This is a genomic window from Pauljensenia sp. OF14-1SRA (genome assembly GCF_027694595.1).
GTDB lineage: Bacteria > Actinomycetota > Actinomycetes > Actinomycetales > Actinomycetaceae > Pauljensenia > Pauljensenia turicensis_B.
Map to the genome: position 1 here is coordinate 1 of NZ_JAQEVQ010000015.1, position 45,806 is coordinate 45,806.

The 45,806-nt window shown below is 54.6% G+C and carries 35 protein-coding genes and 2 pseudogenes; 10 read left to right on the forward strand and 27 right to left on the reverse strand.

Annotated elements, in window-relative coordinates; all coding sequences use genetic code 11:
* Positions 1 to 218 precede the first annotated feature (218 nt).
* Together PG731_RS07805 and PG731_RS07810 are read left to right on the forward strand one after the other, a co-directional pair.
* Positions 219 to 1,175 carry a DUF418 domain-containing protein gene (locus PG731_RS07805; RefSeq protein WP_270773193.1) on the forward strand — a complete coding sequence of 319 codons (957 nt, stop codon included), beginning with the start codon at positions 219 to 221 and terminating at the stop codon, positions 1,173 to 1,175.
* Between the two features lie 2 nt (positions 1,176 to 1,177).
* Positions 1,178 to 2,221 (forward strand): trypsin-like serine protease, encoded by a 1,044-nt coding sequence (locus PG731_RS07810; RefSeq protein WP_270773194.1) that lies wholly within the window; start codon positions 1,178 to 1,180, stop codon positions 2,219 to 2,221.
* A 134-nt stretch (positions 2,222 to 2,355) separates the two neighbouring features.
* On the opposite strand, the gene PG731_RS07815 is transcribed toward PG731_RS07810, so the two are convergent.
* Entirely contained in the window at positions 2,356 to 2,646 is a 291-nt protein-coding gene (locus tag PG731_RS07815; RefSeq protein ID WP_270773195.1) for a hypothetical protein, read from the reverse strand.
* 58 nt (positions 2,647 to 2,704) lie between these two features.
* Entirely contained in the window at positions 2,705 to 2,872 is a 168-nt protein-coding gene (locus PG731_RS07820) for a hypothetical protein (RefSeq protein ID WP_270773196.1), read from the reverse strand.
* 155 nt (positions 2,873 to 3,027) lie between these two features.
* On the opposite strand from PG731_RS07820, the gene PG731_RS07825 reads away from it, so the two are divergent.
* A complete protein-coding gene (locus tag PG731_RS07825; RefSeq protein WP_270773197.1) occupies positions 3,028 to 3,609 on the forward strand; it encodes a zinc ribbon domain-containing protein in 582 nt (193 codons plus the stop codon).
* Between the two features lie 663 nt (positions 3,610 to 4,272).
* Here PG731_RS07825 and PG731_RS07830 read toward each other — a convergent pair.
* The 18 genes and pseudogenes from PG731_RS07830 to PG731_RS07910 form a co-directional block, all read right to left on the reverse strand.
* Positions 4,273 to 5,268, reverse strand: coding sequence for an AbiH family protein (locus PG731_RS07830; RefSeq protein WP_270773199.1), 996 nt, complete (start codon positions 5,266 to 5,268; stop codon positions 4,273 to 4,275).
* Between the two features lie 95 nt (positions 5,269 to 5,363).
* Positions 5,364 to 5,540, reverse strand: a complete 177-nt coding sequence (locus tag PG731_RS07835; protein ID WP_270773201.1) for a type IIL restriction-modification enzyme MmeI — start codon at positions 5,538 to 5,540, stop codon at positions 5,364 to 5,366.
* A 26-nt stretch (positions 5,541 to 5,566) separates the two neighbouring features.
* A complete protein-coding gene (locus PG731_RS07840; RefSeq protein ID WP_270773202.1) occupies positions 5,567 to 6,298 on the reverse strand; it encodes a type IIL restriction-modification enzyme MmeI in 732 nt (243 codons plus the stop codon).
* Positions 6,267 to 6,425 (reverse strand): annotated as a pseudogene (locus tag PG731_RS09250) (type IIL restriction-modification enzyme MmeI); the annotation flags it as partial. The pseudogene PG731_RS09250 and the gene PG731_RS07840, both read right to left, overlap by 32 nt.
* A 623-nt stretch (positions 6,426 to 7,048) precedes the next feature.
* Entirely contained in the window at positions 7,049 to 7,354 is a 306-nt protein-coding gene (locus tag PG731_RS07845; protein ID WP_270773203.1) for a type II toxin-antitoxin system YafQ family toxin, read from the reverse strand.
* Entirely contained in the window at positions 7,351 to 7,623 is a 273-nt protein-coding gene (locus PG731_RS07850) for a type II toxin-antitoxin system RelB/DinJ family antitoxin (RefSeq protein ID WP_270773204.1), read from the reverse strand. Before PG731_RS07850 ends, PG731_RS07845 begins: the two co-directional genes overlap by 4 nt.
* 420 nt (positions 7,624 to 8,043) lie before the next feature.
* Entirely contained in the window at positions 8,044 to 9,279 is a 1,236-nt protein-coding gene (locus tag PG731_RS07855; RefSeq protein ID WP_270773205.1) for a DUF6688 domain-containing protein, read from the reverse strand.
* 535 nt (positions 9,280 to 9,814) lie between these two features.
* Entirely contained in the window at positions 9,815 to 13,171 is a 3,357-nt protein-coding gene (gene pulA / locus PG731_RS07860) for a type I pullulanase (protein ID WP_270773206.1), read from the reverse strand.
* Positions 13,172 to 13,571: 400 nt separating this feature from the next.
* Positions 13,572 to 13,817, reverse strand: a complete 246-nt coding sequence (secG, locus tag PG731_RS07865; RefSeq protein ID WP_006681051.1) for a preprotein translocase subunit SecG — start codon at positions 13,815 to 13,817, stop codon at positions 13,572 to 13,574.
* 143 nt (positions 13,818 to 13,960) lie between these two features.
* Positions 13,961 to 14,737 (reverse strand): triose-phosphate isomerase, encoded by a 777-nt coding sequence (gene tpiA, locus PG731_RS07870; protein ID WP_270773208.1) that lies wholly within the window; start codon positions 14,735 to 14,737, stop codon positions 13,961 to 13,963.
* Between the two features lie 3 nt (positions 14,738 to 14,740).
* Positions 14,741 to 15,931, reverse strand: a complete 1,191-nt coding sequence (locus PG731_RS07875) for a phosphoglycerate kinase (RefSeq protein WP_270773209.1) — start codon at positions 15,929 to 15,931, stop codon at positions 14,741 to 14,743.
* A 125-nt stretch (positions 15,932 to 16,056) separates the two neighbouring features.
* Positions 16,057 to 17,064 (reverse strand): type I glyceraldehyde-3-phosphate dehydrogenase, encoded by a 1,008-nt coding sequence (gene gap / locus PG731_RS07880; protein ID WP_101627740.1) that lies wholly within the window; start codon positions 17,062 to 17,064, stop codon positions 16,057 to 16,059.
* Positions 17,065 to 17,262: 198 nt separating this feature from the next.
* Entirely contained in the window at positions 17,263 to 18,246 is a 984-nt protein-coding gene (whiA, locus tag PG731_RS07885; RefSeq protein WP_101627741.1) for a DNA-binding protein WhiA, read from the reverse strand.
* 22 nt (positions 18,247 to 18,268) lie between these two features.
* Entirely contained in the window at positions 18,269 to 19,273 is a 1,005-nt protein-coding gene (locus PG731_RS07890; RefSeq protein WP_270773211.1) for a gluconeogenesis factor YvcK family protein, read from the reverse strand.
* Complete coding sequence (rapZ, locus tag PG731_RS07895) at positions 19,274 to 20,221, reverse strand: RNase adapter RapZ (RefSeq protein ID WP_101627743.1); 948 nt, start codon at positions 20,219 to 20,221, stop codon at positions 19,274 to 19,276.
* Positions 20,222 to 20,240: 19 nt separating this feature from the next.
* Complete coding sequence (purT, locus tag PG731_RS07900; protein WP_270773214.1) at positions 20,241 to 21,467, reverse strand: formate-dependent phosphoribosylglycinamide formyltransferase; 1,227 nt, start codon at positions 21,465 to 21,467, stop codon at positions 20,241 to 20,243.
* Between the two features lie 114 nt (positions 21,468 to 21,581).
* Positions 21,582 to 23,594 (reverse strand): excinuclease ABC subunit UvrC, encoded by a 2,013-nt coding sequence (gene uvrC, locus PG731_RS07905; RefSeq protein WP_270773215.1) that lies wholly within the window; start codon positions 23,592 to 23,594, stop codon positions 21,582 to 21,584.
* A 62-nt stretch (positions 23,595 to 23,656) separates the two neighbouring features.
* Positions 23,657 to 23,836: pseudogene (locus PG731_RS07910) on the reverse strand (hypothetical protein); the annotation flags it as partial.
* 283 nt (positions 23,837 to 24,119) lie between these two features.
* Between PG731_RS07910 and glnA the strand changes: the two are divergent.
* The 4 genes from glnA (at position 24,120) to PG731_RS07930 (ending at position 30,202) form a co-directional block, all read left to right on the forward strand.
* Entirely contained in the window at positions 24,120 to 25,544 is a 1,425-nt protein-coding gene (gene glnA / locus PG731_RS07915) for a type I glutamate--ammonia ligase (protein ID WP_270773236.1), read from the forward strand.
* 193 nt (positions 25,545 to 25,737) lie between these two features.
* Entirely contained in the window at positions 25,738 to 27,555 is a 1,818-nt protein-coding gene (locus PG731_RS07920) for an AMP-dependent synthetase/ligase (protein ID WP_270773217.1), read from the forward strand.
* Positions 27,552 to 29,471, forward strand: a complete 1,920-nt coding sequence (locus PG731_RS07925) for an AMP-dependent synthetase/ligase (RefSeq protein ID WP_270773218.1) — start codon at positions 27,552 to 27,554, stop codon at positions 29,469 to 29,471. The genes PG731_RS07920 and PG731_RS07925 overlap by 4 nt, the downstream gene beginning before the upstream one ends.
* Positions 29,468 to 30,202: an SDR family oxidoreductase gene (locus PG731_RS07930; RefSeq protein ID WP_270773219.1), complete on the forward strand. Its 735-nt coding sequence runs from the start codon at positions 29,468 to 29,470 to the stop codon at positions 30,200 to 30,202. Before PG731_RS07925 ends, PG731_RS07930 begins: the two co-directional genes overlap by 4 nt.
* Before the next feature lie 134 nt (positions 30,203 to 30,336).
* Here PG731_RS07930 and uvrA read toward each other — a convergent pair whose 3' ends face one another.
* Positions 30,337 to 33,222, reverse strand: coding sequence for an excinuclease ABC subunit UvrA (gene uvrA / locus PG731_RS07935; protein WP_270773220.1), 2,886 nt, complete (start codon positions 33,220 to 33,222; stop codon positions 30,337 to 30,339).
* Positions 33,223 to 33,260: 38 nt separating this feature from the next.
* Between uvrA and PG731_RS07940 the strand changes: the two genes are divergently transcribed.
* On the forward strand, positions 33,261 to 33,623 hold the full coding sequence (locus tag PG731_RS07940; protein WP_270773222.1) for a YciI family protein: 363 nt from the start codon (positions 33,261 to 33,263) through the stop codon (positions 33,621 to 33,623).
* Between the two features lie 67 nt (positions 33,624 to 33,690).
* A complete protein-coding gene (locus tag PG731_RS07945) occupies positions 33,691 to 33,972 on the forward strand; it encodes a YciI family protein (RefSeq protein WP_270773223.1) in 282 nt (93 codons plus the stop codon).
* An 85-nt stretch (positions 33,973 to 34,057) separates the two neighbouring features.
* On the opposite strand, the gene PG731_RS07950 is transcribed toward PG731_RS07945, so the two are convergent.
* From PG731_RS07950 to polA, 6 genes are all read right to left on the reverse strand, one after another.
* On the reverse strand, positions 34,058 to 36,463 hold the full coding sequence (locus PG731_RS07950; protein ID WP_270773225.1) for an HAD-IC family P-type ATPase: 2,406 nt from the start codon (positions 36,461 to 36,463) through the stop codon (positions 34,058 to 34,060).
* A gap of 66 nt (positions 36,464 to 36,529) precedes the next feature.
* Positions 36,530 to 37,579 carry a TerC/Alx family metal homeostasis membrane protein gene (locus PG731_RS07955; protein WP_270773227.1) on the reverse strand — a complete coding sequence of 350 codons (1,050 nt, stop codon included), beginning with the start codon at positions 37,577 to 37,579 and terminating at the stop codon, positions 36,530 to 36,532.
* Positions 37,580 to 37,813: 234 nt separating this feature from the next.
* Positions 37,814 to 39,883 (reverse strand): excinuclease ABC subunit UvrB, encoded by a 2,070-nt coding sequence (uvrB, locus tag PG731_RS07960; protein ID WP_270773229.1) that lies wholly within the window; start codon positions 39,881 to 39,883, stop codon positions 37,814 to 37,816.
* Between the two features lie 76 nt (positions 39,884 to 39,959).
* On the reverse strand, positions 39,960 to 40,646 hold the full coding sequence (coaE, locus tag PG731_RS07965; protein ID WP_270773230.1) for a dephospho-CoA kinase: 687 nt from the start codon (positions 40,644 to 40,646) through the stop codon (positions 39,960 to 39,962).
* 286 nt (positions 40,647 to 40,932) lie between these two features.
* A complete protein-coding gene (gene rpsA / locus PG731_RS07970; protein WP_270773231.1) occupies positions 40,933 to 42,378 on the reverse strand; it encodes a 30S ribosomal protein S1 in 1,446 nt (481 codons plus the stop codon).
* A gap of 194 nt (positions 42,379 to 42,572) precedes the next feature.
* Positions 42,573 to 45,281 carry a DNA polymerase I gene (polA, locus tag PG731_RS07975; RefSeq protein WP_270773233.1) on the reverse strand — a complete coding sequence of 903 codons (2,709 nt, stop codon included), beginning with the start codon at positions 45,279 to 45,281 and terminating at the stop codon, positions 42,573 to 42,575.
* An 18-nt stretch (positions 45,282 to 45,299) separates the two neighbouring features.
* On the opposite strand from polA, the gene PG731_RS07980 reads away from it, so the two are divergent.
* Positions 45,300 to 45,758 (forward strand): PaaI family thioesterase, encoded by a 459-nt coding sequence (locus PG731_RS07980; RefSeq protein ID WP_270773234.1) that lies wholly within the window; start codon positions 45,300 to 45,302, stop codon positions 45,756 to 45,758.
* Positions 45,759 to 45,806 lie beyond the last annotated feature (48 nt).

Consider the following 45,806-nt stretch of genomic DNA (forward strand, 5'->3'; position numbering starts at 1 on the left):
GCCCATAAATCGAGAGATTCACACACACATTTTGTCGTTTAACCCTAGCTTTTGCTATCGCAAACTGTCAAAATAAAATCCAGAAGACACTCAGAATTCTCTAAATATTTTGCCAGATTTGGCAGTTACTTATAGATAGTCGTTTTGACACGTCGGTTTTAGAGAGCCTGTTTAGCCAAAGAACAGTTCTCTAAAGTATGAGTAAAGGAGAGAACTGAGTGTCTAAACCTTCACGAATCGTGGGGCTTGATGTAGCGCGCTCACTCGCGATCATCGGAATGATAGTTATCCACATGGCCTCGCTACTTTGGAGTACCAAAGTAATACTCTCTGGCCTACCCGCATCATTATTTGCCGTCATCGCCGGCGCGACGATGATGATTATCGGACGAAACTACACCAGCACCACTTTCTTGCGGCTGATAGCCCGAGGCGCTTTAATCATCCTCATCGGCCTGGCACTACTGCCCGTGGGTGGACAAATTCAAGTGGTTCTCATCGTAATGGGCCTAGTAATGATCCTAGTTTCCTGGATGCCCGCATTGGGAACATGGTGGAGGCTCGGTCTATTTATTGCCGCCACAATCGCCGCAACAATCGTTTACGCCCCCATCGAACTGCCACAGATTTATCCGCTATTGGCATGGATTGCATACTTCATCGGCGGCATGCTTCTTTTCGATGTGTACCTGCGCGGCCGACTACAACGCGATGCTGGATCGAATACCAGCACTAACACTCGACTGAGCTGGATCGTAACCGCTATCAGCGTTGTCATCGCTGGTATCGGCACCTACTTCCGATTTGACCCAAACATTCCCAGCTGGCTCAGCTTTACCGGTCACACCGGCGTCGTAGGCGAAATTATCCTCGCCGTTGCCGTTGCAGCCGTAGTGATTCACCTGTGCCTGATTGTAGGAGACCACTCTCGGATCGTGGCCTATCCTTTCGCGGCCATGGGAACAATGTCGCTCACCATTTACATTCTGCACATTCTTACCGCTTTCTACTGGCAGCAAAACGTCGCGTTGCATTCGACTGTGTCAGCAACCGGTTTCATCGTGTTTTTCCTCGTCGCAGCCAGCCTTTGGAAGAAGTTTGTAGGACAGGGGCCCGCTGAGAAACTCGTTGCCACCACAATCAAGGCCATTGTTCCTTCTAAGAAAGGGAATTAACCGTGAAAAAATCATATTTTTCGGTCGCTGCCATTGTCAGCGCCACCCTGCTCATGACTGCCACCCCGGCTCTCGCACTCGAATATGGCGAGCCGGCGCCAGAAAATGCGGAAAGCAGTTCCGTTGCTGCGCTCAAAATGGGAAAAATTGGCAGCTTTGGTGACTGCACGGGCACACTCGTTGCCGACCAGTGGGTACTCACAGCCCGCCACTGTCTAGAGTCAGTCAACAATGAAGGCACTCAGGCACGCATCGCTGGAAAGGTCTACAATGCTGATTCCTGGGCTCTTTCACCCACATCTGACGCGGGGTTACTTCACCTGACTGAGAAAGTCACTAACGCCACCCCCGCAAAAATCTCCCACGATATTCCAACACCGGGACAGACAGGAACTCTTTACGGTTGGAGTAGCAGCTCGTCAATGGCACGATCTGGACAGCTACCAATGGCCAAAATGGTTGTCAAAGAACTACTAGGTGGTGCACCTTCCGGTTCTAACACGCCGAGTGCTCCCGAAACCCCTTCCGATTCCAAGGCACCTACCGGCGCTGATGCATCTACAGAGACTGTCCCACCACAGGCTCTACAGTCAGAACCTGGAATGTCGCAATCCGGCCAAACCGAGTCTAATCCTGAGGGAATGAAAGAGGCCCCAGCCGACAACTCCATACAGCCTAGGATCGAAACCTCTATCTTGGATGTGCAGTCAGTTTCTAGAGCTGGCATGCAGGGCGGTGACTCTGGTGGCCCGTTCTTTGTCGACGGAAAGCTTGCGGGACTTGCTACCGCCGCTGGAACTGCCAATGGGGACCCGGACCTGCCCTCCCCTAGTGCTGCAATCACCACAGTTGCAGGCACCGCCGAATGGATCGACAACATTATCTCTGGCCACGACACCCAAAGCGTTCTAACTGCAGAAAACACTCCTGCACCGCCGAAGAACATTCAAACCAGCGGCGATAACATTTGGGGCTACCTTGCGATCGCACTCGTAGGCATTGCTGGTGGAGCAATCGGCTCACGTATCCGCAATGCGCGCCAGTAAGGATTCCCACTGGACTGTCTAGCGAATAGCGTTTCGCCCTTTGAAGCCGCCTCCCAGAAAACACTGGGAGGCGGCTTCAAACATTAGCTCTTTTACAGTCATGTGCCCCGTATCTGCCCCTTGCCTACTGAGGTTTACAACCGATCAGCATTTTTGAACCTACCGGGACCGTAGAAAGCCATTTGCCGCTCACCCCACCAAGCGAGGAACTCCTCTGCGGTTTCACCATTGTGCTCGCAGTCGAAAGCACAATCGAATGATGCGATGATTCCCCCACTTGCCTCGGCAAGCGCCGCAGCGGCCAGCCCATAACCTGTCGAAGCCACAGCGGGGTCACCAAAGTTCCTGTATTCAAACCAGTAATGGTCTTGCTCCAGCACCTTTGCAAGCCGATCAGGAGGAAGCAGATCCTCAAATTCTTCCACTATGTCCCACAAGCCAAGATGTTCTGGCTTCGACTCGAATGGGTAAACCAAGTCCTCCTCACACAAACAAACGGACACTCTCTTGCCGGGCAGTATGCCACGAGACTCCCAGTTTGGGTGCGACCGTCTGACACGCGTCTTGAATCGACAACCCCTCGGCAAGGATCCGATCCTCCACCAACCGGACAACCCGGTCCTTCGCTTCCTGATCAAATTTCTTCGGCATAATCCAGATTTTCCCATCCACTTAAACGGAAGAAAACCTGGGGCACTTCACGGCTGTGTGAGAACAGGTACAAGCCGAACTCGCCAGGCGCGCAGGTAAAGGTAAAGCCAACGCGCATCCGTTCGCAGGCAAAATCATTTGCGCTAATTGTGTGTGTGGGGGGGGGGGGAGTTTTCGGCCGTAAAATCTGGCATTCAGCCAGCAAATACCGCCGCTACATCTGGCGGTGTAACAACAAATACAAGCCCGGCTACCACTGCACAACCCCACACGTCACCGAGCAACAAATCAAAGACGCCTTCGTCCAAGCCCTCACCGAACGAGTCAACAGTGACACTGCGCTCGATGATGCGATGCAGATACTCGACGACACCGTCTACAACACGACAGAACTCGAAAAGCGCCAGACTGAGATCGCTACGCGGATGGAAGAAGCCGTAGCATTAATGAACCAACTCATCATCGAAAACGCCAACACCGCGCACGACCCTGACGAATACGATGAACGTTGGCAACAGCTCAAGCAGCGCTACCAACAGCAAGAACAAGAACACCACACGATCAGCGACCAGATAACCGATCTCACCACTCGCCGAGCACAAGCCAAAGCAACCCGCGATTACCTAGCCACCCAACCACCACTCGAATACAGTGACCAAGCGTGGAACACCCTTGTACAGAAAGCGCTTGTAAATAGTGGTTGCGATATAGAGGTATGCCTTAACGGCATGCCCTAATCACCGTCGACAGGCAGTGAGCAGTTCATGCAATGCTCTTTGGCTGTGACGCTTCAGATGCGTTGGGTGAATTAAATAATTAGACTTCGGGGCGTGGATGAACTGATATGGGGGCTTACAGCAGGCCAGTGGAGCGCGATAGCTGCAGTTGGAAGCGTAATCGCAGCTTTGGGATCTTTGCTCACTGCTTTAGTGACTAGGAGTGTTGCGAAGAAAAACTTTCATCTCACTCGAAGAATCCATAGGGAAAGCGGACCTCTCCCAATTCTCACTGTATGGCGTGAACGTAGCACAAAAGATAATTCACACGTATTAATTGCTCGAGTGGAGAATGTGGGAAGAACTGCCTGTGAGGTTTCGCCTCCAGTCATTGATCAGCTTCGTAACGGACGGCCTGTAGTTGTGGATCCCTACGTCAAATTCACCGAGTCGAACAAAAGAGTGAAGATTGCTCCGTCTGAACATATTGACTGGTCGCTTGATGTAGGGCAGCTAACGGATGAGCAACGGCGACGAATCGTGTGGATACATGTAGATACCAGAGCGTCAGGCGGCGGGGCGTTACGAGAGAAAGTCCTTTTAGGTGACTCTCATTGCATAAAAGATAGAATTCGTCTTCTTTTGAGCTAACGCGGCAATCTTTTCGTAGAGTCGACTCGATAATCATTCTGCACTTTGGGAATCCGCTAGTTCCTTAAGAAGTTTAGAATCCTCGAGTGGGATCGTGAATACCGATTGTGGGCAGCAACGTTGTATTGCAGGAGTCGCTTTTGTTAAGGCCGAGTAGTCTTGTCTGTCGCGTTTGATCAAGTACCAAGGAGTTCCAGGAGGGCACCTTCTGCTTAATTTTTCAAGATAGGGCAGATCAACTTTGCCGAAACCGAAACCGTAGAACACCACACCGGAGACATCTCCAAAGTCCAGCGCGTCTAAAGCATTCAGATTTAGCACTTTACGTGAGGCTTCATGAAAGTCGTACACTAGATCGTTTCCAGCTCCATACGCATAATCAGCTTCTTGCCTAGCCGGTTCGCCGTGACCAAATCTAAAGTCAGCAAGATCGCCTTGTTCACATCCGTGAAGATGAACGATCTCGTTACTTGGCACACCGTAAGTCTTCTCTAGCGTGCGCGTGTAGTTGAAGGTGAGGAATTTTCTTGGCATAACCGAAAACAAGCTACTAAACGAGGGGTGCGCTGCTGCAAATTTTGTGGAAAGCTCAGAATTTACCCATTCGTGGAACAGTGGAAAAATCTCCATCAGCGTATGCTTGATCCAGCCAGAATGATCTTCAATTCGAGCTGTGTTTTGCCAGTAGTCGGGATCCCCATCTCGATCAGTCGCGTCAAAGTCATCGAAAATAGTTTCAAATTCTAGGACTCCTAGACTCGTCTCCAGATCGTTCCACCCATCAGCCGTACCGCAAGTAGACATTATTCTGCACAAGAACTTTGTGGCAATCTCTTCCGAATAGTCTTCATCTCCTTTGGGTAAAATTCTCGGGCTTAGTTCGTCCGACCTAATCCAGCAATTAACGTGGTCGTCTGAACAAGGAGGTAGCTCTTGTCTGCTATGAAGCCAATCTCGAAAGTCTTGATAACGCGAAGGAATATGATGTTGAAGATCAAAACCGTTGCCGATTACCCAGAGTAAAGTCACCTAATTCTCCAAAGCCGCGAGCCAGCCCAACAGGTGAAGCAGGCACCCAAGAATCATTCTTGCACCCAAAACCCTGCTTGTATCAAAATGAGCGTCTAAACATCAAAGAAGCTGAGCCCCGCGATTTTTTCGTGGAACTTCTCCAGCCGGTTGTGCCGAGCACGCTCCCCCAACGTCGGATCCGACAAAATCTGTTCCAGCTCCGCCTTCAAATCATTCAGGAACAGCGGCTCAATCACCCGATGAATATTCTCCGGCGACGTGTAGTGCATGCCCCCTTCGCGACGAGTGTCCGGGTTCAAAGTCGACTCGAACACGCCACCAAAAACTGTGGCGAAATCTGCGACCAATCCGTGTTATCCGACACCTCTTCAAGCAAGAAATCTACAATCTCCTGCGTAAGGCCCGGCACCTCCACGTCAGCCTCAAATAAACCGCCATTAACATATGGAAAAGCCTTCAACGACTCCGAAGCATACGGATCACGCTCAGCATCTGGCGTCCTTAAGTAAGCAAATAACTCCTTCAATGCTAGCCGAGCGCGATCTGCAGGCATCGGCTTCAAATACCGATAGAACGAGTCCTTGCGGAACAATCCGGCGTCCTCGGCAAACAATAAAAACACCAGCCGCACACACAAGACGTTCAACGAATGCTGAGACTGCGGCGAATCCGGGTCAATATACTGCTCGCGCACCATGTCATAAAGCTTGCCGATACGGGCACCAGCATCCAGCGAAACCTTCTCTTCACGGCGGCGGCGTTGCATTTGCGGATCAACGAGGAAATCTAAAAGATGAAGCTGTTCAGGCAACTCATCTAGTGTGAACGACACGTATGTTTGCGCCGGATCATCAGTGTCCAGGTCATGAATGCGGAACTCGTTGAAGTCGCAAACAATGATCGTGTCCGGTCGCTCCGAGTTACGCAGCGAATCTGTGTAGCGTTTTGCTTGCTCAAAAGGCGTTACCAGGGTGTTCTGACGCTTCTCGGGCCTATCAAGATCTACGCCATAGAGATTTCTGCTCAATAATGGTCTTCGCATCGCGAATCGTCACGTCAATAAAACCGCGAGCAGTAGTCGAGTTTTCAAAACGGACGTTAGTGGTGACGTCTTCCATTCCAACAACATCGCGAAGTAGCTCAAGCCAAAAGGATGCCGTATCGCCCTTCTCGTAGCCACGCCCCTTCCATCTTCCAGCGAAAGTCTTGGCCCTCGCCTTGCGCTACAACTCCGCTTGTCGGATCACGATCCTCTCCCTCAATCACCACAAGTTTCAATAACCAGCCAACAAAACCGGTTGCCTTCTAAAACTACCGGGTTTTTCTCGTTAAAGGGACTTCCACACGGAACCGGCAACTTAACTAGCAAACACATCATTTGAGGAACTAAAAGCACCAGCCAGTAATACGCGCCTTGTAAACCTAGCCTCGCAATCGCGCCTATTTTCGGCTCACGTCCAAGATAATGGGCACATGAGCAACACGAGCAGACCGCTTCAACCATTCGGTAATTGACCGCATTATCTGATTGCTCTCACGCTCGGCATTACGACATAGACGGTCACAGGCGTTTTTCCTTGTTTTTATGCCACCACTGTTACGTCCGCGCACTTCTTCTACTCCATCGGCGTGACCAGTACAGAAATGGGTGAATACCAACAAGGTTGTCCCGTTTACGATGTTGCGAACTAAGATCAGGAATGCACAATCGCCTGGTCGGATAACATTGTGTAGGAGATTTTAATTGCGGGAACTGTAATCTGCTTGGGATTATCGCTCACCGACGAAACAGCTCGTCATGTGATCCTGTTCGTTGAAAATAGGCAAACCCGCCGTCAGTTTTCCAGATAACTAGCCAGTCGCCCGCATTCGCAACGTGGCACTCATTGCTACCATCCCACTCACCAGAGAGCCTGTGCATCCGGTGCCTGCGTTTTAGGATTTCAATAGATTCCTGCGTATTGTCCAAAACCAGATCAACCACAGATTCCAGTTCTGCAAGGTCCCATTGCCGCTTGATGGCCTTCTTTTTCAGATCTCCACTGAATGCCGAGGTGAACTTCGCCTGTAGGCGCCTGCTCATGCCAAGGCTGCTTCGATAAGGTCGCGGCCAGTCGCATAACTTTCGCTACTGCCCGAGGCAATCATCTCCCGAGTCTCGCGGATAGCTCGGAGACTTTCCTCGTTTGGACGCTTGTAATCGAGAGACAAAGGAATCGAGTTGGTATTTACCATTTCCGTAAAAAACGCCCGCACGACGGAAGACAGGTCAAGCCCGTACGATTCCACAACACTTGCCGCCCCGTCTTTCAACTCACTATCAAGACGGATAGTCAGATTACTTGACGCCATTTTCCCTCCATCCACAGTTTGCACTCACAGCTTACAACGCTTGTTAGTGCAAAAACAACGTGATGTGCGCCCAGCCAACTAGAGGTCTTCAACTAGCACCGAAAGTTGGACTGAGAAATCAATTAGCGACTAGTTCAACCAAAGGCATGAACCCATTGGTTGGATAAACCTCGATAGTGGTTGACATGCCCCATCTCACGGGCCGCAATAACAGTTTCATCACCAAGGAGTCACCAGAGGGCTAGTAATCATACGAATTAAAGATCGGTTCGCAACGCTGAGAACAAGCTCTTTACTTCTTGCCTTTGTCTTGTTTTCCTACGAGCATGAGGCAGACGCGAGCGAGAAAGCCGGTAAGCGAAACGCTAAGTAACCTGGCCTGACGCCCTCCAAACACGGGCGTTAAGTGTACGGCCTCCGTTAGACCGTGTACTGGAGGGCTATGCGATCTTCCGGATGACGATCATTCAGATAGAGGACAGCCAGGAAGAACCACTCCGCTGGTTTCATCAAAAACCACACAGCATCAGCCGCCCACTGCGATCTAATCAGCTTGGCAACCGGGAAGCCATACGTGTCATACAAGCGACGAATAACCCGATGAGTTCTGGGCACACGCTCTTCCAACACCTGCTCAAACGCATTTGCCACAAGCAACTGGCGATTGACAACGACCGGCCGACCATGACGCAAACCCATACGAATCGGCTTTACCACCGCTCGGTGTCCGCCAGTCGCCACGGTGCAAAGGTAGTGCTCGTCAAAATACACGTTTTGCGGGGCAACCTGCTGTGACAGGTTCCAGTCACTGGTCTGCGTAAATGCTTGCACCACTAAGCTTGGCGACTGGCCAAACAAAGCTAGAATCCCGACCACCACCGCAAGTAGCGGGAGCGCCGCTACAAACCCTAGAAGAGGCCAGCGATTCGCATCAGCCACCATTGCATCCAGTTTGCTCAATATCGAGGAGCCTTCGATGCGGCCTCGTCTATCTTCATCAGCTTCGTAGGCTCGAACTTGGATCGCAACTGTTTTCACCACAATCGCAAGCACAGCCAGCAAAGGTAGAATCAGCAGCGCGTCTAAGGGCTTTTCAAAGGTTGTGATCTGGATAGTCCACGTCAGGCCGAACGCGCAACCCAAGTAGAGCCCCGCAATCGCAATCACAACTACGAGGGGCGGCAACTGCTTGGCCTCGTTGAAGCGCAAAATGAGGAACCCGACTACGAACAGTAGCGAGATGAACAGCACGTGTGGCCATGCCCGGGTGTAAATCGGCGCGTGGGTTTGGTAGTTTGCCAGCTGAACGTGCCAGTCAGCAGTCGGCACAACCTCTTTGAAGAACCCCAGGTATCCGAACTCATAAACCGCTATGACGCACAGGGTCCAAACGTCCAGGCCCGCATCGAGAACCGGCAGGTCCTTGCCGCTTGCCGCTTTAACCGCACGGATTATTTGGCTGACAGTCAGCGCTACTGGGTAGCCGGCCACGAGTGCGATGAGGGCTCCTCCAACCAGAATCTGCCCGAAAACCTGGCTCGCGCCTGAAGGAGGTTGAGATGCGAGGCTGGCAATCGCTCCGGCAACTCCGATCAACAGCGCTAAAACGATTCGCGAAAAAGAGGGGTGTTTGCTGGCGTAACGGTACAGCTTCACTTGTCCTCCTCTCCTGCAAAACACGATACACGCGTTCTCTAAACCCTTGAACTAGCGCAGAACTTTTCTGCCATAAAGTGGTTAGTTCCGTTGACGCCACACATGCAACGGGCGCGACTCCAGATAGTTTGAAGTCGCGCCCAGTATATGCGCGTGGTGAGCGAACATTGTCGATTACTACTGTAAGTCGCCCTAGAACGAGTGGAGCCCCGCGGGTTAGCCTTCCAGCCAAGCGATCTACGAGCATACGCATCGCCCGATCCTTAAACTCCTACGAATACCACTTTGGCCATACCCCAATCCTCTCAAAACAGGTAGGAAGAAAACCCAGGACGCTTCACGTCATGCTTCACCCCAATTCCAAAAGGAGAACTAACTTTCTTTACAAACCAGCCTAGCCCGCCCGCGTCCTCCAGGAAAATGTGTTGTTTTCCGGAGGACGACGGGCGATATTTGCCTGCAAATCACGCGAAGCTTTCCCTCTCGACCGCGCACAAGCAGATAGCGAATTCGTAGGGGGGAATACCCGCGCTAGTTATCCACGTTTGTGAGCGCGGAAAGTGACCATAACTCCCGAAGCCCCTAACAGCAGCGAGATGAGTACCATCTCGGGCACGCCAGCTCCCGTCTTCGCCAGCTCCTCTGCACTGCGATTTTGGACAGACTTCTTGCCCTTTTCTGCGGGTTTAGGAGTCGGATTCATCGGGTCAGCAGCAGGCTTTTGTGGATGCGGTTTTACATCCGGATCTGGCTGCGGTTCTGGGTTCGGGTTTGGTTCCGGTTCAGGTTGTGGCTGAGGGTTCGGGTCTCCCCCTGGATCGGGATTCGGATTTGGATTGGGTTCCGGATTTGGTTCTGGCTCCGGTTCTGGCTCGGGCGCCGGGGCCTCCCTCACCAATAAAATGCTTAAAGGAGGTACCGTAACTTTACCGTTTGAAGTGAGCGTTACCGGTTTTTGGTAAACGTCCAATCCTTTAATCATCACCTCGTATTCCCCAGCCGGCAAAGGTGCCTCCCAAGCCTGTTTGTCTGCATTCACGTACGCGAACGCATCGGCACTTTCTTTACCATTCTTAGTTTTCACCGGGAACGCATTTTTTACGGTATACCCCACATGATTAGTAGCAATACTTTCTCCACCGGCAATAATTTCGTGCGTGTACTTCTGGTTTACAGCGTCGTAACTGCCCTGACGCATAAAATCATATTGCTTACGGAACTTGTTTAAATCCCGGAAGAACTTTACTTCCTTTTCGTATTGCTGAGCCCGGTCATAGTTGAAAACGTTGACCGAGTCGGGAGACTTATACGAGTTGTGATCCCCCGCTTTGGTGCGCAAGAATTCCTGCCCGGCGTGGATGAATACTGCGCCATTGGCCAGGTACTGGGTGCCGGTACCGAGGGCATGCCGCTGAGCTACTTCACTATCGGGGGTATCTGCCGGCAAACTTCCTTTCAATTTATCGAACATGGTGTAGTTGTCATGGGCTTCGTTGTAGACCACGGATTGGTCTGGTCCCAGATATTTACGCACATATTGGGCGCCCTTGATATTGTTCAACAAATCCCAAGAGCGTTGTTCTTGGTTGGCGCCACTGATAAAACCGGTGTGGTTCAACTCGAAGTTATCGCCCTTTACGGTGTCGCGATACTGGTCATTGAAGAACGAGATTCCGGGCATCTGTTTCGCGTTTTCCTGGTTAGCCGCTGCTACCCCACTGGGATGGTTACCCATCTTCCAGCCCTCACCCAGAATCACAATCGAGGGATCAATCTTATTTAGCGCTTCCCGTACCGCTTTCATAGTTTCCACGTCATGGATACCCATAAGATCGAAACGGAAACCGTCAATATCGTAGTGCTTTGCCCAATAGGTAACCGAATCAACAATGTATTTACGCATCATCAGTTGTTCAGAAGCGGTTTCATTGCCAACTCCGGTCCCGTCTTGGAACTTACAGTTCGCATCCATCCGGAAATAGTAGTCCGGGACAGTTTGCTGCAACGGAGATGTTTCCGGATTGTAGACATGGTTATAAACCACATCCATAATCACTCGCATATCATTAGCATGCATGGTTTCTACCATTGACTTTAGCTCCAGGATGCGCGAGGTGGGATCCGCCGGATTGGTCGCGTAAGAGCCTTCGGGAACGTTGTAGTTTTGGGGATCATATCCCCAGTTATATTGGGCGTTATAGGAAAGATCGCCCAGCTCATCTACAGACCCGAAATCAAAAATCGGCAATAACTGCACATGGGTGACCCCTAGAGACTTTAGATAATCCAGACCCGAAAGATTCCCTTCCTTGGTTTTAGTACCCGCCTCAGTGAGCCCCAAGAACTTACCCTTATTAGTAATGCCATTATCAGGGCCGATGGTTAAATCGCGTACGTGTGCCTCGTAAATAATCGCGTCCTTCATCGAGGTAAATGCGGGCATCCGTTTGCCATCCCAGTTGCTGGGTACAGTTTTATCGGGGTCAATTACCACGGTACGGGTACCGTTGGCGGTAACCGCCCGGGCATAGGGATCGATAGCTTCGTTAACCTTGTCACCCGCGAAATGGAGACGGTAGCGATACTGCAGTCCCTTTTGGTCACCGTCGAACGTAATCTCCCAGGTTCCCTTTTCCCCTTTGGTCATGGCAGCGACTTTTCCGTTCTCGGAATAGTTAACGAATTCGACTGCTTGGGCAGTGGGCGCCCATACCCTAAAGGTGGTTTTTTCCGGGGAGTAAATAGCCCCTAACTCGCCCTCGTAAAAATATTTGTTATTAAATTCCGCGGTATGTAAATCCGCGCAATTGCTGGTGGATCCGGGTTTGGGAATGTCGGATTCCGAATAGTAAACCTTGGGGTCACCCTGCACAATCCAGATTTCCGCCTTCCCCTGGGGAAACTTGGTAACAAAGAGGTCGTCGGGAGTGTTTTTCTCTGCCCATTCATTTCCGGCTTCCGAACGGCGCACAATCAAACCAACTTTTTCAATCCCATTTGGGTCTGTATGAGTAAGGGTGGCGGTATGGTTTCCATCAAAATCCGCTCGCTTTCCTTCCTTACCCGGAAGCCAAGTCCACACATTCCAGTTGTCATATTTATTGTCGGAACGCAGGTAGTGGACAGTCACCGTGACCTCGGTAGGGAGGGCAGGGGGATTTTCGGCGGGTTTTAGCTGGTAGCTGCCATCGGTTTTTATATCAATCCCGCCCGGAACCGGGATATCCTTCAAATCAGAGGTTTGCCACGCCCAGTCGTTTGTCGCAGTAGAGCGGCGCACAATCAAATTAACTTTTTCATTCGGAGCCGGAACAGTGACTTCGGCGGTCAGATTGCCTGCCTCATCCTTTCCGGTGAAAGCCACGGGGTAACCACCAGAACCCTCGGTCCACACCCACAGGTTATATTCCGATGCGGGCACATTGGGATCGGGGGTAAAACTCACCTTTAGTTTGCCGTCTGCTGCGGGTTCCAGTCCGTCCTGGTTATAACTGAAACTACGAGCATCCCACCTAGTGAAAACCGAGTTCCCCGGTTTCGCGCCAGTAAACACGGTGGATTCCCAAACTCGATTTTCACTCTGTCCTGGCTGTAAGGAAGTGGTGTCCGTGCGGTACACCCGGAAGTTCAAGGGATCGCCTGGCGCCAGAATATTTGTGTTTATATACCCTTCTGGTTGCTGGCCGGAGAACATTTGACTTTGCTTTGCCTGCCCATCAGCCCAGTACTCGACTCGGTAAACAGTTAAAGGGTTTTCAACGGTCGGATCCGGCTTGAAGTTCAGGTACATTACCCCGCTATTGGGTCCCGCGTGAGCTAAGGGAGTGCCTGCTATTACCAGCAGAAAAGCGATAAAAAATCCCAAAAAACTTCTACTAATTCTTGTTTTCACTGGTCCTCCTCGACCAATAGGCGTAGGCGGCAACATCGCCGGAAACGTTCCCGAAACCATGGTATCAGACTTCAAATAAGACATGAAGATTGGGTTAATACCCAAAACAGGTAGGAATAAAACCCAGGACGCTTCAGGTTTTCTCACAAGTCCAACAGTGTCACGAATCCTCCAACGCCTATACAAAGACCTCACCGATTCAAGACCCACACCGACCTGCCTAGCCGAACCTCTATAACCAAACCCCTGCTCAAACAAACCCACCAACACCGCCCACCGCTCATAAGTCAACTGAGAACTCAAATGCATACAAATCCCCCGGAAGAAAACTGAATAAATCAGTCCAACTTCCGGGGGACAGCTCAGTGGTTGGGGCCCAAAATTTCGAAAGACTAACGGGTCAGAAAACCCACTTTTGCATCAGACCGTAGGCAACGATGCACACGACCCACACGATCAAAATGCCGAGGGTGATTCGGTTCAGGTTACGCTCTGCAACACCGGATGAACCGGCGGTAGACGAAATGCCACCACCGAACATATCGGAGATACCGCCACCCTTGCCCTTGTGCATAAGGACCGTGAGGGTCAGCAAAAGGCTGGTCAGCACGATGAGGACGAGCAGGGTAATTTTGAGTGCGGTCACTGTTGAATCCGATTCTTGAGTAGGCGATACACGCGTAAGCGCATCGCTGAAACGTAACTGTCGCTAGTCTAGCGGGTTAAAGCCCGAGGGAGCCAACCGGCAAGCCGGTTGGCTCCCCTTCAGAGTCAATTGTTAAGAATTGCTCAGGCGTAGAAGCGTGCCATCTCGGCGAAGGAATCAGCCTTCAGCGATGCGCCACCGATGAGTGCGCCATCGATGTCGGGTTGAGCCATGAGTTCCTTGATGTTGCCCGGCTTTGCCGAACCACCGTAGAGAACGCGGGTTGCTTCAGCGGTGTCTGCGCCGAAGTCTTCAGTCAGTGCTGCGCGGATTGCACCGCAGACTTCCTGTGCATCTTCGCTGGTCGCGGTTTCGCCAGTGCCGATTGCCCAGATGGGTTCGTAGGCGATGACGATCTTGGCGACGTCTTCAGCGGACCAGCCAGCGAGTGCTGCGCGAATCTGGCCGAGGACGAACTCAACGTGGGTGCCGGCCTTGCGGATTTCAAGGGCTTCACCGCAGCAGAGGATCGGAGTCATGCCTGCGTCGAGAGTCTTACGTGCCTTCGCACCAACGAGTTCATCGGATTCGTTGTGGTACTCACGACGCTCCGAGTGACCCATGACGACGTAGGTGCAGCCGAGCTTATCGAGCATAGCGGTGGAGATTTCACCGGTGTATGCACCGTTGTCGTGGATAGAAACGTCCTGTGCACCGTACTTAATGCCGAGTTCATCGGCGTCAACGATAGTCTGAACGGTACGGATGTCAGTGAACGGAGGAATAACCAGGACCTCACACTTGGAGTAGTCGTGGTTGTGATCCTTCAGTTCCATTGCCAGGCCCTGGACAAGGTGATTGGCCTCGAGGTGATCGAGGTTCATCTTCCAGTTGCCGGCCATCAACGGGGTACGTGCCATTTTTCAGTCCTCCAGAACTGCGATACCCGGCAGGACCTTGCCCTCGAGGAGTTCGAGGGAAGCGCCACCACCGGTGGAAATGTGGGAGAAGGTGGATTCGTCGAAGCCGAGGGTACGAACTGCAGCTGCAGAGTCGCCACCACCGATGACGGAGAACATGTCGCCGTCAGACAGTGCCTGAGCAACTGCCTTGGTGCCTGCTGCAAATGCCGGGAATTCGAAGACGCCCATCGGGCCATTCCATGCGATGGTCTTCGCCGATGCAATTTTTTCGGCGAAGAGCTTCTGCGATTCAACGCCGATATCGAGGCCCATCTGGTCATCCGGAATAGCGTCGACAGCAACGTTGGTTGCCGGTGCGTCAGCTGCGAACTCGGGAGCAACGACGACGTCGACCGGGAGGACCAGTTCAACGCCACGCTCTGCTGCTTCGGCGATGTAGCCCTTCACGGTTTCGATCTGGTCTGCTTCGAGCAGGGACTTGCCGACCGAGTAGCCCTGAGCTGCAAGGAAGGTGAAGACCATGCCGCCACCGATGAAGAGGCGGTCAGCCTTCTTCAGCAAGTTGGCGATAACACCGAGCTTGTCAGAAACCTTGGAACCGCCGAGGACGACGCCGTAGGGGCGCTCCGGGTTCTCAGTTGCTTTGCGCAGGGATTCGATTTCCTTCAGAACCAGCAGGCCGGAAGCGGAAGGAACGAGCTTGGCGATGTCGTAGACGGAAGCCTGCTTGCGGTGCACAACACCGAAGCCATCGGAGACAAATGCATCGCCGAGTTCTGCATATGCTTTGGCCAGTTCTTCGCGTTCTTCGTCAACTTTGGAGGTCTCGCGTGCGTCGAAGCGGACGTTTTCGAGAAGAGCGATTTCGCCTTCACCGAGAGCTGCAACGGTAGCCTTGGCGGATTCGCCAACAACGTCGCCTGCAAGGCTGACGGGGGCGTCGATGAGTTCGCCGAGACGAGCTGCGGCAGGTGCCAGCGAGAATGCCGGATCGACCTTGCCCTTCGGGCGACCGAGGTGAGCCATGATGATAACTTTGGCGCCAGCCTTGGTCAGCAGGTTCAGGGTCGGCAGTGCCGCGCGAATACGACCGTCATCGGTGATGACACCGTCCTTCAACGGAACGTTGAAGTCAGAACGAACCAGAACGCGCTTGCCACGCAGTTCGCCGAGAGTTTCGATGGTCCTCATAGAACCAACCTTTCATTAAAGGGGCGGAGTATCCGCCCGAAAATCGTGAGTACACAAGCGCCCGCACACCTCATAGGGGGTGCGCGGGCGCAAGCGTTTGCTGATCACAGCGTACGAGGTGCGATTCAGGCGAGCTTCGAGCCAACCAGAGCGGTCAGCTGGACGAGGCGGTTGGAGTAGCCCCACTCGTTGTCGTACCAGGACAGGACCTTGACGAGGTCGCCGATGACCTTGGTCTCGGATGCATCGAAGATCGAGGAGTGCGGATCGCCGACGATGTCGGTGGAAACGATCGGATCTTCGGTGTACTCGAGGATGCCCTTGAGTTCGCCTTCAGCAGCAGCCTTGACTGCAGCGTTGAGGGATTCAACGGTGACGGGCTTCTCTGCCTGGAAGGTGAGGTCGGTGAGGGAGCCGGTCGGGGTGGGAACGCGGACTGCGAGGCCGTCGAACTTGCCAGCGAGCTCCGGGAGAACCAGAGCAACAGCCTGTGCTGCGCCGGTCTTGGTCGGGATCATGTTCAGTGCTGCTGCACGTGCACGACGCAGATCCGAGTGCGGTGCGTCAAGGACGCGCTGATCGCCGGTGTAGGAGTGGATGGTGGTCATGATGCCACGAACGATGCCGAACTCCTGGTGGAGAACCTTGGCCAGCGGTGCGAGGCAGTTGGTGGTGCACGAAGCGTTCGAAACGATGTTCATCGTTGCGTTGTCGTAATCTTCGTGGTTCACGCCCATGACGAAGGTGCCGTCAACATTCTTCGCCGGAGCGGAGATAACGACCTTCTTGGCGCCAGCTTCGATGTGAGCTGCAGCCTTGGTGCCATCGGTGAAGAAGCCGGTGGACTCCACAACGACCTCAACGCCGAGCTCGCCCCAGGGGAGGTCGGCCGGGTTGCGCTGTGCGAGGACCTTGATGGCCTTGCCGTTCACGATAATGGAGGATTCGTCGTAGGAAACTTCACCATTGAAACGACCGAGAATCGAGTCGTACTTGAGAAGGTGAGCGAGAGTCTTGGTGTCGGTGAGGTCGTTCACTGCAACGATCTCGATGTCCGCGCCCTGCTCGAGTGCTGCGCGGAAGAAGTTGCGTCCAATACGGCCAAAGCCATTGATGCCAACGCGGGTGGTCACTATTGTCCTCCTGCTCGTGCCCTGCACGGGCACGTTTTCGAATGTGCAACCGGTATCCGCACGGTGCGAATCCGGCCCGCAGTTATCTGCGGTTCTAGCAAGACCTAATTTACACCCCACGGTGGTCTACGGCACCTTCAGTGGACGAACCCCTACGTGGCAATAATAACGTTCGCAGCTTGAGGTGGACTAAAGTCCTCAGTCGTCCTCGAGCATTTCGATCGTGAGTGCCGCTTCCGTATCCGGAATCCCACGATCGTGAGCAACCTTGTCAGCCATGGCCAGCAGGCGACGAATACGACCGGCAACAGCATCTTTCGTCAACGGCGGATCCGTGTGCTTTCCCAGTTCCTCCAAGGACGCCTGCTTGTACTTCAGACGCAGAGTTCCCGCTTCAAGAAGATGAGGCGGAATGTCGTCGCCGAGGATTTCGAAGGCACGTTCTAGTCGGGCTCCCGCGGCTACAGCAGCACGCGCAGAACGACGCAGGTTTGCGTCATCAAAGTTCGCCAGACGATTCGCCGATCCACGGGCTTCGCGCTTCTCTCGACGATCCTGCCACGTCTTCTGAGTAGAGGAGGCCCCCATCTTGCCAATCAGTTGTCCGATGGCCTCTGAATCGCGGACAGAGACGCGGTCCGTGCCTCGTACTTCTTTCGAACGTGCAGCGGCGCCCAACTTTCGCGCACATCCGACCATAGCGAGCGCAACCTCGGGTCCTGGGCATGTCACTTCCAGTGAAGTCGAGCGCCCGGGCTCCATCAGCGACCCACGCGCAAGGAACGCTCCACGCCAGACCGCGGCCGCTTCATCGTTCCCCGACGCCACCAAGGTGGCAGGGAGACCGCGTACTGGCCGGCGAAGAGAATCGACAAGACCGGTCATACGAGCAAGCTCGTCAGCCTTATGCACAACGCGAACAACAAAACGCTTACCGCGACGCAGCGAACCACCTGAAACAACGACAACCGTTGATTCAGCGTTGTAGAGCGTCTGCAAAAACAGGCGAAGACGGAGCGCCGCTGCGGGGGTATCCAGCTCTGCTTCGATCAGAATGTGGCCGGAAACAAGGTGCAGTCCACCAGCAAACCGCAGAATCGCAGCGGTTTCAGCAGCCATCTCAGACTGAGTTTGTGGCGCAACGCGCGCAAGTTCATCTTTTAAGTCAGTAGTTAGTGACACGTTCATTTCCTCAGATGTCGCTTCAGGGCAGCCAAGTCTCAGTTTTGCCGACTTCTCCAAGGAACCCGTCAAACGCATCCCTCAGTGCTGCGGCAAGGCGGAGCGGGTCGTGGTGCGGTTGTCCATCACCGGTACGAACCTGTCGAAGTAGGACGCGAGCGCCCAACCCCTCTGAAGCAACAATAAGGTCGTCGACATCATCGATGGCGGTTGGATCGGCAATAATCACATCCAGTTTGAAATCTGGAGCATAGTCACGGATCACGCGAACATGATCGGCAGTGGTCATACGATCTGTCTCGCCACGCTGGCGCGATAGGTTCAAGATCAACGCACGGTGGGCATCGGTCGTCACAAGTGAACGGTGAACGTCTGGCACCAACAGATGCGGAATCACGGACGTGTACCACGAGCCAGGACCAAGCAAAACCCAATCCGCCTGTTCGATCGCCGTCCCAACTTCTGCTGGAACACGCGGGCTTTTGGGAAGAAGACGAATATGTTCGACAGTTCCTGGAGCAACCGCCACCTTCGACTGTCCCGAAACCGTGTACTTACGTCCGTCATCATCCATGTCCGCTTCGATCTGGAGAGGATCGATGGACATTGGAAGCACACGGCCGCTCGCACCAAGAAGACGCCCAACCCAATCAAGACCCTCAACCGGGTCGTCAAGCAACTGCCACAAGCCGGAGATCAAAAGGTTACCTAAAGCGTGCCCATTCAACGGCCCGGTTGTTTCAAGACGCGTTTGCAGGACATCACGCCACGTCAGACCCCACTCGGTTTCTTCGCAGAGAGAGGCAAGAGCCATGCGAAGATCACCGGGTGGCAGGATCTCCATCTCTTGACGCAGGCGACCTGATGATCCCCCATCATCGGCGACGGTAACTACCGCAGTCAGCGATCGCGTGATGTGGCAAAGAGCGCGCAGAGTGACGGAAAGACCGTGGCCACCACCGAGAGCGACAACGGAAGGACCGGTTTCTCCGCGTAGTGTCCAACCTGCTGCATCGACGTATGACATTTACTCTCTCCCGAGATCACGGTGGTGGACTCGGACAGGATAGCCGTTTTCACGAAGCCTGTTGGCAATCAGTTCCGCACATGCGACCGAGCGGTGCTGACCGCCGGTACATCCAACGGCAATTGTTGCGAATGGTTTGAGCTCACTAATGTAGCCCTGAAGCATGGGGGCAAGCAGGTCCGCATATGACACAACGAACTGTCGAGCTCCGGGCTGATCCAGCACGTAATCCGCAACCGGCTTATCGCGACCGGTCAGATGACGGAGTTCATCCACCCAGTACGGGTTCTTCAAGAAACGCACGTCAAGCACATGATCAGCATCAATCGGGATTCCTCGTTTGAAGCCGAAAGATTCAACTGTGATTTGAAGCGGACGATCACCCTCCCCCGCAACGACATCGCGGATATGACGCGTCAGGTCATGGACGGACATATTCGACGTGTCAATCACTTCATCTGCGATGCGACGAACGGGAGCAAGCATACGTCGTTCGGCTTCAATGCCGTCCAGGATTGTCTTCTGCCCCTGCAACGGGTGCGGGCGACGGTTGGACTCGTAGCGTTTCACCAGAGTGCGTTCGTCTGCCTCGAGGAAGATAACCCGGTAGGCGACACCCATATCTCTCATCTGGTCCAACGTCTTCGTCAGATCGGCAAAGAATGTGCGTGAGCGTACGTCAACGATTGCCGCCAGACGGTGGACGCCTCCGCCTGCCGGTGACATCATGCCGACCAATGCGGGCAACATTGATGGTGGCAGGTTATCGACGACGTACCAGTCGAGGTCTTCAAGCGCTCTGCCTGCCCCGGTACGTCCAGCGCCAGATGCACCTGTGATGATGAGGACCTCGTTCGATGCTATGGGGGCAACGACCGGGCTGTTCACGTCAAGCAACGGGATGCCTGCGGGTACGGTTGGCGGGTTGTTATCGAGTTCGTCAGTCATGGTGTAACTATCGCACTTTTCAATTGTTTTCGCCGGGTAGCAACGTTGCTTCAACAAGCGTGATAGCGTCGGCTCCCCGATTTGCGCGCTCGCGTGCCTGGTCGCTGCTGGCACCGCTTGCCAGAACAACGCCGACTCGACGACCGGCTCGCGTGACGGGCTTGCCGAATATCCTGACCCCATCGGCCTTGGACAAGGCTTCGGCGACGCCTAGGTATTCGGGGTGTTTGAGGGGTTGTGTTGATGTGATGACTGCAGATGCACCCGGTGTGCGTAGCGTCGTATCGATGGGCAGGCCGAGGATTGCGCGGGCGTGAAGCTCGAACTCAGACTGTGCTTGGGACGCCATGGTGGTCATGCCAGTATCGTGCGGGCGTGGGGATAATTCCGAGAACCAGACGTCGTCGCCCTTGATGAAGAACTCGACGCCAAAGAGGCCGAGAGCAGGCGATGCTCCGTTGGATGCCAATGCGTCTGTTACGAGCTTCGCCATGGCCTGGCAGCGTTCAAGCGCCAGTGGCGAGATCGCTGCCGGTTGCCACGATTCAACATAGTCACCATTGACCTGTCGGTGTCCGATGGGACTGCAGTAGGACGTTTCGATTGATTCGCCATTCCACCAGCGGACGGTCAGAAGCGTGATTTCGCAGTCGAACCGTACTTCTTCTTCGACGATGACTTCACCAGTTTGAGAGCGTGCGCCTTCCTGAGCCGCATTCCAGGCCTCATCAACCTGTTCCTCGGAGGTAATACGGGACTGTCCGTGGCCAGACGATGACATTGTTGGTTTGATGAAAGCAGGCAGGCCGGTGTGATTCAGTGCCTCGCGAATATCATCGGCGCTTGAAGCAAAGCGGAACTGAGAAGTGACAACACCGTCGAGGTTCGCAGCAAGGCCACGAATGCGATTGCGATCCATCGTTGCTTGGACGGCAAATGCGTTGGGCACGATACGCGTGTCCTGATGCGTTGCTTCAAACTTTGCCAGTGCGTCAGTGGCGATTGCTTCAACTTCGGGAACAACAAGGTCTGGTTTCACCCGTTCGAGTAACGCGAGAAGCTCGTCGTCATCCGACATATCGAGAACCGCGTACTCGTCGGCGACCTGCATCGCGGGAGCTGCCGGGTAGGCATCTACAGCAATCACGTATACGCCGTAGCGTTTCAGACAGATTGTGACTTCTTTTCCGAGTTCTCCGCTACCCAGCAGCAAAACGCGACACGGAAGATGAAACGCCGGCGTCATAGTGTGCTCCCCGTTGGTGAATTGAGTTTTCTTCAGGTTAGTGGACCAAAGCGCGTGTGTGCGGGTTCGCTCACGTTTGACTTGGGCGACTGAACGAAAGATTCACGAGGCCGATCAGGTTTGTTCGGGCTGTGGATTCAGTGTTTCGAGGATCGATTGAGCAAGCACTGGGCCAATACCGGGCACCGAAGCTACGTCGTCGACGCTTGCTTTGCGCAGTTTTTTCACTGATCCGAATCGCGTGAGTAGCGCTGATTGTCGCGCCGGGCCGACGCCGTCAATGGTGTCAAGGACGGACCTCGTCTGTGCTTTCGTTCGACGCTTACGATGCTTCGTAATTGCGAATCGGTGGGATTCATCGCGCAAGTACTGCAGCAAGTGGAGGGCAGACGAGGCGCGCGGGAAGATCATCGGAAAGTCGTCGCCGGGAATCCAGACTTCTTCGAGACGCTTAGCCAATCCCACAAGAGGAATGTCGACGCCAAGATCATCAAGTGCAGTACGCGCTGCGTTCACCTGAGGCAGACCACCGTCGACGACCACAAGGTCGGGCCGATAAGAAAACCTGCGTGGCTTTCCTGTGAGTGAATCAATCGGACCGGACTCGAAGGCGACGCCCTCATCGTCTTCACCAGCAAGCCCTGCTTCTTCTGCAAGCAGACGGGAGAAACGCCTGCGCAGAACCTCGTCCATCGCGGACGTATCATCGGGGGTGCCGTTGCCATCTGTGCCTCGAATATTGAATGTCCGATAAGCGTCTTTACGCGGAGCACCGTCTTCGAAGACGACCATGGAACCGACCTGGTGGGTACCCATGGTGTGCGAGATGTCGTAGCACTCAATGCGGAGCGGGGCAGCATCCAGTCCGAGGTTTTCAGCCAGTTCTTCAAGTGCTTGAGAACGAACTGTCAGATCGCCTGCTCGTTTGGTCTGATGGAGTTCCAGCGCCTGGCGAGCGTTCTCACGCACCGTTTCCATCAGCTGGGCTTTCGGACCGCGCGAGGGCACGTGAATACGCACGGACGCCCCTCGCACTTCACTCAGCCAGGAAGCAATCGTTTGCTTGTTGTCCGGCTCGATCGAGACAAAAACTTCGTGCGGAATCGCCGACGTTGGAGTGTGTGCGATGTCGTCAACCGACTTCTTTTTGACCTTCTCGCGCCTTGTCGGGGTGCTCGGATCAGAAGGAGGAAGCTGCGAGTAGACCTGCTCAAGCAAACGGGCCATCAAGACCTGTTCATCTGCACCATCGACGCGATCGATCACCCATCCTCGCGTGCCACGAATACGACCACCACGAACGAAGAAAACGTGGACAGCAGCATCGAGTTCATCAGCAACAAGCGCGAAGACATCAGCGTCTGTACCATCATCTAGGACAACAACGTTCTTTTCCAGAACGTTCTCAATCGCTTTCAGGTCATCGCGGGCCTTCGCGGCAGTTTCAAAGTCGAGGTGCGCTGCGGATTCTTTCATCCGTTCTTTCAACTCACGGACAATGGGACCGGTCTTCCCCTCCATGAAATCGCAGTAATTCTGCGCAAGCTGACGATGATCTTCTTCGCTAATCGCACCGATACAGGGAGCGGAACACTTGTCGATATGTGCCAGAAGACAGGCTCGTTTTTGGGCTTTCGCACGCTGAAAAACACCCGGGGTGCACGTACGCACGGGGTAGATACGTGAGAGCAAATCGATCGTTTCACGAATCGCCCACACCTGCGTATACGGGCCGTAGTAACGCGTTCCGGCACGTTTCGCCTGACGCGTGACATGAACGCGGGGGTATCTCTCCCCCATGGTCACAGCCAAGTAAGGATAGGACTTATCGTCCTTAAACATGACGTTGAACTGTGGATCAAACTCTTTGATCCACGTGAATTCAAGCGTCAGGGCTTCAATTTCGCTACGAACAACGGTCCATTGAACGTGCGTCGCCGTAAACACCATTTGGCGCGTACGAGAGTGAAGATTGCCTGGATCCTGGAAATAGTTCGTCAGACGATTGCGAAGGTTCTTTGCTTTACCGACATAGATAACTCGACCGTCTTTATCGGAAAAACGATAGACGCCCGGTGACGAAGGAATATCACCGGTTTTCGGACGGTACGTTGACGGGTCGGCCACCCGAATATTGTACGTACCTGGGTGCGCGTATGCCGACGCAGAAGATGATGATGGACAGCTGCAGTAGCCAGAAGTGACGGGATTGGCGCCATTTCAGCGTTTGTTTCACGGTCAGAAAGAACGAGGAATGAAACACCATCTTCGACCAGAACGTCTCGCCACGCCAGAACGCGCAGCCCCTCTTCACGAGCAATCGCTTCAACCGCTGCCACTGCGCGCATCGTGTTCATTCGCCGGATCATAGAGACCAATGGCGCGCTGTTCACGCACTCGAGCACTCATGATGTCTCCTCGCGTCGAAAGTGCATCTATTCCACAATTGCAAAGTAATAGTAAACACTTTTGGAAAGAACAGGCTCATCTTGGCGAATTCACGCCACAACAGGACAAATGCGCCACATTTCGGACAATTTTTTTCGCGCACGAAACGTCATGTAATACCATCTATTTAGCAGTTGTTTGGCAAAGTTTTTACCAAACGCCTTGGCATCAACGCATTAATAACGTGCGATGGAAGGACACCTTATGTTCACCACCTCCGAAGAGGCTGCTTCGTTTATTACTGAACAGGACATTGAATTTGTTGATGTTCGCTTCTGCGACGTTCCCGGCGTCCAGCAGCACTTCACAATTCCCGCGCAGGAGTTCGTTGACGATGCCCTTGAGAATGGTTTGATGTTCGACGGATCATCCGTGCGCGGTTTCACTGCTATTCACGAGTCCGACATGAAACTCATCCCCGACATCACGTCAGCATTCGTCGACCCTTTCCGCGTCGCCAAGACTCTCGTCATCAATTTCTCGATCGTTGACCCCTTCACCGACGAGCCCTTCTCTCGCGATCCTCGTCAGGTTGCAGCCAAGGCTGAGGCCTACCTACGTTCCACCGGTATCGCTGACGAATGCTTCATCGGCGCCGAAGCTGAGTTCTACCTCTTCGACGATGTCCGTTACGAGGTCAAGCCGAACTCAACGTTCTTCAAGGTTGACTCCCCCGAAGCATGGTGGAACACAGGCCGGCAAGAAGAAGGTGGCAACCGTGGATACAAAGTTCGCGTTAAGGGGGGCTACTTCCCTGTTTCACCCCAGGACCAGTACGCGGATGTCCGTGATGAAATGGTTCGCAACCTTGCCGCAGTCGGCCTGAAGATTGAGCGCGCTCACCACGAGGTTGGTTCCGGTGGTCAGCAGGAAATCAACTACCGTTTCGCAACCCTGCAAAAGGCTGCAGACGACATGATGAAGTTCAAGTACGTCATCAAGAACACCGCTCTTGACTTCGACCACACGGCAACCTTCATGCCGAAGCCACTGTTCGGTGACAACGGTTCGGGTATGCACACCCACCTTTCGCTCTGGAAGAACGGCGAGCCGCTGTTCTACGACGAACGAGGCTACGGTTCACTCTCCGACACTGCTCGTTGGTTCATCGGAGGTCTGCTTGAACACGCTCCGGCCTTGCTTGCTTTCACGAACCCGTCGGTCAACTCTTTCCGTCGCTTGGTTCCCGGCTTCGAAGCCCCGATTAACCTAGTGTACTCGGCGCGTAACCGCTCGGCATGTATCCGCATTCCTGTTACGGGTACGTCCCCGAAGGCGAAGCGCGTCGAATACCGTGTCCCGGACCCGTCGGCCAATCCGTACCTGTCCTTCGCGGCCTGCCTGATGGCCGGCATCGACGGCATCAAGCGTCGTATTGAGCCTGCTGCTCCAATCGATAAGGATCTCTACGAGCTTCCACCGGCTGAGTACCAGGACATCATGAAGCTCCCGAGCTCGCTCGAAGCAGCTCTTGAGGCTCTGAGCAACGACCATGAGTTCCTCACTGAAGGCGACGTCTTCACCCAGGACCTCATCGACACATGGCTCGACTACAAGGAGACGAACGAGGTCGCTCCTATGCGCGTGTACCCACACCCCTACGAGTATCAGATGTACTTCGATCTCTGAGCCGATTGCTTAAGTGAGGCCCCGCTCATCCGTTTTCGGATCGGCGGGGCCTTGTGTCATACACACCACCGCGTGAATCGTGAGCAATCAAACGCCGTCCAAAACCGGAGGGTCGCACACTACTTGAAGGAGATGTAGGTAGGCTCAAGTTAATAAAAGAATTGAAATAAGTTTGCGACCACGGGAGGAATCCATGAAAAAGCTACGCGACGGCTCATTCACAGTGAAACCAAAATTCAAGGTTGGGGCACACGAATCAGTACCCTCACTCTTGATTGCGCGTGCTAAGAAGTACCCCAAACAGGTCGCCGTCGAACAGCGCACTCCCGTTGGGCTCCCCCAACCGGTGACCGCCGAAGAGCTTCTTGCTCAAGTCAACGATGTGGCTCGTGGCTTGATCGGTCAGGGTATTCACCCCGGCGATGCCGTCGCAATTCTTTCATCAACCTCGTATGAGTGGATGCTACTGGACTACGCCATCCTGTCTATCGGAGCTATCACCGTTCCCATTTACGAATCAGACTCTGCTGCTCAAATCGAACATATCCTGACCGACGCGAAGGTTGTTCAGGTATTCACCCAGACCCGCCAGCAGGCGGAACTTGTGGAAAGTGTCCGTACTCCCAGCGTTCGCTTCATTGATTCCATTGACCGTGGCGCCATGCGCAATATCGCTACAGCTGCGCTCGGCATCGAGGCTTCAGAAGTTGAAGCACGCCGTATCAGAATCAAGAGCAGTGATCTGGCAACCATCATTTACACGTCGGGAACAACCGGCATGCCGAAAGGTGTCTGCCTGACTCACGCCAACTTTGTCGGCACAGCTTACGCAACTCGACAGGTACTCGGATCGGTCATTGACTCCCCCGACACCCGCCTGCTTCTGTTCCTCCCCGTGGCACACGTACTCGCTCGCTTCGTCATGCACGTAGTGATCTCCGGTCAAGGAACACTGGGATTCTCCCCCGACATTAAGAACTTGCTTCCCGACATTGCTTCATTCAAGCCGTCCGTGTTGCTGGTTGTCCCGCGCGTCTTGGAGAAGGTCTACAACTCCGCAGCGGCGAAGGCCGGTAAGGGGATTAAAGGCAAGATCTTCTCATGGTCTGCCAAGCAGGCAAGGTCGTGGGCAACTTCGAAAGAAAAGACGCTTGGCCCATCGCCGTTGAAGCGTGTGCGCCACTCGGTTGCTGACACTCTGGTTCTGAAGAAGATTCGCGAGGTCCTGGGCCCGAACATGAAGTACATCGTGTCCGGCGGAGCCCCGCTTGCATCGGATCTTGCGCAGTTCTTCAGTGGCCTCGGTCTGAAGGTGCTGCAGGGCTACGGTCTTTCTGAAACGACTGGTCCCGCATGTGTCCAGCTGCTGAATAACCACCCGTCTGGTTATGTCGGTCCCGTTCTGCCTGGTAACTACGTCAAGATCGCTGATGACGGCGAGATTCTTCTGAAAGGCGTTTCGGTGATGTCGGGGTACTACAACCTCCCCGATGCGACCGCGGACTCTTTTATTGACGGATGGTTCCGTACAGGTGACCTTGGCGCCGTGGATAAGAACCTCGGAGTATCAATCACCGGCCGTAAGAAGGAATTGATCGTCACCGCCGGTGGAAAGAATGTTTCGCCCGAGGTCCTCGAAGAACAGCTGATCACCCACCCGCTGATCGCAAATATTGTTGTCGTCGGCGATGCTCGCCCCTACATTGGCGCGCTGATTACCCTCGATTCCGATATGTTGCCCACATGGCTGAAGAACCATGGCCTCCCGGTTGTGGACGCTGCACAGGCTGCGGATATGCCAGAAGTACGCGATTCCTTGGAGAAAGCAGTCACGCGTGCAAACAAAAGGGTGTCGCGCGCAGAGTCCATTCGGCGGTTGAGGATCATCGATCAGACGTTTACGGTGGAAAATGGATATATGACTCCGTCGCTGAAGCTTCGTCGCCGCGCTGTGCTCAAAGACTTCGCTCACGAGGTCGACGCACTCTACGCCGAAGGGCAAAAGAAATGACATTGATCCACCTTGACGCATCAACATGGGATAATCCTGCTACTCGCGTAGCCGATCCTGACTGGAACCTGCCCAAGATGATCCGACAGCGCGCAATTGACCACCCGAATCAGGTGGCGATTGAACGCCGAAACGGCGTTGGTCAGTGGCGTCCGATGACGATCAATGAGTTCGTTCGTCGTATCGACGATACGGCACGTGGCATGATCGGCCTTGGCCTGCAACCTGGCGCGCATCTTGCCATTCTTGCCCCCACGTCATTCGAATGGGCGCTCATTGACCTCGCAGCGCTCAGCTGTGGCGCAGTCACAGTTCCGATCTATGAAACGGATTCTGCAGCACAGATCGAACACATCCTTGTCGACTCTGAAGTGACGATCGTTGTCACAGCAACAACGCAGCAGGCAGACCTTGTCCGTTCGGTTGCACGCGATAACGTGACCATTATGTCGCTCGATAAAGGCGCCGAGCGCACAATTCTTGCTGCCGCTAAAGGCGTGACGTCCGAACAGGTCAACGAACGCCTTGAGCTGCGTAAACTTCACGACGTTGCAACGATCATCTACACCTCGGGGACAACGGGTCGCCCAAAGGGCATTGAGCTGACGCACGGAAACTTCATTTCCTCTGCCATTCAGGCCTACGACTTCCTCCCGGACCTCATCAATTCTCCAAAGTCGCGCTCACTGCTCTTCCTGCCCGTCGCTCACTCTCTGGCACGCTTCGTCATGTACGCATTGCTTGGCGGTCAGGGACGCGTCGCGTTCGTTCCGGATATGCGTAACCTGCTGACGGACATTTCGACCTTCAAGCCCACAATGCTCCTTGTTGTGCCTCGTGTTCTGGAGAAGGTATACAACGCTGCAACCGCGAAGGCCGGTGGCGGTATCAAGGGCTCGCTTTTCTCATGGGCAGCAAACCAGGCGAAGCAACTGTCGCATGCGACCGCATACGCGAAGGCTCCTGAAATCGAACGCTCCTCGGCCGTAGGCGCTCCGACCAGCCACACAACTCAGATTCCTTCAGCGTCTGCTGCCCCTTCTCCCGGTCCTTCCTTTGCATTGAAGTCTCGCCTACGTGTTGCCGATGCTCTGGCTCTGCGCAAGGTAAAGTCAGTGCTTGGCCCGAACCTCCACACGATCATTTGCGGTGGCGCTCCCCTGGCAGCTGACCTTGCTCATTTCTACCGTGGCCTTGGTATTACCCTTCTGCAGGGCTATGGTCTGTCGGAGACAACTGGGCCGATTGCCGTCGAATGGCCCTCGGACTTCCCGCCCGATTCGGTGGGCTTCCCCTGGCCGGGTAACACGATTCGTATCGATGAAGACGGCGAGATCCTGATGAAGGGTGTCAGCGTCATGAAGGGCTATCACAATCTGCCGGAGGAAACTCAAGCCTCCTTTGTTGATGGCTGGTTCAAGTCCGGTGATTTGGGTGCTATCGACGAAACGGGCCACCTGCGTATTACGGGTCGCAAGAAAGAATTGATTGTCACCGCGGGTGGCAAGAACGTTTCGCCCGAGGTTTTGGAAGATTCCTTGCAAACACACCCGTTGATTTCGAGCGTGGTTGTTGTCGGTGATGCTCGCCCGTACATTGGAGCGCTCATCACCTTGGATGCTGAAATGCTTCCGATGTGGCTCGCATCGAAGGGACAGGATGTTGTAGATACGGCATCTGCTGCGAACCTTCCGGTCGTGCGTAAATCGCTCGAAAAGGCGATTGCTCGAGCGAATGAAAAGGTGTCGCGCGCGGAATCGATTCGCCGATACCGCATCATCAACGCCGAATTCACGGTCGAGAACGGCTACATGACCCCCTCCCAGAAGCTGAAGCGCAACGTCGTCCTGCGCGACTTTGCCCACGAGGTCGATGCACTCTATTCCGACACAACTCAGAATGGAGACGCGCGATGACCGCTACAGTATCGTCCGATCGCCCAGTCGCTCTGATCACCGGTGCCACTCGTGGCCTCGGACATGCGATTGCCGTTGAACTGGCGAAGACGCACCACGTCATCGTTGGCGGACGATCAGCCGAAGCAGTAGGTCGCGTGGTCGACGAGTTGGGTGATGCTTCAGCCTTTGTCGCCGATCTGACGAATGAGGACGAGGCCGCCCAAGCTCTTTCGGACGTGTTGGCCACAGTGGGGCGTCTCAATGTCCTCGTCAACAATGCTGGTGTTGGCAAAAAGGCAACGCTTGATGACACGACTCGCGACGATTGGCGCTGGGTCTTGGAAACCAACGTCATTGCTGTCGCTGACGTGACACGGATGTGTCTGCCGAAGCTACGCGAGAGTTTCGGCACGGTCGTTGTCATCAACTCCGGTGCTGGTGTGCGCGTCTATCCCTCTGACGCTGCGTACACGGTCTCGAAGTGGGCGTTGCGCTCTTTCACCGATTGTCTGCGTGAAGCTGAACGTGGCCGGGTTCGCGTTGTCGCTATTCACCCTGGACGTATCGATACTGATATGCAGGTCGCTATGCAGGCTCAGGCTGGCAAGACCTACAACCCTGATGATCACATGCGTGCTTTTGATGTTGCGAAGACTGTGCGTCTTGCCGTCGATATGCCAGCCTCGACGAACATTGACGAGCTACACATTCGAACGACCGAAGCGAAGAAGACCAACCCGTCTATCTGAGTTTCTTCGCTATGAAACCACTGTTACTGCCCGAACTTGAACGGACAAAGGGGGCGCGATCATGACTGATCAGCGACCCCCTTTTCGTTATGCTCCCCTACTCGTAGGTTAAAGGAGTAGGAGAAGTCTCGTCCTTATTTCTTCTGGGCGGAGGCCTTCTTCTTCGCGACAGACTCATTCTTCGCACTCGCGAGAATATCTGCCAGGAACTCCCCGGTAAACGACCCCTTCACCTTCGCAACTTCTTCTGGTGTTCCTTCAGCAATGACGCGACCACCACCGGAACCACCTTCGGGGCCCATATCAATGATCCAATCAGCGCACTTAATGACGTCCAGGTTGTGCTCAATGACGATGACCGTATTGCCTTTGTCAACCAGCGATTGCAAAACCAGCAGAAGTTTACGAATATCCTCGGAATGTAAGCCGGTCGTCGGCTCGTCCAGCACATAGATCGTTCGTCCAGTCGAACGACGCTGCAGTTCGGACGCGAGCTTCACACGCTGTGCTTCGCCACCCGACAGTGTTGTTGCCGCCTGCCCCAATCGCACGTAACCCAGGCCAACCTCGACAAGGGTATTGAGATGTCGCGCAATCCTGGAGATCGGCGCGAAAAACTCCGCCGCTTCAGACACCGGCATATTCAGAACGTCTGCGACTGACTTCCCCTTGTAAAGAATCTCCAAGGTTTCACGGTTGTACCGTGCACCATGGCAAACTCCGCAGGGAACGTACACGTCAGGCAGGAAGTTCATTTCGATCTTCAGAGTGCCGTCGCCCTTGCAGGATTCACAGCGTCCGCCCTTCACATTGAAGGAGAAACGGCCCGGACCGTAGCCTCGTACCTTCGCTTCCTGTGTTTCCGCGAACAGCTTACGAATCGCATCCCACACGCCCGTATACGTCGCAGGGTTCGAACGTGGCGTACGACCGATCGGCGACTGATCAACGTGGACAACCTTATCGAGATGCTCGAGGCCACTCATTGAACGGTAACGACCTGACACAAGGCGCGCACCGTTCAAACGCGATGCCAGCGTGCGGTACAGAATCGAATTCACCAGCGTGGACTTTCCCGAACCGGACACGCCCGTCACAGCGGTAAAGGTGCCGAGAGGGAACGAAACTGTCACGTCGTTGAGATTATGCTCGCGTGCACCCTTGACCGTCAGCATGCGCTCGGGATCAACCGGGCGACGAGTAGCTGGCACTCCGATGGAACGACGGCCCGACAGGTAGTCGCCAGTCAGTGATTTCTTGTTGTTCTTCAAGTCTTCCAGAGTGCCGGAGTGGACAATCCAACCACCCGTTTCACCGGCACCCGGACCGATATCGACGATCCAGTCAGCGGCTTCCATCGTTTCTTCATCGTGCTCGACAATAATCAGCGTATTGCCAAGGTCGCGAAGACGCTTCAAGGTATCGATGAGCTTGCGATTGTCACGCTGGTGCAGACCGATCGACGGTTCGTCGAGCACATACAGGACGCCAACCAAACCGGAGCCAATCTGCGTGGCTAGACGAATACGCTGCGCTTCGCCGCCCGACAGTGTTCCGGCACCACGTGACAGCGTCAGATAGGTCAGGCCAACATCGACAAGGAAATCGAGGCGAGCACGAATCTCTTGCAGGATTGGCTTGGCAATCGCCTGCGAACGCTGATCCAACTCCAACGCATTGAGGTGTGCGCGGGCATCTGAAATCGACAGGTCAGACAGTTCAGCAATCGATAGATCGCCCACTGTCACCGCAAGAACCTCGGGACGCAGACGAGCCCCCTGACACGTCGGACACGGAACCTCACGCATATAGGCGTTGAGCTTCTCCGACACCCATTCCGATTCGGTTTCCTCGCGCTTGCGCTCAACGTAGGTGACGGCACCTTCGAAGCCTGTCGTGTACGAGCGTTCGCGTCCCCATCTGTTGCGGAACTTGACCTTGACCTCGTAGTCCTTACCAAACAGGATGGCTTCGCGGACGTTGTCGGGCAGGTCCTTCCACGGAGTTGTCATCTCGAATCCGAGTTCACCGGACAAGGACTCCAGCAGGCGCTTGTGGTACTTGAAGTTTGAGTTCCACACGATCACCGCACCGTCGGCCAGCGACAGTTCCTCGTCGGGAACCAGTAGGTCAGGATCAACTTCAAGCTTCGACCCAATACCCGTACAGTCTGGGCAGGCGCCGTAGGGAGCGTTAAAAGAGAATGTACGAGGTTCGATTTCTTCCAACGCTAGCGGGTGGTCGTTCGGGCACGAACGCTTTTCCGAGTATCGGCGACGACGATCAGGATCGTCCTCGTCCAGGTCGACCATGTCAATAATGACGAGGCCATCGGACAGACGGAGAGCTGTTTCTACCGAATCAGTAAGGCGCTGGCGCATACCGGAACGCACCACGAGCCGGTCAATGACGACCTCGATCGTGTGGCGCAGTTTCTTTTCCAAAACTGGAGCGTTCTCGAGTCTAACCAATTCGCCGTCGATGATCGCACGCGTGTAGCCGGACGTCTTCAGCTCATTGATCAGGTCCTGATATTCACCCTTGCGTCCACGCACGACCGGCGACAGAACCTGGAAACGCGTTCCCTCGTCCATGGAACGCACTCGATCCACAATCTGCTGGGGAGTCTGCGCCTGAATGCGTGCGCCACACTTCGGGCAGTGAGCGATCCCCGCACGCGCGTACAGCAAACGCAGGTAGTCGTGAATCTCAGTAATCGTGCCAACCGTGGAACGCGGGTTGCGCGATGTCGACTTCTGGTCAATCGAGACCGCGGGCGACAGACCCTCGATGAAATCGACGTCGGGTTTGTCCATCTGACCGAGGAACTGGCGCGCGTACGACGACAGAGACTCCACGTATCGACGCTGGCCCTCTGCGAAGATCGTATCGAATGCCAACGATGACTTACCGGAGCCGGAAAGCCCCGTAAAAACAATCATTGTGTCTCGAGGCAACTCGAGGCTGACATCCTTCAAGTTATGCTCGCGAGCACCAGAAATAACTAAAGATTCATGCACCCTCACAGTCTACTCGGCGCCGAGTTCGAATGTCGTACATGTGTTCCATCGTCAAACGGCAGTTTAACTGGCATTATGAGGCAATGAGCCTCTACATGATCGAATACACCTACGACCATTCACTCGAGTCGTTGATCCAGTCATTCAGGCCCGCTCACCGCCAGTTCCTGCGAGACCTGCATTCACGCGGCATTGTGGTGGCTTCCGGCTTCCTGCGTGATAGGGGAGAAAATGATGCGCTGATTATTCTTCGCGCCAATTCGGCTCAGGATGTTTTCAAGATCCTCGCTGACGATCCTTTTGCTCTTCAGGGGTTTGTCGAAACCTGCAAGATTCGCGAATGGGTGCCGACGATCGGCTTCGGGGCCGAAGGGTTCGATATGGAATTCCCCTTTTCGTAAGAGAATTGACGAAGCCTGGCGTGGCGTTTCATATGCAATCACCGCCCGTTGCGCCTACCGTTGAGTCATGGCTTACTTTGCAGTGACTTACGTTTATGACCCTGCCCAATCAACGCTGATGGACGAGGTTCGTCCCAAGCACCGCGCATTCTTAACGCAGTTGAAGGACGACGGATTTAACGTGGCCTCGGGCCCCGTTACCGGCGATCATCCGACGGCTCTGCTGATTTTCGAAGCTGAGAACGCTGATAAGGTCGCGTCGCTTCTTGATGAGGATCCGTTCAAGAAGGCCGGTGTCATTCTTGAGCGCATCATCGGCGAGTGGAATCCGGTGATTAACCGCTTCTGATTGTTCAGTGCGGTGTGGGAGAACGCTTTGGCGTTCTCCCACACGTGCATGTACGGCATCTGTTCAAGCTTGTGCCGGGTCAGAATTATGCGGTGTCAGGGGCGCCGATGGCCTCTGCATGAGCGTGTTTACGCTTGTGGTACAGGCGGTGGCTGGCTTCAATCAAAAGTCCGGCACCGATTCCTGCCACCCCGATCACAAGCCAATGTTCGTGCGTTGGCCAGCTGAGCGCTAAGAAGGTGCGGATGACGGGAATGAAGACCCCAAGGAAAGCTCCGAGTGCCATGAGGAACAGGAGTCCACCACGCCAGCCTAAGAGCGGACGAGCGGTGACCGAGACTAGCCAGAGCGCGCCGACAATCAGCGAAAGCGTGGCAATGGTCCTCGCGTAGTCATCTCCAGGGCCCACGATTGCGTAGCTACCAAGCGCTGCCAGAGTCAAGGCAATTCCTGCGGGCACCGCTAAGGCAAGTGTTCGGTGCAGGAACCCAGGCACGTAACGCCTAGCATTCGGTGCGAGAGCAAGGAAGAATGCGGGGATGCCGATCGTCAGTGCATCGATGTAGGTGAAGTGACGTGGAAGGAACGGGTATTCCCACGCCATCAGAGCACACGTCACAACGATCAACGCCGCGTAAACGGTTTTGGCAAGGAAGAGAGCACAGACGCGTTCCATATTCGCAATGATGCGTCGTCCTTCACCCATCACTCCTGGTAGTACAGCAAACTTCGAATCAATCAAGACGATCTGCGCAACAGCCTTCGTTGCCTGGGACCCGTTGCCCATCGCGATTCCAAGGTCGGAATCTTTCAGAGCAAGGGCATCGTTCACTCCGTCGCCTGTCATTGCGACCGTGTGCCCATGAGCCTGCAGTGCCTGGACCATCGCGCGCTTCTGCTCCGGCGTCACACGCCCGAACACATCCGTTTTCTCAACGATCTGGCCGAACTCATCTGACAAAGTATCTACGGGGAGAGATCGCGCATCCATGATGGCCAAAGGCTTCCCGTCGGAACGACTCAAACCCGCTTGGCGTGCCAGAGCGCCAACAGTCACCGGATTATCACCCGAAATCACTCGAACGCGGACGTCTTGGCGAGCAAAATATGTCAACGTATCGGCTACGTCTATACGCAAGTCTTCTTCCAAGACAATGATGCCCACAACGCGTCGTGCGTCTGGAAGCAGGTAGTCACCGGAAGAAACGTCGAGTGCCGTTGCCTCGTCGCACTCGTGGCTACAAGCCAGAGCAACAACGCGCAAACCTTCCGACGAATACTCGTCGATGAGCTGATCAAACTCCCCGGATTCTTGCGAAGAACGAAGAATCTCCGGAGCCCCCAAATACCAGCTACCACTAGTAGTGCTACACGCTGACCACTTGCGAGCTGATGAGAACGGAATCGCCCAATTCACCTGGCCTAGATCCGCGTCGGAACAATAGTCGTCAATCGCCTGCGCTGTTGCATTCGCGCGATTGGCGCTCAGAGCTTTCAAAGCGAGCGTGGCCTTGTCCTCCGAAACATTCGCACCAAGGCGAAGCGTGCGCACCCGAATATGGCCTGTGGTGAGAGTGCCCGTCTTGTCAACGCAGAGGCTGTCGACTCGTGCGAGAACTTCTACCGCAGGCAGTTCTTGGACAAGCACTCCCCTGCGCGCCAACGTCGCCGAACCGATCGCGAAGTTCATTGAAGTCAGCAACACGAGGCCCTGCGGAATCATTCCCACAACGCTCGCGACCGCCAGCACGATCGCTTGGTTCCAGGCCGCATCAGTGCCGGCAATGCGGGTTTGCGACCACATGGTCAGCACAATCACCGGAATGAGTAGCGCGGAAATGACACGCAGAACCTTGTTGATACTCACCTGAATATGCGAAATAGTCCGCGTGTAGATGCGAGCTCGACGAGAAAGATCCTGCGCGTACGTCTTCGCACCCACCGCATGGGTAACCATGATCGCACTACCAGCAACGACCGAGGTTCCTGCAAGAACCTGATCGCCCGCTTTCTTCTTGACGGGTGTTGATTCACCGGTCAGTAGCGCCTCGTCAACCTCTAGGCCTGAGGACTCTTCAACGACGCCATCTGCGCAAATCTGCGTGCCCAATTCAAGGCACATGACATCATCAAGCACAACATCCTTGGCGGGGATCTCTTGAGTTTTGCCACCACGAATAACCAAGGCTGTTGGAGCATCGACGATTGCGAGCGAATCAAGAGTCCGCTTCGCCTTCAATTCCGAAGCAATGCCGATAATCGCGTTGAAAACCAGCACGCCTCCGAAGACAACATCCTGAGGATGCCCGAAGATGAGCACCAGCACCGCAGCACTGATCAGGATCGCGTTAAACAACGTGAAAACATTCTCGCGAATAATCGAAGCAATTGATCGCGAGGTTCTTTGGCGAACATCATTCGTATCACCGCGTGCAACGCGTTCTCTCACCTCAGCGTGCGTCAGACCGGAGAATGTTGAAGAGTGCGTCATTACGTCCTTCAGTGTAGGCGAGGATTTTAAGTCGGACGGGTACGTAAGCCCCATCTGGGCAACGTGTCAGTCAAGAGTACGAGCGGGCTTTTCCTTCTTCAGAGCGTGGGGGTCTAAAGGGGCATCCTTTGATGCCATTGAACGGCTCTTCAGCAACGATGTCACGACCGTAACCACGATGGTCACGATAATGAAGGACAAGGATGGAAGGATTCCGATTTCCGGTGCCCAATGAATGCCTTCGCCTCCGTTAAGGAACACAAGCGTGTTCTCGTGCATCGCGTGGAAAACCAGCTTCATTCCGATAAAGGCAAGTATTGCTGCCAAGCCGTAGTGCAGGTAAACCAGTCTTTCCAGCAGGCGTTCGATCAGGAAGTAGAGCTGACGCAGACCAAGCAGAGCGAACGCGTTCGATGCGAACACCAAATAGGGTTCATGGGTCAGTCCGAAGATTGCCGGAATCGAGTCGAAGGCAAACATCAGGTCAGCGGTGCCCAGCGCAAAGACCACGAGGAGCATCGGCGTCAGATACGTGCGACCACCGTGACGGTGCAGGAACTTGTCACCAATGAAACCGTCGGTCACGGGGAAAACGCGACGCATCAGTTTGACGAAGGAATTCTCGTGGTATTCCTCGTCTTCGTGTTCATCTTCTCCGCCAATACCTTCACGTGCTTGCGAGAACGCGGTCCAGAGTAGCCAGGCGCCAAAGATAAAGAAGACCCACGTGAAGCGTTCAATCAGCGCTGCGCCAACAAGAATGAAGACGAGGCGCAGAACGAGGGCGATGATAATGCCGGACAACAGTGCCTTCTGTTGATAGTTACGAGGCACCCTGAACGACGACATAATGATGATAAAGACGAACAGATTATCGAGTGACAGAGCCTTTTCTGTCAGGAAGCCAGCGTAGTATTCGCCGGCATATTGGCCACCGTAGACGCCCCAAATGATGAGGCCAAAGGCAAGACCAAGAAGAACGTAACCGATCGACCACCAGGTCGATTCTTTAAGAGTCGGAGCGTGCGGTTTACGCACGTGGCCAACGATGTCAACGGTAATGAGGGCAAGAATTGCGACGGCCAGACCAAACCAGCCGAGGGCGTGAACATGCACGGGTGGGAACCTCTCTGAGGTACGAGCAATTATAGTGAGGTCTCTTCCCACCCGATGTTCGGGCTGCTGATCCGAGCGATGCTCGTGTCCAACGCCGTGGTGACGAACCAGCACTTCGTGGGATTACTCCCCTCGCAAACTAGTCTACCCAGATTGCGCTGCGATACTCCGATGAAAAACCGGTATGTGGAGAACCTAACGAGATTACCCCCTGAGCGGACACTTCAGCTCGAACTAGTTAGCTGCCCTCATTTGGCGCAGTTCCTTCTTCAGATCCTGCAATTCATCGCGTAGACGCGCAGCGACCTCGAACTGTAGGTTCTCGGCGGCTACCATCATTTGCTTCGTCAGGTCTTCGATCAGTTCTTCAAGATCTGCTTGCGCTAAACCTGCGAGGCTCCGTGTGTCAGGCTTCGAACGAGCAGATGCTGTTTTTTCCTTACGGTATCCGCCGTCGAGTAGCGTGCGCGTATCAACTTCTTCTCGCATAAGCATGTCGGTGACGTCAGCGATCTTCTTACGCAGTGGCTTCGGGTCGATGCCATGGACGGTGTTGTAGGCAATCTGCTTCTCACGACGACGCTCAGTTTCGTTGATCGCAGCTTGCATAGAAGGAGTGATGTTGTCGGCATACATATGTACTTCGCCCGACACGTTACGTGCTGCACGACCGATCGTCTGGATCAGCGATCGAGTCGAACGCAGGAAGCCCTCCTTGTCCGCATCGAGGATCGAAACAAGGGAAACTTCCGGCAAATCCAGACCTTCACGCAACAGGTTGATGCCGACCAGGACGTCGAAGTCGCCTTGACGCAGTTCTCTAAGCAACTCAACGCGACGCAGGGTATCGATGTCAGAGTGCAGGTACTCGACACGGACGCCACGCTGAGCGAGATACTCGGTCAGGTCTTCGGCCATCTTCTTCGTGAGCGTCGTGACAAGAACACGCTCGTCCTTTTCGACACGCTCGCGGATCTGTTCCAGAAGATCGTCAATCTGTCCCTTCGTGGGCTTGACGATAATCTTTGGATCCACCAGTCCAGTTGGGCGAATCACCTGTTCCACTACCCCATCGCTTCGCTCAAGTTCGTAGTCACCCGGGGTTGCCGACAGGTAGACCGTCTGGCCGATGCGTTCAACAAATTCGTCCCATTTCAACGGTCTGTTATCCATTGCTGAGGGCAGTCGGAAACCATGATCGACCAGGGTACGCTTACGCGACATATCGCCCTCGAACATGGCACCGATCTGCGGAACTGTCACGTGCGATTCGTCGATGATCAGGACAAAGTCATCGGCAAAAAAGTCCATCAGCGTATGGGGCGGAGTGCCGGGGCCTCGTCCATCGATATGACGCGAATAGTTTTCAATGCCCGTGCACGACCCGATTTCTTTAAGCATTTCCAGGTCGTATGTGGTGCGCATGCGCAGACGCTGGGCTTCAAGCAGCTTGCCTTGGGATTCGAACCACGTGAGGCGTTCTGCCAGTTCTTCTTCAATCGAGGCAATGGCGCGCTTCATGCGTTCTTCGCCGGCAACGTAATGGCTGGCTGGGAATAGATAGACGTGATCGACTTCGTTGATAACATCACCGGTCAGGGGATGCAGGACTGCCAGCGAATCAATTTCATCCCCGAACATTTCGATGCGGATCGCCAGCTCCTCGTACACCGGGATGATTTCGATGGTGTCGCCACGAACTCGGAAAGTGCCTCGTGTGAAGGCGACATCATTGCGAACGTACTGCATGTTAACGAAGGCGCGAAGAAGGGTGTCGCGGTCGACGATCATGCCACGTTCCAGCTCAACCATGCGCTCGACGTACTCTTCCGGAGTACCCAAGCCGTAGATGCACGACACGGAGGCAACGACCACCGTGTCACGACGGGTCAGCAGGTTGTTCGTCGCCGAGTGGCGCAGGCGTTCGACCTCGTCGTTGATCGACGAGTCTTTCTCGATGTATGTATCCGTCTGCGGAATATAGGCTTCCGGCTGGTAGTAGTCGTAGTACGACACGAAGTACTCGACAGCGTTATTAGGCAACAGTTCGCGGAATTCAGCGGCAAGCTGGGCGGCAAGCGTTTTATTCGGCTCGATAATGAGCGCCGGTCGCTGAATCTGCTCAATGAGCCACGCGGTCGTTGCGGTTTTACCCGTGCCCGTAGCACCGAGGAGAACAATATCCTGTTCGCCGTCATTCAGGCGCTTGACCAATTCCGCGATTGCAGTCGGCTGGTCGCCCGATGGTGTGTAGTCAGAGACAACCTCAAACGGCGCTTCTTGCCGCACAACTCGTTTGCTCACAGTCCTACCGTAGTCACTTTGCCAGACTCATGCCGATTGGGGACCTATCGTCTGCTCGTGATGTACGAGGCCGGGATCATCTGCCGGTCGGACTGCCAGTTGTGCCCGAGTTTGTCAGCCATTGGGCATGAACTGTCGCAACCAGACGTTGAAGATCCACGAGCGAGCCGGTATTTGTGATCCAAATGTGGCAGATCGCGCGTCGTTCATCACTGTTCGCTTGGGATGCGATTCTTTTCCGGGCCTCGTCAATCGTCATCCCGCGGGCTTGTAGACGGTTCAGGCGCATATCAAGCGGAACATCGACCATAATCACGGCGTCAAACTGGTTGTGCATGTGTTGCTCAGTCAGCAGAGGAACATCGTAAAGAGCAATGTTCCCCGGTTGGGCGGTTGAAAGAATCTGGCGGGAACGCTCAGCAATCAAAGGATGAGTGATTGCTTCCAATGTCTTTCGGGCACTGGCATCAGTGAAGACCTGCTGGGCTAGTGCTCCTCGATTGAGAGTCCCGTCATCATTCAAGATGGCATCACCAAACACTTCTTCGATACGACGAAGACCGACGCTTCCAGGTTCGACAACTTCACGTGCGATGGCATCTGCGTCAGCAACGACCGCGCCAAGACTCGCAAACGCAGTGGCAACAGATGACTTTCCAGAGCCAATTCCACCGCTCAAACCGACGAGCAGTGCGCGATCTGTTGGAATGACGAAAGGACGAAGAAAGTCAGCAGATGCGCCTCCCATGTGAATCTGGGTCATGATGCATTCCTGACGGCTGTTACGATCCGAGCGACTTCATCCTGATCCGTTGCAATCGCAACGCTAGGAAGATCCTCAACGCACAGCTCAATATGAGTCATAGCTTCATTGTCCTATATGAGTCGACGAGCGACTAGCGTCCGCTATTCTTTAACGTTCGCACAGGCTGGAGAATACAGTCATAGGAGAATCAGTCGACGCGTGGTGTGACTAAACGCGTGTGCCCCACGAACACAGTTCGTGGGGCACACGTTCATCACATCAGAGCCGAGGCTCTGTGATCAGTTCAGTTTCCGTTCGTGAGCTTCTCACGCAGAGCTGCGAGAGCCTCATCGGAAGCGAGGGTACCAACGGTCTCCGGCTCGACGGAGGACGAGGAAGAGGTGGCTTCGGGAGCAACCGGAGCTGCTTCGGCGTCTTCTTCCTGTGCCTTGATGACCTGAGCCTTGTGGGCCTGCCAGCGTGCCTGCGCTTCGGCATACTGTGCTTCCCAAGCCTCGCGCTGCGCCTCGTAGCCTTCCATCCATTCCTGGGTTTCCGGATCGAAGCCTTCGGGGTACTTGTAGTTGCCGTCTTCGTCGTACTCAGCGGCCATGCCGTACAGCGAGGGATCAAACTCTTCAGAGGTCGGATCGACGCCTTCGTTTGCCTGCTTGAGCGACAGGGAGATGCGACGACGTTCGAGGTCGATATCGATGACCTTCACGAATGCGTCGTCGCCAACCTTGACGACCTGATCCGGCAGCTCGACGTGACGTTGAGCAAGCTCGGAAATGTGGACGAGACCTTCGATGCCGTCTTCGACGCGGACGAATGCGCCGAAGGGAACAAGTTTCGTGACCTTGCCCGGCACGACCTGGCCGATCGCGTGGGTACGGGCAAATGCCTGCCACGGATCTTCCTGGGTTGCCTTGAGGGACAGGGAGACGCGTTCGCGATCCATGTCGACGTCGAGAACCTCGACGGTGACTTCCTGGCCAACCTCGACGACCTCTGACGGGTGATCGATGTGCTTCCAGGAGAGTTCGGAGACGTGGACGAGGCCGTCGACACCACCGAGGTCGACGAATGCACCGAAGTTAACGATCGAGGAGACGTTACCGGTACGGACCTGGCCTTTGCCAAGAGTGTGGAGGAAGTTCGTGCGAACCTCGGACTGGGTCTGCTCGAGCCATGCGCGACGCGAGAGCACAACGTTGTTGCGGTTCTTGTCGAGCTCGATGATCTTCGCTTCGATCTCGCGACCGATGTACGGTGCGAGGTCGCGAACGCGACGCATTTCAACGAGGGATGCGGGGAGGAAGCCACGAAGGCCGATGTCGAGGATAAGACCACCCTTGACGACCTCGATGACGGTGCCGGTGACAACGCCATCTTCTTCCTTGACCTTTTCGATCTGGCCCCAGGCGCGCTCGTACTGTGCGCGCTTCTTCGACAGGAGCAGACGGCCTTCCTTGTCTTCCTTCTGGAGGACGAGGGCTTCGATCTTGTCGCCAACGGCAACAACATCGTCAGGGTTCACATCGTGCTTGATGGAGAGCTCGCGAGAGAGGATAACGCCCTCAGTCTTGTAGCCGATGTCGAGGAGGACCTCATCGTGGTCGACCTTGACGACAGTGCCCTCGACGATGTCGCCATCGTTGAAGTACTTGATGGTTGCGTCGATGGCGGCAAGCAGATCTTCGGTCGAGCCGATGTCATTAACCGCGACCTGCGGCGTATTGGTGGTCATGTAGTTGTGTCTCCGAAACGGACTGAATAGTAGGTGTACAGAAGTGGCGAATCGGCAATCGCATACACGAGTGCCAAGACACCGCTAGTAAGTCTACCAGTTCGTTAACGCGCTCTTTTCCACTGTTTGGTGGATAAAAACGTGGTTTCGGTCGCGTTTATCCGTTACGGACACACATTTGATCACGCATCCACCTAGTGGGCGGCGGCCATCCAGTTCTCTCCCACTCCCACTGCGACGTCCAAAGGCACCGTCAATTGGACCGGCGAGCTCATCTTGTCGCGGACAAGCTCCTCAGCCTGCTGACGTTCTTCCGGTGCTATTTCAAGGAGCAATTCGTCGTGGATTTGGAGCAGTACGCGTGACTTCATGTCAGCCTGATGCAGAGCGTCGATGACGTTGACCATCGCAATTTTCACGATATCCGCTGCACTCCCCTGAATCGGCGCATTCAAAGCAGCACGTTCGGCCATTTCGCGGCGCTGCCGGTTCGATGAGGTCAGGTCGGGCAGATAGCGCCTACGACCGAACATCGTTTCCGTGTAGCCGTTGATCCGAGCCTCGTCGACGAGCGAATTCAGATAGTCGCCTACCCCCGCGAAGCGTTCGAAATAGCGGTCACGCAACGCGGCTGCTTCGTGGACGGGAATATGCAGCTGTGCGGACAGACCGTATGAGGACAAGCCATATGCGAGACCATATGACGTGGCCTTGATGCGAGAGCGTTGTTCACCCGTCACCTCTTCAACGGGCGTATCGAAAACCATCGCAGCCATCGTCTTGTGCAGGTCCTCGCCGGTAGCGAAAGCTTCGATCAAGCCCTCATCTGCCGACAAATGCGCCATGATGCGCATTTCAATCTGGGAATAGTCGGCGCTCATCAAAGACTCAAAGCCGGGACCAGCAACAAAACCGGAACGGATCTTCAGGCCATCTGGGCTACGAGCCGGAATATTCTGCAGATTCGGGTCCTTGGATGCCAAACGGCCAGTTGTGGTAACAACCTGTGAGAACGTCGAGTGAATGCGCCCATCGGGGTTGGTGGAAGAAATCAACGTGTCCACCATCTGCTTCAATTTGATTCGATCACGGTGCATCAGCAATGAGTCAAGGAATACGAAGCCCGGACCACCCGAATCTCGCGTCTTTTCGCGCAAGCCAGCAAGAGCCTCAGCGTTCGTCGTGTAGCCGGTCTTCGTCTTCTTTGTCTTGGGAAGATCGAGGACCTCGAAAAGAATCCTCTGCAGTTGCTTGGGACTGGAAAGATTCACATCTTCACCAATCACATCAAGAGCAGTCTTGCGGGCCGCATCAACTTCGAATCCCAGTTGCCTCGACTGGGAGCGCAACTCGTCACTATCAACGGCAATACCTGTCGCTTCCATCTTCGCCAAGACCCTAGATACGGGAAGCTCCATCTGTGTCAGCAGGTCCAGTTCACCGTTATCCGCTAAAAGCGCGCTCAAGGTCTTCCACACAAACGGCAGGGAGTAGCAGATACGCGCGCATCGTTGAATACGTTCTTGAATCTCACCGCTGCCGACGATCTCGAAGAGAGCGTCCGTCTTCTTTTCTTCTTCGGGCAACTCAATGTTGAAATAGCGGTTCAAGATTTCTTTGATCTCGACGCTCTTTGAATCGGGGCGTGCGAGATAGGCGGCAAGCTGAACGTCCTTCGAAGGCCACGCCATCGCCCACCCGTGTCCTGCCAAAGCGTGAGACAGAGCTTTGGCATCATGAACGACGTGCGAATCGCTGTGCTTCAGGACCTTCACTAAAGCCTGATCCTGCACCGGAGAGAGCATGGTCGGGTCAATGACAAGGACACGACTTCCTGCGCTCAACGCAAGAAGATCGATGTGTCCATGAGCAGGGATGCCCTCCCCGTCGGCCCAAATCGCATCAATGTGGCCAGCTGAGCGCGCCCAGTCGGAAATGTCAGTGGTATCGGAGGCGACCGACACCGTTAAGGGTGCCGTCCAAAAAGCCGGGTCAGCTTCGTCCCCCGATTTCTCTACTGAGTCATCGCCCACTCTGACCGCAAGCACCTGGTTACGCAGGCGCCCAAACTCCAACGTATCGAACAACGCAAGCAATTCAGTCTTTTGAGTAGCCCCGGGAACAAGATCCCCCAGCTCAACCCCCACGTCCAGATCCGTGAGCAGACGATTCAAACGACGATTACGCGCCACATCACCAGCATGTTCGCGCAGTGCCTCGCCACGCTTACCCTTCACCTGATCAGCATTCGCCATCAGGTTATCGAGGCCATCGAACTCGTTAATCAGCTTCGCCGCTGTCTTCGGTCCAATACCGGGAACACCGGGCAAATTATCAGAGGTCTCACCGACAAGAGCCGCAATTTCCGGGTAACGGAACGGTGGGACACCGTACTTTTCTTCAACAGCAGCGGGCGTCATGCGCTTCAAGTTCTCGGTCGACGCACCCGGATATAGAACCGTCACATTCTCAGTCACCGTCTGGAAAGAATCCCTATCCCCCGACGCGACCAAGACACGCATCCCGGCTTTCTCACCACGGTGAGCAAGGGTGGCCAAAATATCGTCGGCTTCGTAGCCGTCCTTGCGCAGGGAACGAATACCCATCAGGCCCAAAATCTGGCTAATCAGTTCAACCTGGCCTTTAAAGGGTTCCGGCGTCGCATCACGCGTGCCCTTATACTCCGGATACTCCTCGGTGCGGAATGAATGGCGCGACACGTCAAACGCCACTGCAACATGTGTCGGCTTTTCCTCTTGGATCATCTTCACCATCATCTTGATGAAGCCGTACACCGCATTCGTATGTTGCCCCGAATGGGTCACGAAACGGTCAGCCGGAAGAGCATAGAACGCGCGAAAAGCCATCGAATGGCCGTCGATAATCAGCAAAGTGTCACTCACACATGTAACCCTAGAGGTATGCATGGACAAACCGCACGACAAACCACGCCCGATCCTTCCCACGATGGCGGATTCGTGGGCGCACATTGGCCTCATTCCCTGATGGAAGCCATGCGAATGGATGTGTTAGAACATTCGCCCGAAAAAACAGTGATCTCTATGCCCGTCGAAGGAAACACCCAGTCAGCTGGGATTCTTCACGGTGGGGCAAGCGCAGCGCTCGCGGAAACAGCGGCATCATTTGCTTCCCAGATTCACGCTCGTAACGTTCACGGCGCTGATCGCGGGTTCGCGATGGGCACTGAACTGACGATTTCCCACATCTCGTCGGTTTCTACCGGTCGAGTAATCGCGACGGCAACGGCTATTCACCTAGGTGGTTCATCGACGGTCCACCTTGTTGAAATAAAGAACGAGGCCGGGAAGCTGATTTCGTCGGCGCGCGTAACGAACCGGATTATGGCGCGACGAGTTTGATGCTTATAGGCCAAAACGTGTTGGTTTCGGTTTAGTAGGTTTCGTGCC

Excerpts from the sequence above, each read along its gene's own strand:
- rapZ (WP_101627743.1), bottom strand. The coding sequence starts at position 20,221 with ATGACTGACGAACTCGATAACAACCCGCCAACCGTACCCGCAGGCATC.
- rpsA (WP_270773231.1), bottom strand. The coding sequence starts at position 42,378 with ATGACCACCAATACGCCGCAGGTCGCGGTTAATGACATCGGCTCGACC.
- PG731_RS07850 (WP_270773204.1), bottom strand. The coding sequence starts at position 7,623 with ATGGCGTCAAGTAATCTGACTATCCGTCTTGATAGTGAGTTGAAAGAC.
- tpiA (WP_270773208.1), bottom strand. The coding sequence starts at position 14,737 with ATGGCACGTACCCCGTTGATGGCCGGCAACTGGAAGATGAACCTCGAT.
- coaE (WP_270773230.1), bottom strand. The coding sequence starts at position 40,646 with ATGACCCAGATTCACATGGGAGGCGCATCTGCTGACTTTCTTCGTCCT.
- PG731_RS07950 (WP_270773225.1), bottom strand. The coding sequence starts at position 36,463 with ATGACGCACTCTTCAACATTCTCCGGTCTGACGCACGCTGAGGTGAGA.
- PG731_RS07845 (WP_270773203.1), bottom strand. The coding sequence starts at position 7,354 with ATGAGCAGGCGCCTACAGGCGAAGTTCACCTCGGCATTCAGTGGAGAT.
- PG731_RS07930 (WP_270773219.1), top strand. The coding sequence starts at position 29,468 with ATGACCGCTACAGTATCGTCCGATCGCCCAGTCGCTCTGATCACCGGT.
- PG731_RS07890 (WP_270773211.1), bottom strand. The coding sequence starts at position 19,273 with ATGTCATACGTCGATGCAGCAGGTTGGACACTACGCGGAGAAACCGGT.
- PG731_RS07820 (WP_270773196.1), bottom strand. The coding sequence starts at position 2,872 with ATGCCGAAGAAATTTGATCAGGAAGCGAAGGACCGGGTTGTCCGGTTG.
- PG731_RS07920 (WP_270773217.1), top strand. The coding sequence starts at position 25,738 with ATGAAAAAGCTACGCGACGGCTCATTCACAGTGAAACCAAAATTCAAG.
- PG731_RS07835 (WP_270773201.1), bottom strand. The coding sequence starts at position 5,540 with ATGCACTACACGTCGCCGGAGAATATTCATCGGGTGATTGAGCCGCTG.
- PG731_RS07875 (WP_270773209.1), bottom strand. The coding sequence starts at position 15,931 with ATGAGGACCATCGAAACTCTCGGCGAACTGCGTGGCAAGCGCGTTCTG.
- PG731_RS07925 (WP_270773218.1), top strand. The coding sequence starts at position 27,552 with ATGACATTGATCCACCTTGACGCATCAACATGGGATAATCCTGCTACT.
- PG731_RS07980 (WP_270773234.1), top strand. The coding sequence starts at position 45,300 with ATGCATGGACAAACCGCACGACAAACCACGCCCGATCCTTCCCACGAT.
- purT (WP_270773214.1), bottom strand. The coding sequence starts at position 21,467 with ATGACGCCGGCGTTTCATCTTCCGTGTCGCGTTTTGCTGCTGGGTAGC.
- glnA (WP_270773236.1), top strand. The coding sequence starts at position 24,120 with ATGTTCACCACCTCCGAAGAGGCTGCTTCGTTTATTACTGAACAGGAC.
- PG731_RS07945 (WP_270773223.1), top strand. The coding sequence starts at position 33,691 with ATGGCTTACTTTGCAGTGACTTACGTTTATGACCCTGCCCAATCAACG.
- PG731_RS07940 (WP_270773222.1), top strand. The coding sequence starts at position 33,261 with ATGTGTTCCATCGTCAAACGGCAGTTTAACTGGCATTATGAGGCAATG.